36 protein-coding genes are annotated in these 46,682 nt (G+C 73.3%); 17 read left to right on the forward strand and 19 right to left on the reverse strand.

Going from position 1 to position 46,682, the window contains the following annotated elements; translation table 11 throughout:
* Window positions 1-87: 87 nt before the first annotated feature.
* Window positions 88-957 (reverse strand): hypothetical protein, encoded by an 870-nt coding sequence (locus tag ACFVGO_RS25745; RefSeq protein WP_380348082.1) that lies wholly within the window; start codon window positions 955-957, stop codon window positions 88-90.
* A 190-nt stretch (window positions 958-1,147) separates the two neighbouring features.
* Here ACFVGO_RS25745 and ACFVGO_RS25750 point away from each other — a divergent pair, with 190 nt between their 5' ends.
* Together ACFVGO_RS25750 and ACFVGO_RS25755 are read left to right on the forward strand one after the other, a co-directional pair.
* Window positions 1,148-3,787, forward strand: coding sequence for a valine--tRNA ligase (locus ACFVGO_RS25750; protein WP_359908171.1), 2,640 nt, complete (start codon window positions 1,148-1,150; stop codon window positions 3,785-3,787).
* Window positions 3,788-4,099: 312 nt separating this feature from the next.
* Entirely contained in the window at window positions 4,100-4,624 is a 525-nt protein-coding gene (locus tag ACFVGO_RS25755; protein ID WP_359908168.1) for a hypothetical protein, read from the forward strand.
* Window positions 4,625-4,663: 39 nt separating this feature from the next.
* Here ACFVGO_RS25755 and ACFVGO_RS25760 read toward each other — a convergent pair whose 3' ends face one another.
* Both ACFVGO_RS25760 and wecB read right to left on the reverse strand, forming a co-directional pair.
* Entirely contained in the window at window positions 4,664-6,208 is a 1,545-nt protein-coding gene (locus ACFVGO_RS25760) for a chitinase (protein WP_380348078.1), read from the reverse strand.
* Between the two features lie 165 nt (window positions 6,209-6,373).
* Entirely contained in the window at window positions 6,374-8,740 is a 2,367-nt protein-coding gene (gene wecB, locus ACFVGO_RS25765; RefSeq protein WP_380634306.1) for a non-hydrolyzing UDP-N-acetylglucosamine 2-epimerase, read from the reverse strand.
* A gap of 184 nt (window positions 8,741-8,924) precedes the next feature.
* On the opposite strand from wecB, the gene ACFVGO_RS25770 reads away from it, so the two are divergent.
* The 8 genes from ACFVGO_RS25770 (at window position 8,925) to rodA (ending at window position 18,005) form a co-directional block, all read left to right on the forward strand.
* Window positions 8,925-10,316, forward strand: coding sequence for a bifunctional folylpolyglutamate synthase/dihydrofolate synthase (locus ACFVGO_RS25770; RefSeq protein ID WP_380634308.1), 1,392 nt, complete (start codon window positions 8,925-8,927; stop codon window positions 10,314-10,316).
* A 1-nt stretch (window position 10,317) separates the two neighbouring features.
* Window positions 10,318-10,668, forward strand: a complete 351-nt coding sequence (locus ACFVGO_RS25775) for a DUF4233 domain-containing protein (protein ID WP_359908156.1) — start codon at window positions 10,318-10,320, stop codon at window positions 10,666-10,668.
* Between the two features lie 108 nt (window positions 10,669-10,776).
* Window positions 10,777-11,190, forward strand: a complete 414-nt coding sequence (gene ndk, locus ACFVGO_RS25780) for a nucleoside-diphosphate kinase (protein ID WP_359908153.1) — start codon at window positions 10,777-10,779, stop codon at window positions 11,188-11,190.
* Window positions 11,191-11,555: 365 nt separating this feature from the next.
* On the forward strand, window positions 11,556-12,581 hold the full coding sequence (locus ACFVGO_RS25785) for a rod shape-determining protein (RefSeq protein ID WP_049648984.1): 1,026 nt from the start codon (window positions 11,556-11,558) through the stop codon (window positions 12,579-12,581).
* 115 nt (window positions 12,582-12,696) lie between these two features.
* Complete coding sequence (gene mreC / locus ACFVGO_RS25790; protein WP_359908150.1) at window positions 12,697-13,668, forward strand: rod shape-determining protein MreC; 972 nt, start codon at window positions 12,697-12,699, stop codon at window positions 13,666-13,668.
* A gap of 3 nt (window positions 13,669-13,671) precedes the next feature.
* Entirely contained in the window at window positions 13,672-14,310 is a 639-nt protein-coding gene (gene mreD, locus ACFVGO_RS25795; protein WP_359908147.1) for a rod shape-determining protein MreD, read from the forward strand.
* A 51-nt stretch (window positions 14,311-14,361) separates the two neighbouring features.
* The gene (mrdA, locus tag ACFVGO_RS25800) at window positions 14,362-16,662 is read left to right on the forward strand and encodes a penicillin-binding protein 2 (protein ID WP_359908144.1); all 2,301 of its coding nucleotides are present in this window, start codon (window positions 14,362-14,364) and stop codon (window positions 16,660-16,662) included.
* Window positions 16,659-18,005 (forward strand): rod shape-determining protein RodA, encoded by a 1,347-nt coding sequence (gene rodA / locus ACFVGO_RS25805; protein WP_380634310.1) that lies wholly within the window; start codon window positions 16,659-16,661, stop codon window positions 18,003-18,005. Before mrdA ends, rodA begins: the two co-directional genes overlap by 4 nt.
* Here rodA and ACFVGO_RS25810 read toward each other — a convergent pair.
* Together ACFVGO_RS25810 and ACFVGO_RS25815 are read right to left on the reverse strand one after the other, a co-directional pair.
* The gene (locus tag ACFVGO_RS25810; RefSeq protein ID WP_380348072.1) at window positions 17,947-18,378 is read right to left on the reverse strand and encodes a hypothetical protein; all 432 of its coding nucleotides are present in this window, start codon (window positions 18,376-18,378) and stop codon (window positions 17,947-17,949) included. The two genes, rodA and ACFVGO_RS25810, sit on opposite strands and share 59 nt — an antisense overlap.
* A gap of 154 nt (window positions 18,379-18,532) precedes the next feature.
* Complete coding sequence (locus ACFVGO_RS25815) at window positions 18,533-18,856, reverse strand: ArsR/SmtB family transcription factor (protein ID WP_380348070.1); 324 nt, start codon at window positions 18,854-18,856, stop codon at window positions 18,533-18,535.
* Between the two features lie 150 nt (window positions 18,857-19,006).
* On the opposite strand from ACFVGO_RS25815, the gene ACFVGO_RS25820 reads away from it, so the two are divergent.
* Window positions 19,007-19,987, forward strand: coding sequence for an LLM class F420-dependent oxidoreductase (locus ACFVGO_RS25820; protein WP_359908134.1), 981 nt, complete (start codon window positions 19,007-19,009; stop codon window positions 19,985-19,987).
* Window positions 19,988-20,000: 13 nt separating this feature from the next.
* On the opposite strand, the gene ACFVGO_RS25825 is transcribed toward ACFVGO_RS25820, so the two are convergent.
* Together ACFVGO_RS25825 and ACFVGO_RS25830 are read right to left on the reverse strand one after the other, a co-directional pair.
* Complete coding sequence (locus ACFVGO_RS25825) at window positions 20,001-20,723, reverse strand: response regulator transcription factor (protein WP_359908131.1); 723 nt, start codon at window positions 20,721-20,723, stop codon at window positions 20,001-20,003.
* A gap of 315 nt (window positions 20,724-21,038) precedes the next feature.
* Window positions 21,039-21,692 (reverse strand): nitroreductase family protein, encoded by a 654-nt coding sequence (locus ACFVGO_RS25830; RefSeq protein WP_359908129.1) that lies wholly within the window; start codon window positions 21,690-21,692, stop codon window positions 21,039-21,041.
* A gap of 215 nt (window positions 21,693-21,907) precedes the next feature.
* Between ACFVGO_RS25830 and ACFVGO_RS25835 the strand changes: the two genes are divergently transcribed.
* Window positions 21,908-23,143 carry a serine hydrolase domain-containing protein gene (locus ACFVGO_RS25835; RefSeq protein WP_380634314.1) on the forward strand — a complete coding sequence of 412 codons (1,236 nt, stop codon included), beginning with the start codon at window positions 21,908-21,910 and terminating at the stop codon, window positions 23,141-23,143.
* Between the two features lie 26 nt (window positions 23,144-23,169).
* Here the strand turns inward: ACFVGO_RS25835 and ACFVGO_RS25840 are convergent, their stop codons facing one another.
* Window positions 23,170-23,676: a MarR family transcriptional regulator gene (locus ACFVGO_RS25840; RefSeq protein WP_359908123.1), complete on the reverse strand. Its 507-nt coding sequence runs from the start codon at window positions 23,674-23,676 to the stop codon at window positions 23,170-23,172.
* An 86-nt stretch (window positions 23,677-23,762) separates the two neighbouring features.
* Here ACFVGO_RS25840 and ACFVGO_RS25845 point away from each other — a divergent pair, with 86 nt between their 5' ends.
* Together ACFVGO_RS25845 and ACFVGO_RS25850 are read left to right on the forward strand one after the other, a co-directional pair.
* Window positions 23,763-24,575, forward strand: coding sequence for a cyclase family protein (locus ACFVGO_RS25845; protein ID WP_380348065.1), 813 nt, complete (start codon window positions 23,763-23,765; stop codon window positions 24,573-24,575).
* Window positions 24,576-24,639: 64 nt separating this feature from the next.
* Window positions 24,640-25,479, forward strand: a complete 840-nt coding sequence (locus ACFVGO_RS25850) for a methyltransferase domain-containing protein (RefSeq protein WP_359908119.1) — start codon at window positions 24,640-24,642, stop codon at window positions 25,477-25,479.
* Between the two features lie 184 nt (window positions 25,480-25,663).
* Here the strand turns inward: ACFVGO_RS25850 and asnB are convergent, their stop codons facing one another.
* From asnB to ACFVGO_RS25875, 5 genes are all read right to left on the reverse strand, one after another.
* Window positions 25,664-27,481 carry an asparagine synthase (glutamine-hydrolyzing) gene (gene asnB, locus ACFVGO_RS25855; protein ID WP_380634317.1) on the reverse strand — a complete coding sequence of 606 codons (1,818 nt, stop codon included), beginning with the start codon at window positions 27,479-27,481 and terminating at the stop codon, window positions 25,664-25,666.
* The gene (locus ACFVGO_RS25860) at window positions 27,478-28,929 is read right to left on the reverse strand and encodes a hypothetical protein (protein ID WP_359908114.1); all 1,452 of its coding nucleotides are present in this window, start codon (window positions 28,927-28,929) and stop codon (window positions 27,478-27,480) included. Before ACFVGO_RS25860 ends, asnB begins: the two co-directional genes overlap by 4 nt.
* A gap of 98 nt (window positions 28,930-29,027) precedes the next feature.
* Entirely contained in the window at window positions 29,028-30,647 is a 1,620-nt protein-coding gene (locus ACFVGO_RS25865; RefSeq protein ID WP_380348062.1) for an aromatic amino acid lyase, read from the reverse strand.
* A gap of 203 nt (window positions 30,648-30,850) precedes the next feature.
* Window positions 30,851-32,053 (reverse strand): cytochrome P450, encoded by a 1,203-nt coding sequence (locus tag ACFVGO_RS25870; protein WP_359908108.1) that lies wholly within the window; start codon window positions 32,051-32,053, stop codon window positions 30,851-30,853.
* A 101-nt stretch (window positions 32,054-32,154) separates the two neighbouring features.
* Window positions 32,155-33,354, reverse strand: a complete 1,200-nt coding sequence (locus ACFVGO_RS25875; protein ID WP_380634321.1) for an acyltransferase family protein — start codon at window positions 33,352-33,354, stop codon at window positions 32,155-32,157.
* Between the two features lie 206 nt (window positions 33,355-33,560).
* Between ACFVGO_RS25875 and ACFVGO_RS25880 the strand changes: the two genes are divergently transcribed.
* Both ACFVGO_RS25880 and ACFVGO_RS25885 read left to right on the forward strand, forming a co-directional pair.
* A complete protein-coding gene (locus tag ACFVGO_RS25880) occupies window positions 33,561-35,033 on the forward strand; it encodes an MFS transporter (protein ID WP_380634323.1) in 1,473 nt (490 codons plus the stop codon).
* The gene (locus ACFVGO_RS25885; protein WP_380634325.1) at window positions 35,030-36,070 is read left to right on the forward strand and encodes an SGNH/GDSL hydrolase family protein; all 1,041 of its coding nucleotides are present in this window, start codon (window positions 35,030-35,032) and stop codon (window positions 36,068-36,070) included. Before ACFVGO_RS25880 ends, ACFVGO_RS25885 begins: the two co-directional genes overlap by 4 nt.
* A 156-nt stretch (window positions 36,071-36,226) precedes the next feature.
* Here ACFVGO_RS25885 and ACFVGO_RS25890 read toward each other — a convergent pair whose 3' ends face one another.
* The 6 genes from ACFVGO_RS25890 to ACFVGO_RS25915 all read right to left on the reverse strand — a co-directional run bounded on the left by ACFVGO_RS25890 (window position 36,227) and on the right by ACFVGO_RS25915 (window position 44,164).
* Window positions 36,227-37,864, reverse strand: coding sequence for a dipeptide ABC transporter ATP-binding protein (locus ACFVGO_RS25890; RefSeq protein ID WP_380634327.1), 1,638 nt, complete (start codon window positions 37,862-37,864; stop codon window positions 36,227-36,229).
* Complete coding sequence (locus ACFVGO_RS25895; RefSeq protein ID WP_380634329.1) at window positions 37,861-38,808, reverse strand: ABC transporter permease; 948 nt, start codon at window positions 38,806-38,808, stop codon at window positions 37,861-37,863. Before ACFVGO_RS25895 ends, ACFVGO_RS25890 begins: the two co-directional genes overlap by 4 nt.
* Window positions 38,805-39,764: an ABC transporter permease gene (locus tag ACFVGO_RS25900; protein WP_359908091.1), complete on the reverse strand. Its 960-nt coding sequence runs from the start codon at window positions 39,762-39,764 to the stop codon at window positions 38,805-38,807. The genes ACFVGO_RS25895 and ACFVGO_RS25900 overlap by 4 nt, the downstream gene beginning before the upstream one ends.
* On the reverse strand, window positions 39,761-41,446 hold the full coding sequence (locus tag ACFVGO_RS25905; RefSeq protein ID WP_359908088.1) for an ABC transporter substrate-binding protein: 1,686 nt from the start codon (window positions 41,444-41,446) through the stop codon (window positions 39,761-39,763). Before ACFVGO_RS25905 ends, ACFVGO_RS25900 begins: the two co-directional genes overlap by 4 nt.
* A 455-nt stretch (window positions 41,447-41,901) precedes the next feature.
* Window positions 41,902-42,705, reverse strand: a complete 804-nt coding sequence (locus tag ACFVGO_RS25910; protein WP_380634331.1) for an IclR family transcriptional regulator — start codon at window positions 42,703-42,705, stop codon at window positions 41,902-41,904.
* 154 nt (window positions 42,706-42,859) lie between these two features.
* Window positions 42,860-44,164, reverse strand: a complete 1,305-nt coding sequence (locus tag ACFVGO_RS25915; protein ID WP_380634333.1) for a M14 family zinc carboxypeptidase — start codon at window positions 44,162-44,164, stop codon at window positions 42,860-42,862.
* Window positions 44,165-44,712: 548 nt separating this feature from the next.
* On the opposite strand from ACFVGO_RS25915, the gene ACFVGO_RS25920 reads away from it, so the two are divergent.
* Window positions 44,713-46,641, forward strand: coding sequence for a TIGR03960 family B12-binding radical SAM protein (locus tag ACFVGO_RS25920; RefSeq protein ID WP_359908081.1), 1,929 nt, complete (start codon window positions 44,713-44,715; stop codon window positions 46,639-46,641).
* The last annotated feature ends 41 nt before the right edge of the window (window positions 46,642-46,682 follow it).

The raw sequence follows: 46,682 nt of genomic DNA on the forward strand, positions 1-46,682 counted from the left end.
AGAAGGCCTCCCCCCCCAGTACCCCAGCAACATGGGAGGGCCCCCGCACGGGCTCGGGTGCGGGCCCCCTCCCGTGTCACGCGCGCGCTACTTGGCGACCTTCATGGCGTCGCGGATCGCCCGGGTCTTCTCCGCGGCCTGGTCCGGGGTGACGCCCTGGCCGCTGTCGCCGCCGGTGCTGCCCAGGCTCATCTTCGTGAAGGTGACCCGGCCGTAGGTGGACTTGTCCGCCCACACGCAGACCGTCGGCCCGGCCTTGCCGGCGATCACGCTGATCACGCCGCAGCTGAGCTTGCCGGCGGAGGCGTGGCTGTCCTTCGCGGGGTAGTCGGTCATCGGCGTGGTCCAGCTGACCCCGCCGCCGTCCTTCTTCGAGTCCGCGATGATCTGGTCCGGGTCGTTGAGGTCGCCGTAGATCCCGATCACCGAGAGCGAGTCCACGTTCTTGACGTCGGTGCCCTTGCCGTAGCTGGCCACCACCGCGTGCAGGTCCTTGCCGACCTTGGAGACCTCGGGCTTGCTCATGTCGGCGGCCTCCTCCTTCGCCGACTTCTGGACGTAGCCGTCCAGCAGCGTCTGCGGGGCGGTGAGCTTGTACTGGCCGCCCGCGTCCTTGCCGCCGAGGAACGACCAGGCGGCGTAGCCGCCGCCGCCCAGCACCAGCGCGCCGACCACCAGCCCGATCACCAGGCCGCCCTTGCCCTTGGGCTGCTGGGGCGGCGGGTAGCCCGGCTGGCCGTACGGCGCCTGCGGCGGCGCGCCGTACGGCTGCGGGGGTGCGCCGTAGGGCTGCTGCGGCGGCTGCCCGTACTGGGGCTGGCCGTACGGGGGCTGGGGTGCGCCGTAGGGCTGCTGCTGGGGCTGGCCGTACTGCGGCGGCTGCCCCCCGTACTGCGGCGGCTGGCCGCCGTAGGGCTGCGGCTGTCCCTGCGGGTACTGCTGTCCCTGGCCGTACATCTGCGTTCGTGCTCCCCCGCCGCACCCGCGGCCTGTCGTGGTGTCCAGTCGTTCCGTGCCCGTCCGGTCCGCCGGACGAGTGCCCGGGCACGCTACCGCACGGTGGCGGACCGGGGCCCGCCCGGGCGCGGCGGGTCCGGGCACCGAAAGCGGTTCGTGACCCTCCCCCCGGTTACGTAAACTGTGCGTCGTGACCGACACGACGAACCAGCGCCCCGTGAGCACCTTTGCCGGGGACGAAGCAGCGACCCTCCCGACGACCTACACCCCCGCGGACGTAGAGGGCGAGCTGTACGAGCGCTGGGTGGAGCGTGGCTACTTCACCGCGGACGCGAAGAGTGACAAGCCCGCCTACACCATCGTCATCCCGCCGCCGAACGTCACCGGCGCCCTGCACCTGGGCCACGCCTTCCAGCACACGCTGATGGACGCGCTGACCCGCCGCAAGCGCATGCAGGGCTACGAGACGCTCTGGCTGCCGGGCATGGACCACGCCGGCATCGCCACCCAGAACAAGGTCGAGCAGCAGCTCGCCGAGTCCGGCCTCTCCCGCCACGACCTGGGCCGGGAGGCCTTCGTCGAGAAGGTCTGGGAGTGGAAGAAGAGCTACGGCGGCCGCATCCTCGGCCAGATGCGCCGCCTCGGCGACGGCGTGGACTGGTCGCGCGAGCGCTTCACCATGGACGAGGGCCTGTCCCAGTCCGTCCAGACCATCTTCAAGCGGCTCTTCGACGACGGCCTGATCTACCGCGCCGAGCGCATCATCAACTGGTGCCCGCGCTGCCTCACCGCGCTGTCCGACATCGAGGTGGAGCACGAGGACACGCCGGGCGAGCTGGTCTCGATCCGCTACGGCGAGGGCGAGGACTCGATCGTCGTCGCCACCACCCGGGCCGAGACGATGCTGGGCGACACCGCGGTGGCCGTCCACCCCGAGGACGAGCGCTACCGGCACCTGGTCGGCCGGACCATCAAGCTGCCGCTGACCGACCGTGAGATCCCGGTCGTCGCGGACGAGCACGTCGACCCGGAGTTCGGCACCGGCGCCGTCAAGGTGACGCCCGCGCACGACCCGAACGACTTCGCCATCGGCCAGCGCCACGGCCTGCCCAACCTGACGGTCATGGACGATCGCGGTGCGATCACCGTGCACGGCCCCTTCCTCGGCATGGACCGGCTGGAGGCCCGCTCGGCCGTCGTCGGCGCGCTGCGCGAGCAGGGCCGGATCGTCGCCGAGAAGCGCCCGTACATGCACGCCGTGGGCCACTGCTCGCGCTGCCACACCGTGGTCGAGCCGCGGCTGTCGCTGCAGTGGTGGGTCAAGGTCGAGCCGCTGGCCAAGGCCGCCGGCGACGCCGTCCGCGACGGCAAGGTGGAGATCCACCCGAAGGAGCTGGAGCGCCGCTACTTCGACTGGGTCGACAACATGTACGACTGGTGCATCTCGCGCCAGCTCTGGTGGGGCCACCGGATCCCGGTCTGGTACGGCCCCGAGGGCGAGGTCGTCTGCGTCGGTCCGGACGAGCAGCCGCCGACCGGCGAGGGCTGGGTCCAGGACCCGGACGTCCTGGACACCTGGTTCTCCTCCGGCCTGTGGCCGTTCTCCACGCTCGGCTGGCCGGAGCGGACCGCGGACCTGGAGAAGTTCTACCCGACCGACGTCCTGGTGACGGGCCACGACATCATCTTCTTCTGGGTCGCCCGGATGATGATGTTCGGCCTGTACGCGATGGACGGCGAGGCGCCGTTCAAGACCGTCGCCCTGACCGGTCTGGTGCGCGACGAGTTCGGCAAGAAGATGTCGAAGTCCTCCGGCACGGCCGTGGACCCGCTGGACTGGATGGACGCCTACGGCGCCGACGCCGTCCGCTTCACCCTGGCCGGCGGCGCCAACCCGGGCGCCGACGTGCCGATCGGCGAGGACTGGGTCAAGGGCTCGCGCAACTTCTGCAACAAGATCTGGAACGCGACCCGCTTCGCGCTGATGAACGGCGCCACCACCGAGGGCGCGCTGCCCGCGCCCGAGGACATGACCGCGGTCGACCGCTGGATCCTGTCGCGGCTGAACGCCACCGTCGCCAAGGTGGACGCGCTGTACGACGACTTCCAGTTCGCCAAGGCGACGGACGCGCTGTACCACTTCGCCTGGGACGAGGTCTTCGACTGGTACGTCGAGCTCTCCAAGACCACCCTGGCCAAGGGCGGCCCGCAGGCGGACGCCTCGCGCCGGGTGCTCGGCGAGGTCCTGGACGTCACGCTGCGGCTGCTGCACCCGGTCGTCCCGTTCGTCACCGAGGCGCTGTGGACGACGCTCACCGGCGCCGAGTCGCTGGTCGTGGCCGCGTGGCCGAAGGACAGCGGCTACCGTGACGCGGCCGCCGAGTCGGAGATCGCCACCCTCCAACAGGTGGTCACCGAGGTCCGCCGGTTCCGTTCGGACCAGGGCCTCCAGCCCGCGCAGCGCGTCCCGGCCCAGCTGGAGCTGGCGGGCACCGTGCTGTCCGTCCACGAGGACGCGATCCGCTCGCTGCTGCGGCTGACCGTTCCCGAGGAGGGCTTCGCGGCCACCGCCTCGCTGCCGGTCGCCGGTGCCACCGTCGCGCTGGACCTCTCCGGCACCATCGACGTCGCGGCCGAGCGCAAGCGCCTGGCCAAGGACCTCGCGGCCGCCGAGAAGGAGAAGGCCCAGACCACCGCCAAGCTCGGCAACGAGGCGTTCCTCGCCAAGGCGCCGGACGAGGTGGTCGCCAAGATCCGGGGCCGTCAGGAGGCCGCCGAGGCCGACATCGCCCGGATCACCGCCCAGCTCGCGGCGCTGCCGCAGGGCTGAGCCCGGACCGGTCCCCGAGGGGCCGCACACCGCGACACGCGGGGTGCGGCCCCTCGGGCGTTTTTCCGGTGTTCGCTTCCGGAACGGCTACCCGGGTGCTTTCACTACACCAAATAGCCCAGAAACATTGCTCCCTTCCGGCGAATTATCATCCTGCGACCGGGTGAGGTCCTATTCCGAGCGAATTGATTCCGGTCTTGCCCGCGCGGGTTCGCGGAAGTTTGCAGGTCCGCTGTGTACCGTGTGCACGGAGTTTCCGAATGGGCGTTTCCGCTGAGCGTTCCTGCTGAGCGACGGACGGGAGGGCATGGCGTGGTGGTGACCGAGGAGTTGGCCGACGAACTGCCTCTGGAGGCGGTCGAGGAGGCCAAGGCCAGGGCGGCGACCCTGCTGCTCGCGTTCCGGCACGGCAACCAGATCGCGTTCGACCACGAGCTGGACCTGCTGTTCGCCGAGCACGCCGAGCGCGAGGTGACCACCCTGCTTACCTGGATCGCCGCCGAGGCCGTCCGCAAGGCGTACGCCCCCGAGGTCGGCGACAGGGTGCTGCGGGCGATGGCCCGGCGCGCCCCGGAGGACACCGGCGCGGTCGACGTGGACGAGGAGACCGCGAGCGCCGCCCGGCTGATCGAGGCGGTGGCGGCCGGCGAGGTGGCCGAGGTCCGCGGCCTGGTGGCGGCGACGCCGGACACCACCTTCCTGCTCGGCGGCCTGCTGCAGGGCGTCGCGATGATGCTGCCGCTGCTGCCCGACGGCGAACTGGCCGAGATCACGGCCGAGTTGCGCCGTCGGCACGGCGGCGCCGCGCACGTGCCGGAGGCCCGGGCCGGGGTCTGAACCCGGGCCGCCGGCAGCCGGGCAGGCCGGCCGGTCCGGCTACGGCATGGCGTGCAGATGCGAACCGATGGTGCTCGCGACCGGGTTGCCCGCCTTGGCGTCCCAGTTGGTCGACCAGGTCATCGCGCCGCCGATGCCCGGCCACTTGGTGTCCGGCTTGTAGCTGCCGCAGTTGGTGCCGGAGGCCAGGCAGTCCAGCGCGTTGTTGACCGTGCCGGCGGCGAGGTACCCGCCGCCGGCGGCGCTGGTGGAGGCCGGTACCCCGAGTCCCACCTGCTCGGGGCGCAGCCCGCCCTTGAGCTGGATGCAGGCCAGCGCGGTGAGGAAGTTCTCGGTGCCCTGCGAGTAGACGTTCCCGTCGCAGCCGTTCATCGCGCCGGAGTTGTAGTACTGCATGTTGACGATGGTGAGGATGTCCTTCACGTTCAGCGCCAGTTTGAAGTACTCCATGCCGGTCGACTGCATGTCGATCGTCTGCGGCGCCATGGTGAGGACGAATCCGCTCCCGGCCTTTGCCGCGAGGGCGTGCAGCGCCTGGCCCATGTAGGTGGAGCTGATGCCGTTCTCCAGGTCGATGTCGATCCCGTCGAAGCCGTAGCCCTGCATCAGCGCCCAGGCGGAGTCGGTGAAGTTCGCGGCGGAGGCGGAATCGCCCACCCAGACCGTGCCGTTCTGTCCGCCGATGGAGAGCACCACCCGTTTTCCGGCCGCCCGCTTGGCCGCGATGTCGGCCTTGAACTGGGCGTCGGTGTAGCCGCCGAGGCGGGAGGAGAGGGCGGGGTCGAGGGTGAAGCCCAGACCGCCGCGGGTGGCGGTGGCGTCCGCGAAGGAGACCGCGATGATGTCGTAGGCGGCCGGGACGTCGCTGATCCGCTGGACGGTGGCGCCGTTGTCGAAGTTCTGCCAGTAGCCGGTGAGGATGTGCTTGGGCAGGCCCGGGGGCCTGGTCGGGGTCGACGTCCCGGTGGGGGTGGGGCTGCCGGTGCCCGTGGCGGTGGCCGTCGGGCTCGGCGAGGCGGTGGAGGTGGTGGTGGCGGTCGGGCTCGGGGACGGCTGCGGTCCGCCGGGCCCGAGCAGCGAGACGTCGTCGGCGGCGAAGGCCGGCTGCCCGTACCAGCCGTGCAGGTAGACGGTGACGCTGGTGGTGTTCGGGCCGGTGCTGAAGCCCGTGCTCAGCTGGGTCCAGCCGGTGCCGCCGGGGGTCCAGGTGCTCGGATCGGTGCCGCCGGTGCCGCGGGCGCCCAGGTAGACGTACGAGCCCTGGACCCAGGAGCTCAGGGTGTACGAGGAGGAGGGCTTCACCGCGACGGTCTGGGTGCACTCGCCGGTGTCGCTCCCGCTCGGGGTGGACTGCAGGGCGTACGTGCCGGAGTGCGCGGCGGTGTTCCGGACCGTGGCGCTCGAACAGGTCCAGCCGGACAGGTTCCCGGTCTCGAAGCCGCCGTTGGTGATCAGATCGGTGTCGGCGGCGTGGGCGCCGGTGCCGTCGGCCAGGGCGAGTCCGCCCAGGCCGATGACCAGGGCGCTCGCTCCGGCGAGCAGCGAACGGACGGCGCGCGGGCGCCGGTGTCGGGCAGGTGGCATGACTCCGTCTCCAGTGGGGGAGGCCCGGCGGCGCCTCGTGGGGGAGGAACGCCGTCCGGGGTGTTGATGGTGCGCGTGCGGGAGCTACCGACAACTCAAGTCCCGGTCGGGAACGGAGACTTGCCTCACAAGGTGGAGTAGACCAATTCTGCTGTCAAGGGGGCGTTACGCGGCCAGTGGTGCGGACCCGACCCCGGCCGGCCCGGCGATCGCCGCGGTCAGCGCGGCGATCCGGGCCGAGGCCAGGCCGTCGCCGTACGGGCTCGGGGTGGCCGTCAGCCGGGCGAGCCGCTCGGGGGTGTCGGAGAGCCAGGCGCGGGCCAGGGCGCCCAGCTCCTCGCCGGGCGGCACCAGCGCGGCGAAGCCGGCCGCCACCGCCTCCGGGCGCTCGGTGGAGCGGCGCACCACCAGCAGCGGGCGGCCGAGCACGGTGCACTCCTCCTGCACGCCGCCGGAGTCGGACACCAGCAGGGCCGCGTGGCCCGCCAGGCCCAGGAAGTCGCCGTAGCCGACCGGGCCGGTGACGGCCAGCCGCTCCAGCAGGCCGTCCAGGCCGAAGCGCTCGACGGCGGCCCGGGTGCGCGGGTGCATCGGGAACAGCACCGGGGTGCCGGCCCGGGCGATCCGGTCCAGCTCGGCGAGCACCGCGCCGAGCGCCTCGGCGGTGTCGGTGTTCTCCGGGCGGTGCACGGTGGCCAGCACGTACCCGTCCGGGCGCAGCCCGTGCGCGGCGAGCAGGGTGGCGCGGGCGGCCCCGTCCGGCAGTTGACGGCGGACCACCTCGACGACGGTGTTGCCGGTGAGCTCGATCCGCTCCTCGGCCAGCGACTCGGCGCGCAGGTTGGCGACGTTCTCCCCGGTGGCGGCGCAGAGCAGGTCGGAGACGTGGTCGACCATCACCCGGTTGTGCTCCTCGGGCATCGCCCGGTCGAAGCTGCGCAGCCCGGCCTCGACGTGGACCAGCGGGATCCCCCGGGCGTTGGCGGCCAGCGCCCCGGCCAGGGTCGCGTTGGTGTCGCCCTGGACGACCACGGCCAGCGGGCGGTCCTCGGCGAAGGCGGTGTCCAGCTGGCCCAGCGACCGGGCGATCTGGCCGGCCCGGGGGCGGCCGCCGACACCGGTGAGCAGCTCGGGCTCGGGCAGGTCGAGGTCGCGCAGGAAGCGGCCGGACATCGCCTCGTCCCAGTGCTGGCCGGTGTGCACCAGCCGGGTGGCGTCGCCGAGCTCGTGGATCAGCGGGGCGACGCCCCAGAGCAGGGCGGTGAGCCGGCTCCGGTCGGGGTGGACGGCCCTGCGGTAGGCGAAGCCCCAGAACACCATCGGCAGGGCGGCGAGCACGAAGGCGAGCAGCATCCACGGGCCGAACCTGAGCTGGAACTCGGCGGTCTCCTCCGGGAAGAGCACCACCCCGGCGCCGGTGATCCCGAGCGAGAGCGGGAGGAGCAGCACCAGCAGGACGCAGACCACCGGCTGGAGGAAGGTGTACAGCACCTCGGCCTTGCCGGACGGGGTGTAGTGCGGGGAGCGCAGCACCCGGCCGGTGTAGCGCAGGCACTGCATGTTGCCCTGGGCCCAGCGGGTGCGCTGGGTGAGGAAGCGGCGCAGCGAGATCAGGCCCTCCTGGGAGACCTGGGCCTCGGTGACGTGGGTGAGCCGCCAGCCGGCCAGCCGCAGGTCGAGGCCGGACTCGTAGTCCTCCAGCAGGGCGCGCTCCGGCCAGGGGCGGCCGGCCCGGCCCTCCTCGGCGGTCAGCGAGTCGAGGGCGGTGAGCCGGACGAACTGGCCGTTGCCGCCGAGGCCGACGCTGCCGGTGCGGCGGCGCAGCAGCTGCATGCCGGTGTTGGTGGCCTGGAACTCGATGTCCTGCATCCGCACCAGTGCGCGGGCCAGGGCGTTGGCGGCCCGGCCGCGGCCGGGCAGCGGGAGTTCGTCGTCGGTGTTGCGCATCCGGACGCCGATCTGGACGGCGCCGGTGTCGGGGCGGCCGAGGGCCTTGGTGCTGCAGACCCGGGCGAGGGTGTCCGGGCCGAGCTGTCCGTCGGCGTCGACCACGCCGATCACCACCCGGGAGCGGTCGGTGCCCTCGGGCAGCCGGGCGGAGATCTCCCGGTAGGCGGCGTTGAGGGCGGCGCCCTTGCCGATCCGGGCGTGCGGGCGGCGGCGCTGGACGAGGTGGACCCGCGGGTCGCGGGCCGCGGCGGCGAGCACCAGCTCGCGGGTGGCGTCCTCGCTGTCGTCGTCGATCACCCACAGGTGGGCCTCGGGCGCGCCGGCCCGCAGGCCGTCCAGGGTCTGGGTGACCACGGCCTCCTCGTCGCGGCAGGGGATCACCAGGTGCCACTGGAAGGCGGCGGGGTCGCCGGGCTCGGCGGGGCGGTCGTGCCGGAAGGCGTGCCGGGAGCCCGCCCAGTACACGAGGAAGCGGCCGAAGACCAGGAGCATGTAGCCGACGAGGGCCAGGGAGATCAGTCCGGCGATCCGGACGACGGAGTCCTGGCGAAGCACGATCCATGCGTGCAGGGCGTCGGGCATGGCGAACTGCTCCTAGTGATCAAAGGCTGTTGGCTCCCATTGGTTGCGAATCGATGCTTCATTGCGGTTCAAATCGCCAAATCGATAGTAAAGGGAGAAAAATGGGCGATCACGGCAAAGGATGGGCAAAGTGGTGGTTCTCACCCCGTGAGGAGGACCCGTCGGCGCTCCGTAGACTGTGGTCGTGAGCGACAAGGCCGACCCGAACCCGTACACCATCCGCCCCGCCGACGGCGGCACCGGCGACGCCCTGCGCGACGTCGAGGTGGAGCTCTCCGAACGCTGGCCGGAGAACAAGCTGGAGCCCTCGCTCGACCGGATCGAGGCGCTGATGGACATCCTGGGCCAGCCCCAGCGGTCCTTCCCCTCCATCCACATCACCGGCACCAACGGCAAGACCTCCACCGCCCGGATGGTCGAGCAGCTGCTCAACGCCTTCGAGCTGCGCACCGGCCGCTACACCAGCCCGCACGTGGAGTCCGTCACCGAGCGGATCAGTCTGGACGGCGCCCCGATCAGCCCCGAGCGCTTCGTCGAGGTCTACCGCGACATCGAGCCCTACGTGCGGATGGTCGACGCGGCGCAGCCGGTGCCGATGTCCTTCTTCGAGGTGCTGACCGGCATGGCCTACGCGGCCTTCGCCGACGCCCCGGTGGACGTCGCCGTGGTCGAGGTCGGCATGGGCGGCTCCTGGGACGCCACCAACGTCATCGACGCCGCCGTCGCGGTGATCACCCCGATCGGGCTGGACCACACCGACAAGCTCGGCGGGACCACCGGCGAGATCGCGGTCGAGAAGTCCGGGATCATCAAGTCCGGTGCCGTCGCCGTCGTCGCCCAGCAGCAGCTGGACGCCGCCCAGACCATCCTGCGCCGCGCCGTCGAGGTGGACGCCACGGTCGCCCGCGAGGGCATGGAGTTCGGCGTGATCCGCCGCGAACTCGCCGTCGGCGGACAGCTGGTGACGCTGCGCGGACTCGGCGGCGAGGAGTACGAGGACGTCTTCATCCCGCTGCACGGCGAGTACCAGGCGCACAACGCGGCCCTCGCCCTGGCCGCGGTCGAGGCCTTCTTCGGCGTCGGCGGCGCGCGCGGCGGGCAGCTGGACGTGGACAAGATCCGCCAGGCCTTCTCCGGCGTCTCCTCGCCGGGCCGCCTGGAGGTCGTCCGCCGCAGCCCCACGATCGTCCTGGACGCCGCCCACAACCCGCACGGCGCCCGCGCCACCGTGGCCGCGCTCACCGAGTCCTTCGGCTTCACCCGGCTCGTCGGCGTGATCGGCACCTCCGGGGACAAGGACGTGGCCGGCGTGCTGGAGGCCTTCGAGCCGATCCTGGCCGAGGTCGTCATCACCCAGAACTCCACCCACCGCGCGATGGACGTCGACGCGCTCGCGGCGCTGGCCGTGGAGGTCTTCGGCCCGGACCGCGTCCAGGTCGAGCCCCGGCTCGACGACGCCATCGCCGCCGCCGTCACCCTCGCCGAGGAGGAGGGCGACCTCGGCGGCTCCGGGGTGCTGGTCACCGGTTCGGTCATCACGGTGGGCGAGGCCCGCCTGCTGCTCGGGAGGAAGTGACATGAGGACGCTCTGCTCCTCGACCTTGATCGGCGAAGCGTTGCTGATCCTCTTCGCGGCGCTGGTCGCGGTGCGGCTCACCGACGTCTCCGGTGCGGAGGTGTGGACGGTCAGCGGCATCGCGATGGCGCTGTGCGTCCTGCTCTGCGGCATGATCGACCGCCCCGGCGCGGTGCAGATCGGCTGGGCGCTGCAGATCGGGCTGATCGCCAGCGGCTTCATCCTGCCGACCATGTTCGGTCTCGGCGTGGTCTTCGCCGGCCTGTGGTGGTGCTCGGTGCACTACGGCCGCAAGGTCGACGCGTTCAAGGCCGCCCGGGCCGCCGCGGAGGCCGCCGCAGTACAGGTCTGAGGCCCGGACCGGCGGACCGACACGCCGTGTACGCAAGGTAATCTCTGCCCTGTCGGCGCCTCTTGTCGACCCGACTGTCCGCCGAACCGAATCCCCAGGAGACGCACCGTGTCCCAGCGCACTCTCGTCCTGCTCAAGCCCGACGCCGTCCGCCGCGGCCTGGCCGGCGAGATCATCAGCCGCATCGAGCGCAAGGCCGGCTGGCGGTTCGCCGCCGTCGAGCTGCGCACCTTCGAGCGGGCGACGCTGGAGCAGCACTACGCGGAGCACGTGGGCCGCCCGTTCTACGAGCCGCTGCTGGAGTTCATGACCTCCGGCCCGTCGATCGCGCTGATCGTCGAGGGCGAGGAGGTCGTCAAGGGCATCCGCATGCTGGCCGGCGCCACCAACCCGCTGGAGGCCGGCGCCGGCACCATCCGCGGCGACTACGCGACGATCACCCGCGAGAACCTGATCCACGCCTCCGACTCCCCGGAGTCCGCCGAGCGCGAGATCAAGATCTTCTTCCCCGCGCACGCCTGACCCGGACCGGGCGACACGCCCGGCGGGACCAGGGGTGACACACCCCGGGGAAGCGGGTGACGCACCCGCAGGACCTTCGTCCGCCCCGGTCGGGACCATTGGCCCGGCCGGGGCATTCTTATCGTGAAATAGGGAACTGGAGGCGCCGACACGGCGTCCCAATCCTCGGAGATGCGATCACGCCCCGGACAATGGACGGTATGCCCCACGTCTACGTCCGTGCCGCGCGGCGTGACTACGATGGACGCGACTCAAGGGCCCGGTAAGGCAGCTCAGCTGGTCTCCGCCCAAGCGTGGGCGCGCATTCGTCCACCCCCCCATGAACTCCGAGCCCGGGAAGGCACCCACACCCCATGGCGAGCAACCTGTCGTTCATCGGCCGCGACTTGGCGATCGACCTCGGAACAGCCAATACGCTGGTGTACGTCAGGGGCAAGGGCATCGTCCTGAACGAGCCGTCCGTCGTCGCGGTGAACACCAACACCGGTGGGATCCTCGCGGTCGGCGCCGAGGCCAAGAAGATGATCGGCCGCACCCCGGGCAACATCGTCGCCATCCGCCCGCTCAAGGACGGCGTGATCGCCGACTTCGAGATCACCGAGCGGATGCTGCGGTACTTCATCCTCAAGATCCACCGCCGTCGCTACCTCGCCCGCCCCCGCGTCGTGGTCTGCGTGCCCTCCGGCATCACCGGCGTCGAGCGCCGCGCCGTCATCGAGGCCTCCTCGCAGGCCGGCGCCCGCCAGGTGCACATCATCGAGGAGCCGATGGCCGCCGCGATCGGCGCTGGCCTGCCCGTCCACGAGGCCACCGGCAACATGGTCGTCGACATCGGCGGCGGCACCACCGAGGTCGCCGTGATCTCGCTCGGCGGCATCGTCACCGCCCAGTCCATCCGGGTGGCCGGAGACGAGCTGGACAACGCGATCGTCCAGCACATCAAGAAGGAGTACTCGCTGCTCCTGGGCGAGCGCAGCGCCGAGCAGATCAAGATGAGTATCGGCAGCGCCTTCGGCCTGGAGGGCGAGAAGGACGAGCACGCCGAGATCCGCGGCCGCGACCTGGTCAGCGGTCTGCCCAAGACCGTGGTGATCTCCGCCGCCGAGGTCCGCGAGGCCATCGACGAGCCGGTCAACGCGATCATCGACGCGGTCAAGACCACCCTCGACCAGTGCCCGCCCGAGCTGGCCGGCGACGTCATGGACCGGGGCATCGTGCTCACCGGCGGCGGCGCCCTGCTGCGCGGCCTGGACGAGCGGCTGCGCCGCGAGACCGGCATGCCGATCCACATCGCGGAGAACCCGCTCGACTCCGTCGCGCTCGGCTCCGGCAAGTGCGTCGAGGAGTTCGAGGCCCTCCAGCAGGTACTCGACGCCTCGCCGCGTCGTTGACACGTCGCCGCACCACCGGTACCACGCGCCACATCCGACACTCGACTGAACGGGCCGCCGCCCGGGCCCCACACCCCCGGGCGGCGGCCAGGTACGAAGGGGCAGTACCAGCACCGTGAGGGACACACGAGAGAGCCGGCTGCTGCTCATCCTGCTGGTGGCCGTCGCCTTCGCGCTGATCACCGTGGACATCAAGGGCGGTGAGGACTCCCCGCTCGGCCCGGCCCGGCACGCCGCCGCCAGTGTCCTCGGACCGGTCGAGCGCGGAGCCGCCACCGTCGTGGACCCGGTCGCCGACACCGTCCGCGCCTTCCGGGACGCGGCCACCGACAGCGGCCGCACCGACCAGCTCGCCCGCGAGAACACCGAACTGCGGCAGAAGCTCGCCTCCTCCGACATGGCCACCGGGCGCACCAAGCAGCTGGACGACCTGCTGCGCACCGCCGGCGCCGGCGGCTACACCGTCAAGGCGGCCCAGGTCATCGCGATCGGCCCGGCCCAGGGCTTCTCCTGGACCATCACCATCGACGCCGGCAGCGACGACGGCCTCACCCGCGACATGACGGTGATCAACGGTCAGGGCCTGGTCGGCCGGATCACCACCGTCGCCCCGACCACCGCCACCGTGCTGCTCGCCTCCGACCCCGGCTTCTCGGCCGGCACCCGGCTGGAGGGCACCGGCGAGATCGGCTTCGCCTCCGGCGGCGGCGACAGCCCGATGAAGGTCTCGCTGCTCAACGGCAAGGCCCAGGTCAAGGCCGGCGACCGGCTGGTCACCTTCGGCTCGCAGAGCGGCCGCCCGTTCGTGCCCGGCGTCCCGGTCGGCAAGGTCGTCGAGGTCCAGGCCAACGCCGGCCAGCTGACCAAGACCGTCATGGTCGAGCCCTTCGTCCAGTTCACCCGGCTGGACCTGGTCGGCGTGGTGGTCGTGCCGCCGCGCGCCGACCCGCGCGACGCCGTCCTGCCGCCGGCGCCCGCCGCGGGCCAGCCGGCCGCCGCGCCGGGCCAGGTCCCGGCCTCCGTGCCCGGACAGGTGCCGGCCTCCGCGCCCGCCGCCCCGCCCGCCAAGCCCACTGGGGGGAACTGAGCCATGCGCCTCGCCCGCATCCCCGTCTCCGCCGGCCTCGTCCTGTTCGGCCTGATCCTCCAGGTCAGCGTCTTCGGCCGGCTCCAGCTCCCGGGAGCCACCCCGGACATACTGCTGCTCGTCGTGGTCGGCCTGGCCATGGTCTACGGGCCCACCGGCGGCTGCCTGGTCGGCTTCGCGGGCGGCCTGCTGGCCGACCTCGCACCGCCGTCCGACCACGCGATCGGCCGCTACGCGCTGGTGCTCTGCCTGATGGGCTACGCCGCCGGACTGCTGCGCCCGGACCACGGCCGCCAGCGCTCCGTGGCCGGCTCGCTGCTGGTGGTCGGTGCCGCGGCGGTCGCCTCCACCCTGCTCTACGCGATGGTCGGCGCCCTGGTCGGCGACACCGCGGCCCGGCACGTAGGCCTCGGCGGACTGGTGATCAGCGCCCTGCTCTACGACCTGCTGCTGGCGCCCTTCGTGGTGCCGCTGGTGATGTACCTCGGCCGCCGCTTCGGGCGCGACCCGGTGGCCGCGGCGGACGACGACGAGGGCAGCTCCGGCCTCGGCACCCTGGCCCGCTACCGCACCACCCGCGAGGCCTCGACGGGCCCGTCGTACAAGAAGCGGCGCGTGCCCGGCTTCGTCCGCCGCCCGTAACCGGCCCGGCCCCGACCACCCGACCTCCCCGCATCCTGGAGCGCACGAGACGTGAGCAACATCCCCGAGACCGGACGCACCCGACGGGTGACGATCCGTCTGGTGGTGCTGCAGATCCTGGTGCTGTCGCTGCTCGCCACCCTCGGCGGGCGGCTGTGGTACCTGCAGATCCGCAACGCCAAGGAATACACCGCGAAGGCGACCGGCAACCACATCCGCGAGGTGGTCGAGCCGGCCGTCCGCGGCGAGATCCTGGACGCCTCCGGGCGGGTGCTGGCCGGCAACGAGACCCGGCTGGTGGTCTCGGTCAGCCGCACCTCGCTGCTCCAGCAGAAGGACGGCGGCAAGGCGGTGCTGTCCCGGCTGGCCGAGGTGCTGGGGATGCCCGCCAAGGACGTGCAGGAGAAGGTCCGGCTCTGCGACGCCAAGACCCCGCAGCCGTGCTGGAACGGTTCGCCGTACCAGCCGATCCCGGTCACCAAGGAGGCGACCACCCAGCAGGCGATGCAGATAATGGAGCGCCGCGAGGACTTCCCCGGGGTCACCGCGCAGCCCACCGCCGTGCGCCGCTACACCGGCGCCGAGGGCGCCAACATGGCCCAGGTGCTCGGCTACCTCTCGCCGGTCACCGACGAGGAGGTCAGCAAGACCGCCGGTAGGAGCGGCCTGGACCGCTACCTGCCGGCCGACCAGATCGGGCGGGCCGGCCTGGAGTCGGTGTACGACCGCGACCTGCGCGGCACCGCGGGCATCACCAAGCTGGAGGTGGACAACCTCGGCCGGGTGATCGGCAACGCCGGCACCGTCGCCCCGCAGACCGGCGACAACCTGGTCACCAGCATCGACGCCCGGGTGCAGAAGGTCGTCGAGGACAACCTGGCGCAGGCCATGAACGACGCCCGGAACACCTTCGACAAGGTCACCAACCGCAACTACGAGGCCGACTCCGGCGCCGCCGTGGTGATGGACGTGCACACCGGGCGGATCGTCGCGATGGCGAGCGCCCCGACCTACGACCCGAACCTCTGGGTGGGCGGCATCAGCGGCAAGGACTACCAGTCGCTGACCAGCAAGGACTCCAACTTCCCGCTGCTGAACCGGGCCATACAGGGTCAGTCCGCCCCCGGTTCGACCTTCAAGGTCATCTCCACCACCGCCGCCGTGCAGGCCGGCTACTCGCTGGACGGCCACTACGACTGCCCGAAGAGCATGACCATCGGCGGCCGCGAGTTCAAGAACTTCGAGAGCGAGAACTTCGGCCAGATCTCCCTGGAGAAGGCGCTGGAGGTCTCCTGCGACACCGTCTTCTACGGCCTGGCGTACGACCAGTGGCTGAAGGACGGCGGCATCAAGCCCAAGAAGGAGCCGGGCGACTGGTTCTTCAAGACCGCCCACGAGTTCGGCCTCGGCGCCAAGACCGGCATCGACCTGCCGTCCGAGGTCACCGGCCGGGTGCCGGACCGGCAGTGGAAGCAGTCCTTCTACGACAACAACAAGGACGCCTGGTGCGCCCAGGGGCAGAAGGGCGGCAACAGCTACTCCGACCAGATCGCCCGGGAGAACTGCGTCGACGGCTACCAGATGCGCGCCGGTGACGCCGTCAACTTCGCGATCGGCCAGGGCGACACCCTCGTCACCCCGGTCCAGATGGCCCGGATCTACTCGGCGCTGGCCAACGGCGGCACCTTCTACCGGCCGACCATCGCCAAGGCGGTGATAAGCCCGGGCGGGGACCTCGTCCGCGAGATCGCCCCGCACGAGGACGCCAGGTTCCCCGGCGACGAGAAGCTGCTCAGCTACATCAACCAGGCCACCGAGAGCGTCATCAAGAGCGGCACCGCCGCCTGGAAGTTCAACGGCTGGCCGCAGGACAAGATCACGCTGCACGCCAAGACCGGCACCGCCGAGGTCGAGGGCAAGCAGACCACCTCCTGGCTGACCACGTACAGCAAGGACTACGCCGTCGTCATGACGATAAGCCAGGGCGGCACCGGCTCCGGCGGTTCCGGCGACGCCATCCGCCGGATCTACCAGGCGCTGTACGGCGTGGACGACAAGGGCGGCATCGACACCGGCAAGGCACTGCTGCCCGCGCCGCAGGCCGAGCTGCCGAAGTTCAACCCGGACGGCACCGCGATCATCAAGCCGGTCTCGTACGGCGTCGACGCGGCGCCGGGAGCCCAGGCGCCGGCCGCCGCACCGGCCCCGGCGCTGCTCGACGCGGCCGCCGCGCAGCCGGCCCCCGCGACGGCCTTCCTCGACCGGACGCCGCCCGCCGACCGTCCGGCGTCGTACACCGCGGCCGACGCCGCGCTCGAACCCACGCGCGGACCGGGAAGGGGACGGGCATGACCTCCTACGGCTCGTACCGGCAGCTGCGGCTGGCACCGCAGCGCAGCGGGGTCTCCAAGGCCCTGGCCAAGGACTCCCCGCTCTGGCGGCTGGACTGGATACTGCTGCTGGCCGCGCTGGCCCTCTCGGCCGGCAGTTCGCTGCTGGTCTGGTCGGCCACCCGCGGGCGCGACTCGCTGACCCACGGGGACCCGCAGTACTTCCTGTACCGGCACCTGACCAACTTCGTGGTCGGGCTGGTGCTGTGCTCTGTGGTGATAGCGATAGGGAGCCGGCGCTTCCGCACGATCGTGCCGTTCCTGTACGTCGGCGTGCTCCTGATGCTGCTGGCGACGCTCAGCCCGCTGGGCTCGACCATCAACGGCGCGCACTCGTGGATCCAGCTCGGCGGCGGCTTCTCGATCCAGCCGGCCGAGTTCGCGAAGCTCGCGATCGTGCTGGCGATGGCGGTCGTGCTGTCGGACCAGGTGGACGCGGGGGAGCGGGAGTTCCCCTCGCACCGGGCGGTGTTCCGGGGACTGCTCTGGGCCGGGCTGCCGATGGGCATAGTGCTGCTGATGCCGGACGCCGGCTCGGTGATGGTGATGGCCGCGATCGTGCTGGGCATCCTGCTCGGCTCGGGCGCGGCGAACCGCTGGGTGCTCGGCCTGCTGGTGGCGGGCACCGCCGGGTGCGTGGCGATCTGGAAGTTCGGACTGCTGAGCCAGTACCAGATCGACCGCTTCGCCGCCTTCGCGAACCCGCAGCTGGACCCGAACGGCGTCGGCTACAACACCGCGCAGGCCCGGATCGCGATCGGCTCGGGCGGGCTGACCGGCAAGGGGCTGTTCCACGGCACCCAGACCGTCGGGCAGTTCGTGCCGGAGCAGCAGACCGACTTCGTGTTCACCGTGGCCGGCGAGGAGCTGGGCTTCGTCGGGGCGCTGGCGATCATCGCGCTGGTCGGCGTGATCCTCTGGCGGGCCTGCCGGATCGCCCGGCAGGCGACCGACCTGTACGGGACGATCGTGGCGGCCGGGGTCATCGCCTGGCTGTCCTTCCAGGCCTTCGAGAACATAGGGATGTGCCTGGGCATCATGCCGGTCGCGGGCATCCCGCTGCCGTTCGTCTCGTACGGCGGCTCCTCGATGTTCGCGAACTGGAGGACCGTGGGGTTTCTCGGGGGGGTGCGAACCAGGCGGCCGAGAGGGGTCGGAGCGGGTGTCGTGGGGGGGCCGGCGGGGGAGTTCCCGGGCCGGCCCCGCCGTCGTGTCCGGGGCGTTCCCGCAGCCGGGGGCGCCGCGGTCAGGCGGCCGGGAAGCCGATCCGGGCGAGCACGCCCCAGCGCTCGGAGCGCCGGGTGAGCACGTAGACCGAGTCGAAGGAGCCGGTGCGCTCCCCGGCCGCGTCGTAGCGGGCGAAGCGGACCAGGGCGTGCACCTGGTCGGGGGAGGACTGGCTCAGCTCGACGCTCTCCCAGCCGCTGCGGGCCCAGCCGGAGGCGACCAGCAGGGCCAGCTCGGGGGCGGACCGCTCGACGTAGCCGGCCTCGTCCTCCCAGACCGTCACCTCGCCCTCGTGCACCCGGACGTGCGGGTAGTGCAGGGTCCGTGCCCAGGCCGTCAGGTCGCGGCTGTTGAGGGCGTCGAGGAAGGCGTCGAGGGCGGCGCGGGCGGCGGCCTCGTGAGCGGGGGTGTCGTGGGCGGCGGTCTCGTGGGCGCGGGTGTCGGCGGGCACGGCGGACTCCAGGGCGGGCTGCGGACGGCAGGGACGCGGCAAGCCTGGTCCACCGGTGCGCCCGGTGGGGCCGGGCGGGGCCGATTCAGGTCCAAAGGCCGGGGCACAGACCGGTCGTACGGCCGAAGAGCCGCCCCGGGAGTGTCGGGGAGAATCAGTGGGCGCCGGCCGGCTCACGGGTCGCGGCGTCCAGGACGGCGTCCAGCAGGCCGGGGAAGCGCAGGTCGAGGTCGTCCCGGCGCAGCGACATCAGCCGGCGGGTGCCCTCGACCCGGGTGGTGGTGACGCCGGCCTCGCGCAGCACCTTGAGGTGGTGCGAGAGGGTCGACTTGGACAGGGGGACGTCCAGGTCGCTGCAACATTGCTCGTCGACCTCGGACAGGCCCGTCACGATGGAGAGTCGGGCCGGGTCGCTGAGGGCGTGGAAGATGCCGGCGAGCTGGATGGAGTCGGTGGCCGGGTGGCTCGGGGTCCGCATGGCGGCTCCTTGGTCGTCCTGGTCGTGCGATGGATTGTTCGAACTTTGGCGTACTATCCAATCTTAGGCAATGGGGCCGGCCCGCACCGCCGTTCCCGCGGAAGGACACCCGATGAGTGAACGCCGCGAGCGAACCGCCGGGAGGTGCCCGTGGGCCGCTACGGTCTGACGCTCCCGTTGCGCGGCGTCCCGTTGCACCGCCACCGCGCACTGGTCGAGGAACTGCCCGATCTGGGCTACACCGACGTGTGGACCGGGGAGGCGGCGGGCTACGACGGCTTCACCCCGCTGGCGCTCGCCGCGGCCTGGGCGCCCGCGCTGCGGCTGGGCACGGGGGTGGTGCCGGTGCAGACCCGAGGGCCGGCGCTGCTCGCCATGACGGTCGCCTCGCTGGCCGAGGCCGCTCCCGGCCGGGTGGTGGTGGGCGTCGGCTCCTCCGGCCCGCCGTTCGTCACCCGGATCAACGGCATCCCGTTCCAGCATCCGTACCGTCAGGTCCGCGACACCGTGCGGTTCCTGAAGCACGCGCTGGCGGGCCGGACGGTGCGGGGCGCGTTCGACTCCTTCACCATCGAGGGGTACACCCCGGCGCTGCGGCCCGACCCGGTGCCGCCGGTGATGATGGGCGCGCTCGGCCCGCAGATGCTGCGGCTGGCCGGCCGGGAGGCGGACGGGCTGGTGACCAACTTCCTGGCGGCCGCGGACGTACCGCGGGTGCGGGAGGCGATGGGCGAGGAGGGCCGCACCAAGGAGGTGGTGGCCCGGCTGTTCGTCTGCCCGACCAAGGACCGCGACCACGCCCGGTGGCAGGGGCGGCAGTTGCTCGGGCCGATCCTCAACGCCCGGACGTACGGCGGCTTCCACGACTGGCTGGGGCGCGGCGAGGAGCTGGCCGCCTCGCACGCCGCGTGGGCGGCGGGCGACTTCCACGGCGCGTGCGAGGCGGTGCCCGAGCACCTGATCGACGCGCTGCTGATCCACGGCTCCCCGGGGGAGTGCCGGGAGCGGATCGCGCAGTTCGCGGCGGCGGGGGTGGACACGCCGCTGCTGGCGGTGCTGCCGGTGCCGGAGTTCGGCCCCGGGCCGGAGGGGATGCGCGACACGCTGCGGGCCCTGGCCCCGCAGACGTGACGCCGCGCAGCCCCTACCCGGCCGCCCGGTGTCCCGACCGGGCGTAGACCATGGCCTGGGCCCGGCTGCGCACGCGCAGCTTGCCGAGCACGTTGGAGACGTGGAACTTGACGGTCTTCTCGCTGAGGTGGAGCTCGGCGGCCATCTCGGCGTTGGACAGCCCGCCCGCGATCAGGGTGAGCACCTCCTGTTCGCGCGGGGTGAGCAGATGGAGCAGCGGTGGGGTGTGCAGCGGAGGTCCGGGCAGCCGGCGGGCCATCTCGGTGACCACCTCGGCGGTGATCGGCGGGGAGATCAGCGCGTTCCCGGCGGCGACCGCGCGGACCGCGTGCACCATGTCGGACTCGGGCCCGTCGCGCAGGACCAGGCCGCGGGCGCCGGCTCTGAGGTAGTCGAGCATCCGCTCCGGGTCGCCGGGGCGGACCAGCAGGATGACGCCGGGCTGCCCAGCGCCCTGGGCTGTGGTGCCCCGGTCGGAGGTGAGCTTCTTGACCTCGCAGGCCTCCATGCCGGGCATGTCGGCGTCGATGACGACCACGTCCGGGCGTTTGGCGGCGCAGGCCTGGGCGATCCTGGCGGTGGTGGAGAGCTCGGTCAGGGGCTGCAGCCCGGGTGAGCGCTGCAGGATGGTGCGCAGCCCGGTGCGCAGCAGCGGTGAGGCGGCGCAGATGAGCACGCGGACGGTGGGGCCGGTGGGATCGGCGGGGTCGGCGGGGCGGTAGAGGGACAGGCTCATGTTCGTTCTCCTTGCCGTCGAGATTCCGGGACTCCGGGCAGCCGGAATCGGCGGGGTGCGTGGGGGCACCACCGCGGGGGCGGAATCGTGATGATGAGAGGAGATTTCTTTTCCGGCGTCGAGTTGGTGCGCGGTCGGTGCGCGGACGCGGGAGGAGAGTTCAGGGGCGACAGCGGCAGCGGTGCGTCGCACAGTCGGAAGTCGCTTCGGCAGCAAGGCCGTTGACTCGACATTCCCGGAACATGGAAGCCATCCTAAAGATCTGCCTGATCGGTGGTCAAGAACTTCCTGGTGGGCGCGGTGCCACCGGGGGGACTACCAGGCGTCCCAGTGGGCGATCTGCTCGGTGCCGACCCGGGGGCCGGGGCGGAAGTCGGTGCCGATGGTGTGGGCCAGCGGGATCAGCGCGGCCTGCAGGACGGTCTCGTAGGGGATGCCGAGGATCTCGGCCGCCTCGCGCTCGTAGTGCAGGTGCGGGGTGGTCCAGGCGGTGCCGAGGCCGCGGGAGCGGGCGGCGAGCATGAACTGCCAGGTGGCCGGGATGATCGAGCCCCAGGTGTTGGCCTGGCCGACGAAGGAGTCGACCTCGTGCCGGCCCTCGATCCGGACGCAGGGGATCACCAGGACCGGGACCTCGTGCAGGTGGTCGAAGAGGTGCTGGGCGCTCTCGGCGAGCCGGAGCCGGCGCAGCTGGTCGCCGACGGTGCGGTCCACGCCGGTGCCGACCACCTGCTGGCGGGGGCGGACCAGGCCGAGCCGGTAGAGGTCGGCGATCGCGGAGCGCTTGGCGGGATCGGTGACGATCATGAAATCCCAGCGCTGGCGGTTGCGGCCGGTGGGGGCCTGGGTGGCCAGGGCCAGGCACTCCTCGATCAGTTCGCGTTCGACCGGGCGGGTGAGGTCGAGCCGCTTGCGCACCGCCCGGGTGGTGGTGAGGAGTTCGTCGATGGAAAGCGCGAGGGGCGGCATGGGCGGGGCTCCAGCTCCGGTCGGGTCGGAAGGGGGGTGCGGATCCTTCCGGATCCTATTGATGGTTCGAAACTTGCGCAACATTCGAAGTCCAGTGGGTGGAACCGGACGGGATCTCAAGTTCCGCTCTTGTGTGCCGAGTTGATTCTTTCTATGCTTCCACTATCTTCGAACATTCGAAACATGACGAGAGTGCTCGACCGCGAGAGGACGCCATGTCGCAGATCAAAGTCGAAGTCGAACCGGCCGAGGTCGGGCTGGACCCCGAGCGGCTGCACCGGATCGACTCCTACCTCCGGGCCTACGTGGACGACGGCCGGCTGCCCGGCTGGCAGCTCGCCGTGACCCGCGGCGGGAAGGTCGCCCACCTCGCCGGATACGGGCACCGCGACGTCGAGAAGGGCCTGCCGCAGACCCCGGACACCATCTACCGGTCCTGGTCGATGACCAAGCCGGTCACCTCGGTGGCCGCGCTGGTGCTGCTGGAGGAGGGCGCGATCGGCCTCCAGGACCCGGTCTCCCGCTACCTGCCGGAGTTCGCCGACGTCCGGGTCTACCAGCGCGGGCCGGCCTCCCGGCCGGTCACCGTCCCCGCCGCCGAGCCGATCCGGATCGTGCACCTGCTCACCCACACCTCCGGCCTGACCTACGGCTTCCACCGGGCGCACCCGGTGGACGAGATCTACACCGCCAACGGCTTCGAGTGGACCACCGCGCCCGGCCTCGACCTCGCCCAGTGCGTCACCAAGTGGGCCTCCTTCCCGCTGCTCTTCGAGCCCGGCACCGCCTGGAACTACGGCGCCTCCAGCGACGTGCTCGGGCGGGTGATCGAGGTCGCCTCCGGCAGGCGGCTGGACGAGTTCCTGGCCGAGCGGGTGCTCGGCCCGCTCGGCATGGCGGACACCGGCTTCCACGTCCCGGCCGACAAGGCCGACCGGCTGGCCGGCTTCTACGTCGTCGACCCGGCGAGCGGGAAGGCCGTCCGCAACGACGCCTTCGGCGGTGACGTGCTGCGCGAGCCGCACTGCCTCTCCGGCAGCTCCGGACTGGTCACCACGCTCGCCGACTACCACCGGTTCAGCCAGATGCTGCTCGGCGAGGGCGAGTACCAGGGCGTACGGGTGCTCGGCCGGCACACCCTGCGGCACGCGCTGCGCAACCACCTGCCCGGCGGCGGGGACCTGAAGAGCGTCGGGCGGCCGGTGTTCTCCGAGATGCCCACCGCCGGGGTCGGCTTCGGGCTCGGCTTCGCGGTGGTGCAGGACCCGGCCGCCGCCGGGGTGCCGGCCAGCGCCGGGGAGTACGGCTGGCACAGCGCCGCGTCCACCATCTTCTGGGTGGACCCGGCGGAGCGGCTGACGGTGCTCTTCCTGACCCAGCTGATGCCCTCCAGTGCGCACCAACTGCACGGACGCCTGCGGCAGTTGGTCAACCAGGCGCTGGTCGGATAACGGGTCCGCCCGCCCCGCTCCGGGGCTCACCCGCCCGGCTGGACGGCGAGGAGCTTGCGGGTCAGCCGGATCAGCGTGTCCCGCTCCTCCGCGGTGAGCGCGGCGAACACCCGGTCCATCATCGGGGCGATGCCCGCCTCCGCCTCGGCCAGGGCCCGCGAACCGACCTCGGTCATGGTGACGGCGTAGGCGCGGCGGTCGCGCGGGTGACGCTCGCGGACGACCAGTCCGGAGCTCTCCAGGCCGTCGATGCAGCCGACCATCACGCTGCGGTCGATCCGCAGCTGCTCGCTCAACTCCTGCTGGGAGCAGGCCCCGACCGCGTCCAGCATCTTCAGCACCAGGTGCTGGGCCACCGTCAGCCGGGCGCCGGTCAGCTCCTCGTCGATGGCCCGGGCGACCACGGTGGTGGCCCGGCAGAGCGCGATGTCCGGGCGCTCCCGGGTGAGCGTCGCGAAGTACTGCCGGCGCTCGCCCCCGTCGTCCGTCCGGCTGGGCGAGGCGAGGCGGGGCGTCCGCGGGGCGGTGGCCATCGGAACTCCTTCTGCGGGCGGGGCCATCAGCATAACGCGTTCAGGAGATTGTTTTTCCGTAGACGTTCTCAAGGAAGGGGAATCCCATGTGCTCACCGGAAACGGTGGCCGGCGCCACCGGCCACACCGCCACCGGGCCCGTCGCCGCCGGGCCCGCCGAGGTCTCGGCGCCGCTCCGGGCCAGAGCCCCGATCAGCCTGCCGCGCGGGGCCGTCCGGGACCTCACCCACGTGGTCGGCCCGGACTGGCCGGTGTTCGAGCTGTACGTCAAGCCGATGGAGATCAAGCGGCTCGCCAACCTCGCCGAGCACGAGTACAACGCCTTCGAGCTCACCTACAACGAGCACATCGGCACCCACCTCGACGCGCCCTCGCACTTCGACGACGACGGCCTGGCCACCCACCAGATCCCGGCCGACACCCTGGTCGCACCGCTGGCCGTGGTCCGGATCGGCGAGCGCGCCGCCCGCGACCACGTCACCGAACTGACCGTCGACGACCTGCTGGCGTGGGAGAGCCGCAACGGCCGCATCCCCGACGGCGCGCTGCTCGCCGTCGACAACGACTGGGCGCACCGGATCGACACCCCCGGCGCCTTCCTCAACCTCGACCCCGCGGAAGGGCTCTACCGCTTCCCCGGGATCTCGGTGGAGGCCGCGCACTTCCTGGTCACCGAGCGCTCGGTGGTGGGCGTCGGCACCGACTCGATCAGCCTCGACCCCGGCACCCGCCCGGCCGACCCGGACACCCATCGGGTGCTGCTGCCGGCCGGCAAGTACGCCATCGAGTGCCTCGCCGGGCTCGACACCGTGCCCGACCTCGGCGCGGTCGCCGTGGTCGGCGCGCCCAAGCACCTCGGCGGGACCGGCGGCCCGGTCCGCGTCCTCGCCTTCGTCTGACCCCCGTCCGCACGTCCGTCCGCACGTCCGTCCGCACGCTCGACCGCGATCACAGGAGAAGCCCATGACCGTACAGACCGACTCGGAGTCCGTCTTCGCCGGGGCCACCGGCGAACGCTGGGAGTGGAAGGAGGAGCGCTACCGCGACGGGGTCTTCAGCCACGCCGTGGACACCGAACTGCACCGGCTGCGGCTGCTGGAGTCCGTCCTGGACGAGCACACCCGCAGCCGCTTCCGGGGGCTCGGCCTGCGGGCCGGGCACCGGGTGCTGGAGGTCGGCGGGGGCGGCGGCTCGGTCGCCCGCTGGCTGGCCGAGCAGGGCGCCGAGGTCACCGTGACCGACCTCGACACCACCTTCCTGGACGAACTCGCCGCCGACGGCGTGCGGGTGCTGCGCCACGACGTCTACACCGACGACTTCCCGCCCGCCTCCTTCGACTTCATCCACGCCCGGTACGTGGTGATCCACCTGCCCGACCCGGAGAAGGCGGTGGAGCGGCTGGTCCAGTGGCTGGCCCCGGGCGGGACGCTGGTGCTGGAGGAGCCGGCCTTCTTCCCGATCAAGGACTCGCCGCACCCCGGCTACCGGACCGTGCTGCGGGCCTTCCGCCGCCACCTGGAGACCGCGGTGGGCACCGACACCGAATGGGCGCGCAGCCTGCCGGTGCCGCTGGAGGGCAAGGGGCTGAGCGGCCTCGGCCACGACGCGCGCTTCCAGCTGATCGCCGGCGGGGACGACGAGGCCGAGTGGTGGCGGCTCACCCTGGAGCAGACCCGGCCGGCCGTGGTGGCCGCCGGGCTCGCCACCGAGGAGGACTTCGAGGCGGCGTACCGGGAGCTCGCCGACCCGCGGTTCCGGGACCTCTCCCTCGCGGTCTTCACCGCCTGGGGGAAGCGGGCCTGACGCACCCGCGCACACCGACGGGCCGGTCACCCCTGCGGGGGCGGCCGGCCCGTCGGCGTTCAGTCGGGCGTTCAGTCGGGCGTTCAGTCGGGGCGTTCAGTCGGGCGTGCCCGGGGCGAACGCGGCGCCGCCCGTACCCCGGTGGAGCGGGGGTACGGGCGGCGCGTTCCGTGCGGTCGGAGGGTCAGAGCACCACGCGGACGCCGTACGTCCGCAGCCAGGTGTCCAGCAGCAGCGCGCGCGGCAGCCAGGGCGGCGGGGTGAAGGTGCCGGTGTGCCAGCCGCCGCCGTCCACCTGGGCGCGCAGCGCGTCGGCGTTCAGCAGCGGAAGGGCGGGCGAGTCGCGGTCGGCGAGCAGGGCGCGGACGGCCTCGCGGACCGCCTCCAGGTACTCCGGACTCTGCCCGAACGGGAAACCGCTCTTCTGCCGCCGCACCACCTCGGCGGGCAGCAGATCGGCGACCGCCTCCCGCAGCAGGCCCTTCTCCTGGCCGCCGACCCGCTTGAGCGCCCACGGGGTGTTCCACACGTACTCGACCAGCCGGTGGTCGGTGAACGGCAGCCGGACCAGCAGGCCCGCCGCGAAGCTCATCCGGTCCTTGCGGTCCAGGAGGAAGGGCAGGAAGCGGGTGAGCTGGAGGTGGAAGGCCTCGCGCAGCCGGCGGTCCGCGCCCGACTCGCCCGCCAGCCGCGGGACCTCGGCGAGCGCCTCGCCGTAGCGGGCGGCCACCTCGGCGTCCACGTCCAGGTGTCGGCGCAGCTCGGCGGAGAGCATCCCGCTGCGGTCGGTGATCCCGGCCGACCACGGGAAGTTGGCGGTCGGCCGGTCGGCCTCGGCGGTGAACCAGGGGAAGCCGCCGAAGACGTCGTCCGCGCCCTCGCCGGAGAGCACCACCTCGGCGTGGCCGCGCACCTCGCGGAAGAGCAGGTGCAGCGAGACGTCGAGGTCGCCGACGCCGGGCAGGTCGCGGGCGCGCAGGGTGGCGCCCAGGTGGTCGAGCAGCGAGGGGGCGTCCAGCAGGATCTCGGTGTGCCTGGTGCCCACGTGGTCGACCACCGCCCGGACGTACGGGGCGTCCCGGCTGACGTGCAGGGCGTCCGCCTTGAAGTCGGTCTCGCTGCCAGCGAAGTCGACCGAGTAGGTGGCGATCTTGTCGCCGCCGGCCGCGGCCAGGCCGACGATGGCGCTGGAGTCCAGGCCGCCGGAGAGCAGGGCGCCGGGTTTGACCCCGGTGTCGGCGGACTGCCGGCGCACCGTGTCGGCGAGCAGGGCGCGCACCCGCCGGACGGTGGTCGGCTCGTCGTCGGTGTGCTCGGCGGCCTCCGGGGCCCAGTAGCGCCGGTGGCGCACGCCGTTCGGACCGGCGACCAGCAGCCACCCGGGACGGACCTCGTGCAGGCCGCGGTAGACGGCGTCGCCGGGGCGCTTGAGCGCCACGGTGAGGACGTCCACCAGGCCGTTCGCGTCCACCTCGGCGGGCAGCCCGGCGGCCAGCAGGGCCTTCGGTTCGGAGCCGAACGCCAGCGAACCGTCCGGGAGTTCGGCCCAGTAGAGCGGCTCGACGCCGAGCCTGTCGCGGATCAGCACCAGCTCCTCGGTGCGGGCGTCCCAGATCGCCGCCGCGTAACCGCCGACCAGTCGGTCGGCGGCCTCGGCGCCCCACTCCAGGTAGGCGCGCAGGACGAGTTCGGCGTCCGAGCCGTTGCGGATGCGGTGGCCGCGGGCGGTCAGCGCGGTGTGCAGCGGGCCGGGGTTGAGCAGTTCGCCGGAGAAGGCGATGACGGCCGGAGCCGGGTCCAGCTCGGGCGGGAACCAGGGCTGGGGCACGTCGTTGCGTGGCCCGGTGTGGAACTGGCGGTGGCCGAGGCCGGCGTGCCGGGCCAGCCAGGTGCCGCCGCGGCGCGGGCCGCGGTGGGTCAGGGTGTCGGTGAACTCCTGGACGAGTTGGGCCTGTTCGCGCACATCCCCGCTGCGCGACACCAGCCCCGCGATTCCGCTCATGCCCCGACCCCCGTGGCCTCGGCGACCTGGGCCAGCGACTCGCGCACCAGTGAGGTGAGCGGTGCGGGCAGCCGGCCCCAGTTGGCCTCCTCGTTGAGGTCCAGGACCCGGGAGAGCTTCCAGCCCAGGTACTGGCCGAGCGAGGCCAGCGGGGGCAGCTTCTCCACCGGGTGGACGGTCACCGTGTACTCCTCGAACAGCGGGGCGAGGCGCTGCTCCAGCACCTTCGACCAGGAGCCGTCCGGGGTGCCGTCGGTGGTGACCAGGCAGACGAGGGCCCTGCCGCGCAGCACCAGCATGTAGTTGAACACCGAGGCGCCGGGCAGGGCCTCGGCCCACAGCGCCTCCTCCAGGTCGTCCTGGCGGATGTTGTTCTCGGCGAGCAGCAGGACGTCCTGGGCCCGGCCGAGGGTGCGCAGGACGGGCAGCCGGATGCCGCAGTCGCAGGGGTCGGTCTCGATCCGGACCAGGTCGCCGGTGCGGTAGCGCAGCAGCGGGCGGGAGGGGATGTCCAGGGTGGTGACGATCAGCTCGCCCTGCACCGGGTCGGTGTCCGGGCCGAGCACGGTGGTGCGGTCGCCGTCGTCGATCTCCAGCAGGTAGCTCTGCAACTGCAGGTGCAGCCGGCGGTGTTCGCAGGTGACGGCGAGGGTGCCGGTCTCCGAGGAGCCGTACGAGCCGACGTAGGCGGTGCCGCCGGTGAGGCGCTCGAGGTGGCGCACGAAGCTGGGGCCGGTCTGTTCGGCCATCAGCAGCAGCCGGTCGAAGCGGGGCAGCGGCAGGCCGTTCCGTTGGGAGAACTGGGCCAGCTCCAGCAGCCGGGACGGCGGTCCGACGTAGACGTTGGCGTTCAGTTCGGAGATCAGTCGCAGCACCCGGGTGTAGTCGCCGGTGATGTTGTCCACCCAGGGGCGGAAGGACATCACCCCGAGGTACTCCAGCACCTTCTCGAACTGGTAGGCGGCGGGTGCGAAGGGGGCGTTGATGAGGATCAGGGCGACATCGGCGGGCCGCAGCAGCCGGCCCCACATCTCGCCGATGTTGAGGGTGTTGACCAGCAGGTCGTCCACCGCCTTGGGGGCGGGGGCCGGGTCGCCGGTGGTGCCGGAGGACTCGTAGTAGTGCAGGAACTCCGACAGCGGGCGGGTGAACGCGCCGGCGCCGTGGCCGCCGAGTTCCTTCTTGCCGAGGAAGGGCAGCGCGGCGAAGGCGTCCAGGGCCTCGGCGGGGGTCAGCGGGGTGTCCGAGCGCAGCCGCTCGGCGAGTTCCCCGGTGAGGGTGCCGGCGTACATCGGGGAGCGCACGGCGGCGGCCAGCGTGGTGGCCAGCTCGGCGCCGTAGCGTTCGGCCGGGTCCTGGCCCTGCCAGGTGCGGTGGATCAGGGCGGTGTGGGAGTCCAGGCGCTCGGCGGCGTCCTGGCGTTGGGCGGGGTCGCGCAGTAGCAGCATCTTCGATAGCTCCTCGGGCTGTGGGAGTCACGGTCGGGGACGTGCCGGTGCGGGGGAGACGGCGAACGGCGGGGGTTCGGACGGCGAAGGGCGGGGGTTCAGGCGGCGAAGGGCTCCGGGAGCCCGGCGGCGCGGCGCAGCGAACCGTCCCGGACCAGGCCGGCCACGGCGGCGATGTCGCCGTCCATCCGCCGGTCGCGGTCGGTGAACGGGGCCTGCTCGCGGATCAGTCCGTGCACCTTCTGGAGGGTGGGCGAGGCCTTGCGCAGGCCGCGCAGCTCGACCGCCTGGGCGACGGCGAGCAGGTGGATCGCGGTGACGTCGCGGGCGAGCTCGACGACCGTACGGGCGTCGCGGGCGGCGATCGTGCCCATGCTCACCTTGTCCTGGTTGTGCGCCTCGGTGGAGCGGGAGAACAGTGAGGCGGGAAGGGCGGTCTTGAGCGCCTCGGCGGTGATCGCGGAGGCGGCGATCTGCATGCCCTTGAAGCCGTGGTGGAGCCCGGCGTGGGCGTCGGTGTCGGCGGCGGGGGCGATCAGGTTGGGCGGCAGGCCGCGGCTGAACTTGGGGTCGACCAGCAGGGCGAGCTGGCGGTCGAGCAGGTCGGCGGTGTTGGCGACGGCGGTCTTGAGGCCGTCCATGGCCTGGCCGACGTGGCCGGCGTAGAAGTTGCCGCCGTGGTGCAGCAGGCCCTCCTCGGTGTCGAACAGCGGGTTGTCGGTGGAGGAGTTGACCTCGGTCTCCAGCCAGGGGCGCACCCAGTCCAGGGTGTCCCGCAGCACGCCGGTGACGTGCGGGGCACAGCGCAGCGAGTACGGGTCCTGGATGCGGTGCTCGTGGGTGAGGAAGCCGCGGTCGCCCAGGCGTTCCTGGCGGTCGAGGATGCCCCGGTAGTCGGTGGCGAGTTCGGAGCCGTCGAGCAGGGCGCGGATCGCGGCCGCGGAGGCGAGCTGGCCGGGGTGCGGCTTCTGGCGGTGCAGGAACGGGTGGAAGTGCGAGGCGTTGCCGTTCAGCGCCTCCACGGCGAGGGCGGTGGCGATGTCGGCGGCGGCGGCGAGTTCGGCCGCGTCGTGGGCGGCGAGGACGGCGAAGGCGGAGGTGAAGGAGGTGCCGTTGATCAGTGCCAGGCCCTCCTTGGCGGTGAGCACCACCGGTTCGATGCCCTCCTCGGCGAGCGCCTCGGCGGCCGGGCGGATCCGGCCGCGGTGCAGCACCTCGCCCTCGCCGAGCAGGGCGTGCGCCAGGTAGCAGAGCGGGACCAGGTCGCCGCTGGCGCCGAGCGAGCCCCGTTCGGGGATGAGCGGCAGGATGTCGGCGGCCAGGTGGCGCAGCAGGGTGTCGACCACGACGGGCCGGATCGCGGAGGGGCCGCGCCCCAGGCAGTTGGCGCGGATCAGCTGGACGGCGCGGGCGACCTCGGGCGCGGCGGTCGGGCCGGTGCCGTTGAGGTGGTAGGTGATCAGGTTCCGCTGGAGCGCGGCGGCGCGGTCGGCGGAGATCTGCCGCCCGACGGAGTCGCCGAATCCGGTGGTGATGCCGTACAGCGGGATGCCGCGCGCCAGCCAGTCCTCCTTGAGGGCGACGGAGGCGGACATCCTCCCGGTGGCGGCGGGGGCGAGGACCGGTCCGGCGGTGCCGGGGCGGGCCCGGGCGACGGAGACGATGTCGGCGAGGGTCAGGTCGTGGCCGGTCAGGGCCAGAGGAGGCGTGGTGGGCATGGGTCCTCGTTCCTGGGCGGAGCGGGCGGTCCGGTCGGAGGGGGCGGTGTACCGGCTGGCCCCAAGTCTCGGGATCGGACAGGTGTTCCGTCTTCGGGCGTCGGTACGGACCGGATCCCGTCCCAACGGCCGGGCGGCGGGCGGCGACCCGGCCCAACGGACGGGCCGTCGGACCGGGTCGCCGGGGCGTCCGCCGAGCCCCGTCACCACTCGACGGGCAGCGCCTTCGGACGCAGTGTCAGCAGGCCGCCGAGCCACTCGACCTCCTCGGCGGGCACCGCGAGCCGCAGCGAGGGCAGCCGGCGGGCCAGGGTGCCGAAGGCGACCTGGAGCTCCATCCGGGCGACGCCCGCGCCGGGGCAGTAGTGGGCGCCGTGGCCGAAGGCGACGTGCTTGGGGTCGGCGCGGGTGAGGTCGAGCCGCTCGGGGTCGTCCACCCGGCGGATGTCGCGGCCGGCCGCGTGCATCACCGGGATGACGCCCTCGCCCTTGGCGACCGGGGTGCCGGCCAGCTCCAGGTCCTCGGTGGCGACCCGCATGAAGCCGATCTCGGACGGCGGGGCGTAGCGCAGCAGTTCCTCGGTCGCGTTGTCCAGCAGGTCGGGGCGCTCGGTGAGCAGCCGCCACTGGTCGGGGTGGCGCAGCAGCTGGTACAGCGCCCGGGAGACCGCGCTGACGGTGGTGTCGTGGCCGGCGACCAGCAGGTTGATGCCGAGCCAGACCAGCTCGCGCTCGTCGAGGCGGTCCTCGTCGTCGCGGGCCGAGATGAGGGTGGAGAGCAGGTCCTCGCCGGGGTTCGCGCGGCGTTCGGCGACCAGCCCGGCGACGTACGCGGCGGACTCCTGGCGGGCGGCGAGCCGCTCCTCGGGGGTGTGGGCGGTGATGGAGACCAGCCGGTCGGTCCACTGCTGGAGCAGCGGGCGGTCCTCGACCGGGGCGCCGACCATCTCGCAGATCACCCAGACCGGCAGCACGGCGGCGAAGTCGTGGTGCAGGTCGGCCGGCCGGGGACCTTCGACCAGGCGGTCGATGAGCTCGTCGGCGATCTCGACCACCCGGGAGCGCCAGCGCTCGGCCTTGCGCGGGGTGAAGGCGGGGGAGATCAGCCGGCGCAGCCGGGCGTGGTCGGGGCCCTCCTGGTTGAGCAGGTTGTACGGGTTGTCGGAGAAGTCCTCGCCGGAGACGGTGCGCACGGCGCCCGGCTCGCGCAGCGCGGCCCGGGACAGCCGCTGGTCGGAGAGCGCGGAGACGACCTCGTCGTAGCCGGTGACCAGCCAGGCCTGGTCGCCGCTGGGCAGCCGGACCCGGCTGACCGGGCACTTGGCGCGCAGTTCGGCGAACTCGGCGGGCGGCTCGCCGTAGGGGGAGAGCGGAAGGGGGTAGGCGGTGAGGTCCTGGTCGGTCATCGGTCTGCCTCTCGGTGGGATCGCTGGGGTCGTGGTCGGGCGGTCGTGGTCTGGTGGTCGTGGTTCCGGTCGGGGGTGCGGGTGCGGGTGCGGGCGCGGGATCAGGTGGTCGGGGCTTCGGTCAGGCGGCCGGTGTCCGGGTCGGGGGCGGGCGCCGGGCCGGCCGGGGGACCGACCGGGGGGCTCGGGGGCGTGGCGTCGGCGGTGCGCCGGCGGGGTGCGGCGAGCAGCCGTACGGCCGGGAGCTCGACGCACCGGTGCAGGAGCCCGGCGAGCAGCCAGGCGGCGGTGAACGCGCCGAGCAGCAGCGCGGTGGCGACCGGGGTGGTGAAGGTCCGTCCGGCGCCGAGGGCGCGGTGGCCGTGGTCCAGGATCAGCCGGTGGACCAGGTAGAAGGCGAAGGTCCAGCTGCCGAGGGTGACCAGCGGCCGGGAGGTGAGGAAGGTGCGCCGGCCGGCCACGTCCCGGGCGGCGAGCGCGGGCAGCAGCAGGGCGATCGGGACGATCGCGGGGGTGGTCAGCCCCCACAGGAACGGCAGCTGCTTGGCGAGGAGTTGGGCCGGGATCAGGAGCAGGGCGGCGGGCAGGGCGCCGATCGGCAGCCGGCGGCCGGTGAGGACGATCCGGGCGAGCAGGATGCCCAGCACGAACTCCAGCAGCCGCACCGGCGGGAACACGTAGACGAACCAGAACTGCCACACCGAGCCGGAACCGAAGGGCAGCGGCGGACGGTCCGGCAGCAGGGCGGAGGCGGCCGGGACGAGCAGGACCGCGGCGATCACCCCGGCGGTCCAGGCCCAGAGCCGTTCGGGGCGGATCTTCCGGATCCAGCGCACCAGCAGCGGGAAGGCGGCGTAGAAGAAGATCTCGCAGGAGATCGACCAACTGACGTCGTTGAGGCTGGAGAAGACCTCGCGGTCCGGGTTCCAGGTGTGCACCAGGAACAGGTTGGGAACGGCCTGGCGGGCGGTCGCGGCGTGGCCGGCCACGGCGAGCAGCACCAGCGCGGCGGCCCAGGTGAGCACGTGCAGCGGGTAGATCTTGGCGGCCCGGCGGCGCCAGAAGCCGCGGGCACTGTGGTCGGGGCGCGAGCCCCAGGTGATCACGAAGCCGCTGAGGACGAAGAAGCAGCTGATCGCGGTCCAGGCGCCGTTGGCGACGAGCCAGGCGTAGGCGTCGGCGACCCCCGCGTCGCCGAACGGTTTCTCCATGTCCGCGTGGAAGGCGAAGACCGGGACCACGATCAGGAATCTGACGCCGGTGAGCGAGGGCAGGCGGGGACGTCTGACGGATTCGGGCATGGGTGGGCAACTCCCCCGTGGGTAGGGCCAATATTTCTAAGGTTCGGCAATTATCAAACAATAGGAAGTCAACTCGCGGAGATGCAAGGGGTGTTGGTGGTCGCGTGGCGCAGAGATTGTTTGACGCTAGATGATTTGACTGCTACGTTCAGCCCACTTGATTGAGATGCAGACGATTGTCTGCCAGATGGATTGGGAGAGGGCCGATGCCGGACACGGCGCCCCGCACCCTCGGCGCGCACAAGGGGTTGGCACTCCTGGTGCTCTGCGCCCAGCTCTTCCTCGACTCGATGGACGTCTCCCTGATGGGTGTCGCCCTGCCGGAGATCAAGCAGGACCTCGGCCTCGGGCCGGAGACGCTGCAGTGGATCATCTCCGGCTACGCCGTCGCCTACGGCGGCTTCCTGCTGCTCGGCGGCCGAGCCGCCGACCTCTTCGGCCGGCGCCGGCTCTTCTTCTGGGCCACCGCCGTGTTCGCCCTGGTCAGCCTCGCCGGCGGGCTCGTCTCCGACGGCACCCTGCTGGTCGTCAGCCGCGTCATCAAGGGCGTCGCCGCCGCCTTCATCGCCCCCGCGGCGATGTCGATCATCACCACCACGTTCAAGGAGGGCCCCGAGCGCACCCGCGCGATGGGCATCTTCTCCCTCACCGGCGCCAGCGGCTACGCGGCCGGCCTGGTGTTCTCCGGCGTCCTGACCGAAGTGCACTGGCGGCTCATCTTCTTCGTCCCCTTCGTCGTCGCCTCGCTCGTCCTCGCCGTCACCAACTACGCCGTCGCCCCCGACCAGGCGCGCACCGGCGAACGGCCCGGCTTCGACGCGGCCGGCGCGCTCACCGCCACCGCCGGCGTCCTGCTGCTCGTCCTCGGACTCGTCCGCGCCCCCGAAGCCGGCTGGGGCTCCGCCGCCACCCTCGGCTCGCTGATCGCCGCCGTCGTGCTGCTGGTCGTCTTCGTGGTCATCCAGCAGCGCCGCACCGACCCGCTGCTGCCGCTGCGGATCTTCCGCTCTCGCACCCTGTCCACCGCCAACACCATCGGCCTGGTCTGGGCCTGCGCCACCATCGGCTGGCAGTTCATCGCCCTGCTCTACCTCCAGCAGGTGCTCGGCTACAGCGCCCTCCAGGCGGGCCTGGCGATCGTCCCGATGGCCGCCGCGATCCTGCTCGCCGTCAACCTCGCGCCCAAGCTGATCAACCGCTCCGGGCTGCGCCCGGCGGCCGTCCTCGGCCTGCTCCTCCAGGGCGGCGGCATCCTGCTGTTCCTGCGCACCGGCACCGACAGCAACTACCTGAGCGTCCTGCTGCCCGCGCTGATCGTGCACGGGCTCGGCAACGGCACCAGCTTCCTCGCCTTCAACATCGCCGCGGTCGGCGGCGTGAAGAACGAGGACCAGGGGCTGGCCACCGCGCTGGTCACCGCCGCCCTCCAGCTCGGCGGCGGCATCGGCGTCGCCGTCGGCGCGGCGGTGCTCACCGGCGTCGGCGGCGCCTCGCCCTCGCTCTCCGCGTACCACTGGGCCTTCCTGGTCGCCGCGCTCTTCTCGGCCGTCGGGCTGGTCGCCGCCGCCCTCGGGCTGGGGGCGCCGAAGGGCGGGGACGGCGCGCAGGCGCCGCCCGCCGAGGCCGCGCCCGCCGAGGCGCAGGCCCTGGCCGCCGACCTCCAGGAGGGCCGGGCGTGACCGCCACCCGGCCCGCCGCCACCGCCGCCGCCGTCGAACACCTCACCCCGGACGACCCCCGGCTCTCCTGGGACGGCATCAGCGGCCTGGCCCGGCACGAGGACCGCTGGATCCCGCTGCGCCTGCCGCTGGACCGGGTGGCGACCACCCTCTCCGCCGACTTCGCCCGCCTCGCCCGACTCCCGGCCGGCGCCCGCTTCGGCCTGCGCACCGACGCCGTCGAACTGGTCCTGGAACTGGACGCCGAACCCGGCAGCGCGCCGCTGGACGTGGTGGTGGACGGCGTCGTCGCCCACCGGTGGCACCCGGTGCCCGGCCGCCACCGGCTCACCCTGCCGCTGCCCGCCGGCGCGAACGGCCCGGCCGAAGTGGAGATCTGGCTGCCGCACCTCAGCCGCACCTGGATCGGCCGGCTCTCGCTGCACGGCCACCGGGTGCTGGAGCCGCTCGAACGCACCGGCCCGCGCTGGATCGCGTACGGCAGCTCGCTCACCCACGCGATGTTCCCGCACGGCCCGTCCGAGAGCTGGGTCTCCCTGGTGGCCGTCCGGCACGGCTGGCGGCTGCGCAACCTCGGCTTCGCCGGGGAGGCGTACCTGGACCCGCTGGTCGCCCGCGTCCTGCGGGACACCCCGGCCGAGCTGATCACCCTGGAGATCGGCACCAACGCCTACATCCGCAGCGTGTTCACCGCGCGCAGCTGGGGCTCGGCGGTGTGCGGCTTCGTCGAGACCGTCCGCGACGGCCACCCCGACACCCCGATCGCGGTGATCGCCGCGCTGCCCTCGGTGGAGCGGGAGAAGGCGGTCAACGCCGCCGGGCTCACCCTGGAGGGCATCCGGGAGCTGACCGGCGAGGCGGTCCGGGTGCTCCAGCGGCTCGGCGACCGGCGGCTGCACCTGGTCGACGGCCGCGAGGTGCTGCCCGTCGCCGAGGCCGACCGGGTCTACGCGGACGGGCTGCACCCGACCCCGGACGGCGAGCACGACCTCGCCGACCGGGCCGCGCCGATCCTCCGGCGGCTCCTGCCGGGCTGACGGCCGGTCCTGCCGGGTCGGCGGTCGACTCCTGCCCGCCCGGCGTCCGGCTCCTGCCGGGCCGACGGCCGCACCCGGCCGGGGCGGCGCCCGGCTCCGAACGACGGTGCCCCGACGGGACGTTCCCGCCGGGGCACCGCCGTGTGCCGGGGCCCGTCAGACCGCCGCGGTCCGTGCGGGCAGCCGGGGCACCGCCGCCAGCAGCTGCCGGGTGTACGGGTGCTCGGGGGAGCGGAACACCCGCTCGGCCGGGCCGTACTCGACCGCCCGGCCGTCCTTCATCACCAGCACCCGGTCGCTCACCTGGCGCACCACCGCGAGGTCGTGCGAGATGAACAGCATCGCCAGGCCCAGCTCGGCCCGCAGCCGGGCCAGCAGCTCCAGCACCTGCGCCTGCACCGAGACGTCCAGTGCCGACACCGGCTCGTCGCAGACCAGCAGCCGCGGCCCGGTGGCCAGCGCCCGGGCGATCGCCACCCGCTGGCGCTGCCCGCCGGACAGCGAGCGCGGCCGCCGCTCCAGGTGCTGCTCGCCGAGGCCCACCTGGGTCAGCAGTCCGACCGCCCGCTCCCGCCGGGCCGCGCCGCGGGCCACCCCGGCGACCGCCAGCGCCTCGGCCAGGATCCGCCGGACGGTGAAGCGCGGATCGAAGGAGGCCAGCGGGTCCTGGTGGACCAGTTGCACGGCGGCCCGGGCCGGACGGCGCTCGCGCTCGGGCAGCGCGCTCCACGGGCGGCCGTCCAGCAGCACCTCCCCGGCGTCCGGGGCCAGCATGCCCATCACCAGCTGGGCGGTGGTGCTCTTGCCGGAGCCGGACTCGCCGACGATGCCCAGGGTCTCGCCGGGCGCGAGCGCGAACGACACGTCGGCGACCGCCTCCCGCAGGCCGCCGTCCGGGGTGCGGTAGCGCTTCACCAGGCCCCTGGCGGTGAGGAGCCGGTCCTGCTCCTGCCCCCGGTCCTGTTCCTGCTTCCGCTCCTGCGCGTCGGCCGCCGGGGCCGGCCCCGGTCGGTCCGGATCGGGCGCGGCCGCCAGCAGCATCCGGGTGTACGGGTGCTCGGGCGCACCCAGCACCCGGTCGGCCGGTCCGCTCTCCACGATCCGGCCGTCCTTCATCACCGCGATCCGGTCCGCCAGCCGGGCCACCACCGCCAGGTCGTGGCTGATCAGCAGCAGGGCCGTCCCCTTGGCCTTCAACTCGCCGAGCAGGTCGAGCACTTGGGCCTGCACCGTGACGTCCAGCGCGGTGGTCGGCTCGTCCGCGACCAGCACCCGCGGCCCCGCCGCCAGCGCGGAGGCGATCAGCGCCCGCTGGCGCAGCCCGCCGGAGAGCTGGTGGGGGTACTGCCGGGCCCGTTCGGCCGGCTCCGGAACCCCGACGTCGCCCAGCAGCTCCTCGACCCGGCCCGGCACCTCGGCCTTCGGCAGCACCCGGTGGGCGAGCAGCGGCTCGCCCACCTCGGTGCCCACCCGGCGCAGCGGGTCCAGTGCGGACAGCGCGTCCTGGAGCACCAGTGCGACGGTGCGGCCGCGCACCCGGCGCCACTCCCGCTCGCCGAAGGCGGCGGCGTCCTGGCCCTCGACCAGGAAGCGCTCGGCCCGGACGGCGGCACCGGGCGCGGTCAGTCCGACCAGCGTCCGGGCCGTGACGCTCTTGCCCGAGCCGGACTCCCCGACCAGCGCCAGGCACTCGCCCGCCGACAGCGACAGCGACACCCCGGCCACCGCCGTGGTCCGCTGCCTGCCGTGGCCGAACTCGACGCTCAGGCCCTCCAGTTCGACGATCGGGCTCATGGCGTCCGTCCTTCCAGGCGGCGGTGCAACTGACGGCCGAGCACGGTGATCGCGACCACCACGGCGGTGATGGCGGCCCCCGGGAACACCGCGATCCACCAGGCGGTGGACAGGAAGTCGCGCCCCTGGGAGAGCATCGCCCCCCACTCCGGGGCGGGCGCCTTGGGTCCGAGCCCGAGGAAGCTGAGCGCCGAGCCCGAGACCACGGCGGTGCCGACGGCCAGCGTGGCGGGCACCGTCAGCGGCCCCAGGGTGTTCGGCAGCACGTGCCGCAGCACCACGGCCGCCCGGGGCACCCCCAGGGCCGTCGCGGCACGCACGTACTCCGAGCCGCGCACCACCATCGCCTGCCCGCGCACCAGTCGGGCGAACCCGGGGGTGGCCGCGATCGCGATGGCCAGCAGCGCGTTGCCGGTGCCCGGACCCACCACCGCGATCACCAGCAGCGCGAGCAGCAGTTCGGGCAGCGCCAGGAGGACGTCCACCGCGCGCATCGCCACCTGGTCGCCGATCCGGCCGGACAGCGCGGCCGGCAGGCCGACCAGCAGGCCCGCCAGGACCGACAGCGCCGTCGCGCCGAGCCCGATCAGCAGTGAGTACCGGGCGCCGTGCACCACCCGGGCGTACACGTCCCGGCCCAACTGGTCGGTGCCCAGCCAGTGTTCGGCCCCCGGCGGGGTGAGCGCGGCGACCGGGTCGGCCGCCGTCGGGTCGGCGTGCGCGAGCAGGGCGGGCCAGGCGCAGGCCACCACCGCCGCCGCCAGGACCAGCGCGGCGAGCAGCACCCCGGGCCGTACCCGGTCCGCCCGCCCGCCGCCCGAGCGGACCGCCCGGGCGGCCGGCCCGGAGGCCGGCGCGACGTCGGAGTCGGGGGCGGGAACGGCGTCGGGGGCGGGAACGGCGTCGGGGGCGGGGGCGATGCCGGGGGAGAGGGGGCCGGTCATGCCGCCACCTCCCGCACCCGGCCGGCGCCGCGCAGCCGGGGGTCGATCAGCAGGTAGAGCGCGTCCACCGCGGTGTTCACCACCAGGTAGACCGCGGCGGACAGCAGGATCAGCCCGATCACCACCGGCAGGTCGTGCCCGGTGACCGCGTCCAGCGCCACCCGGCCCAGACCCGGCCGGGCGAACACCGTCTCCACCAGGACCGTCCCGCCCAGCAGCCCGCCCACCAGCCAGCCGCCCAGCGTGACCGCCGGCACCAGCGCGTGCCGCAGCGCGTGCCGGCCGCGCAGCGCCAGCGGGCCGATCCCGCGCGAACGGGCGGTCAGTGCGAACGGCTCGTGCAGCGCCGACTCCAGCCCCTCCCGCAGCACCTGCGAGAGCAGCGAGCCGAACGGCACCGCCAGGGTCACCGCCGGCAGCACCAGCGACTGCCAGCCCTCCGCCCCGGCGACCGGGAACAGCCGCAGGTGGAAGGAGAACAGCGTGAGCAGCAGGACCCCCAGCCAGAACGGCGGGGTGGAGATCGCCAGCAGCTCCGCCCCGGAGGCCGCGCCGCGCACCGCCCGTCGCCGCCCGGCCGTGGTCACCGCGGACACCAGGGCGAACACCAGGATCAGCCCGAACGCCGTCAGCGCGAGCCCCGCGGTCGGGCCGAGCTGCTCGCCGATGATCCGGCTCACCGGCTGCTGCTGCTGGTAGGAGCGGCCGAGGTCGCCGCCCAGCAGCCGGCCCAGGAAGGTCAGGTACTGCTCGAACAGCGGGCGGTCCAGCCCGAACTCCCGGGTGATCTCCGCCCGGACGGCCGCCGAACCGGTGGTCACCGAGCCGCCGAGCAGGGTCGACACCGGGTCGCCGGGCACCAGGTGCAGCGCCAGGAACCCCAGGGTGGCCGCGCCCCAGAGCACCAGGACCGCACCGCCCAGCCGGTGCAGCACCGCGCGCGCGACCCGTGTCACTTGTTCTTCCAGACGCCGGCGAACTGCGGCCACGCGTTCGCGTCGAACGCCAGGCCCCGGACGAGCTGGGTGTGCCCGATCAGATTGGTGGTCACGTACAGCGGCAGCACCGTGCCGTGCTCCACCGCCCACCGCTCGGCCTTGGTGTAGTCGGCCTTGCGGGCGGCCGGATCGGTGGTCGCCGCGCCCGCCGTCAGCCAGCCGTCGAGCTCCGGGTCCTTGCTGAGCGACACGTTCTGGCCGCCGGCCGCCGGGGTGTTGGAGGAGAGGTAGAAGCCCGCCAGGATCGCCGGGTCGGCCCGCACCCAGGAGTTGTCCCACAGGTCGTAGTCGCCGCTCGCGTAGATCTTGAAGTAGGTGCCGTTGTCGATCGAGTCGCGGACCAGCTCGACCCCGGCCTTCTTCAGGTCCGCCTGGATGCCCGCCGCCAGGGTGTCGCGCTGGTCGCGCACCAGCGAGGCGATGTACGGCCAGTGCAGGGTCAGCCGCTTGCCGTCCTTCACCCGGTAGCCGTCCGCGTCCCTGGCGCTCCAGCCGGCCTCGTCCAGCAGCTTGCCGGCCGCCGCCGCGTCGTGCGGCAGCGCGTCCTTCAGCCCGGCCTCGTACGCCGCCGGGGTGGTCGGGCTCAGCGGGCTCCAGGCGCGCTCGTACTCGCCGAAGTAGATGCTCTTGACCAGCGCGTCCACGTCCACCGACCGCTGGACGGCCCGGCGCACCCGCTCGTCCTGCAGCGGCCCCCGGGTGGTGTTCAAGAACAGCGAGTAGACCACGCCGGGGTTCTGCGTGCGGTTCACCTCGATGCCGGTGGCCGCCCGCACCGTGCGCACCGCGGTGACCGGCAGCGTGGCCGCGTCCACCTGGCGGCTGGTCAGCGCGCCGCTGCGGACCGAGTCCTCGGGCAGGAAGCGGATCGTCAGCCCGTCCAGGTACGGCGCGCCCTGGTTCGCGGCGCCCTCCGGGGCCCAGGCGTAGGCGTCGTTGCGCTTGAACTCGACGTGGTCGTTCTTGACGTACTCGGTCTCCTTGAACGGCCCGGTGCCCACCGAGTTCTCGCCGCCCGCGCACAGCTGGTCCGCCTTCTCCGCCAGCGACTTCGGCGAGGCGATGCCCAGGTAGGGGGTGGCGACCGCCTGCAGGAACGGCACGTACGGCTCGGCGAAGGACACCCGGACGGTGTGCGGGTCCACCACCTCCGTGCCGGTGTACGGGCCGAGCAGGCTGGCCGCGTACAGCGACTTGGTCCTCGGGTCCTTGACGTGGTCCAGGTTGGCCTTCACCGCGGCCGCGTCGAAGACCGTGCCGTCGTGGAAGGTGACGCCCTCGCGCAGCTGGAAGGTGTACGTGCGGGCGTCCGGCGAGATCTGCCAGGACTTCGCCAGCCACGGGTGGAAGGCGCCCTTGTCGTCCAGGTACACCAGCGAGTCGAAGACGTTGCGCTGGATCACCGCCGTCACGTCGCCGGGGCTGACGTGCGGGTCCAGGCAGGACGTGCCGACCGCCACCGCGTACTTCAGGGTGCCGCCGCGCACCGGGGCCCCCTCGGCGCCCGCCCCCGGCCCGGCCGGGCCCGCCGAGGAGCAGCCGGCGAGCAGGACGGCCGCCAGACCGGCGGCGGGCACGGACGAGGGGACGGCGAACGGACGGCGGACGCGCCGGGCGGCGGGCACGGGTCTGCTGGGCATGGGTGACTCCTTGGTGGTGCCGGTGGAGGGCGTACGGGACCGCCGCCGGGCGCGGGCGCGCACGGCGGGGGAAGGGGGAGAGGAGAAAGATGGGGCGGATCCCGCGTCGGATCCGCGCCGGGCCTCGCTCGGGCGTCAGGCCGAGGCGCGGCAGGCCGAGGCGCGGCAGGCCGAGGAGCGGCAGGGGGCGCCGGGCACACCGGTGCCACGGGCGCGGTCGAGGGCGCGACATCGGCCACGGCTGCCCGGACCACCCGCCGACGGGGCGAGGCCCCGCGCGGCCGGTGTCCTGCCACCGCTGCTGTGCACTGCGGCCTCCGATGCCTGCGCGTTCGCCCGTTTCGCGCACCAGGGTGCCCGCTACCGGCGGTTCCTGGCCACCGCGGCGTTCCACCCAGTGGAAGACGCCGCCCGGCGGGGCGCGTCACCCGGGGAAGACCCCCTCCGGAGGCGTGTCACCCGGCGGGGTGCGCCTCCTCCGCGGCCACCGAACGCGCGACCTCGGCCGCCATCAGCCGCCCCGCCTCGCGCAACCGCCCCTCGTACCGGGCCGGATCCACCGGCGCGGCCACCACCAGCCCCAGCGCGGCCAGCAGCGAACCGTCCGGATGGAACACCGGCACCGCCACCGCCCCGTACGCCGGCTGCATCTCCCGGCGCGCGTACCCCACACCCCCGCGCCGCACCGCCGCCAGCTCCCGGCCCAGCCGGCCCGGCGCCACCACCGTGTACCGGGTGTGCCGCGCGCCCGCCGCCGACAGACCCGCCGCCACCTCCCGCACCAGCGCCTCCGGCGCGTGCGCCAGCAGCACCCGGCCCACCGCCGTGGCGTGCAGGTCCATCCGCCCGCCCACCCGCACCTGGAACGGCGAGGACTGCACCGCCGCACTCGGCAGCCGGTCCAGCAGCAGCGCCGAACGGCCGTCCAGCGCCGCCACCAGCGCGGTCTGCCCGGTCCGCTCGTGCAGCTCCCGCAGGGCCGGCTGCGCCAGCTCCCGGATGCGGCGCAGGCACGGCGCCAGCGCCCCCAGCGCCCACAGCCGCCGCCCCAGCCGGTACCCGCCGTCCCGCTGCCGCTCCAGCGCGCCCCAGGCGACCAGCTCACGCACCATCCGCAGCGCCGTCGGCGCCGGCAGCCCGGTCTGCCGCGCGATCTCGGCCAGCCGCAGCGACTCCCGCTCCCCGTCGAACGCCTCCAGCACCGAGAACACCCGCCCGGCCACCGAGCGCCCCCCGGCCTCCCCCGAATTCCCCGCCACCCGCCCCACCCTCCACCGCCACCGCCGCCCACATCCCGTCACCCGCCCCAACACCCGCGCCCGGCACGCGGATTCCGCGGTGCGGGCTCCGCGTACCGCGGCCCTGCGCGAGGCCGCCCGGCGGAACCGGGCCGGCGGATCCGGGCCGGGCACCCTAGAGCAGGCAGTCGGCGGTGGTGAGGACGGCCCGCGTCTGGTGGGCGAGTTGCTCCTGGACGGGGACCCAGCGGGCGCCGAAGCGGTGGCGCAGCCGGTCGAGGCTGTCGGTGACGACGGCGCGGGCGCGGTCGCGGGCGGCCTCGGCGGCGGGGTCGCGGGCGTCGGCGAGCAGCCGCAGCAGGACCGACGCGACCCGCAGCGGCACGCGGGCCGCGACCAGGCCGGCGGTGGTCACCCGGGAGGCGGTGAGCGGCTCGGAGCCCCAGCGCTCCAGCCACTCCTCGGCCACCCGCGGGGCGGCCGCCAGGCTGAGTTCGACGGTGCGCAGCAGCGGGCCGAACGCCTCGTGGCCGTAGGCCTCGTACTGGTGCGCGGCGACGCCCGGGAGCAGGGCGGCGAGCTCCTCGGCGCGCGCGGTGAGGTCGCGGGCGGCCGCGGCGAGGGTCTGCTCCCCGGCCGGGTGGGGACGGGCGTCGCCGACCGCGTCGACGGCCCACATCGGGACTTCCAGCACCGCGCTGACCGCGCCGTACCGGGCCGCGTACGACCAGGTGGACAGCTCCGGCTCGTCCGGCAGGGCCCGGGAACCCCCGGTGCCCGGGGCCGGCATCAGATAGGTGCCCGGGTCCGGGCTGGCCCAGCCGATCGCGTCGTAGGAGTCCACGTCGAGCGGGACGCCGGCCCGTTCCGCGGAGCGGGCGAAGCGCCCGGCCAGGCCCTGGACCGGGCGGGTGAGCTGGACGAACGCGCCGCCGAAGTCCACCCCGTGCAGCGAGCACTGGAGGAAGGGGCGCAGCTCGTCGATCAGGCCGGTCAGCGCCAGGCTCTCCGGCATCGGCGGGCGGCCGGAGCCGGGGGCGGGCAGCAGTTCGGGCTGCTCCTCGAAGGAGGGGCGGAAGAAGTGCTCGTAGTGGCGCCGCATGGTGAGCGGGCCGTCCAGCCAGCCGGCGTTGAGCGCGGCACCGTCCGGGTCGAGGCAGAGCAGCAGGTGCCAGGAGACGCCGGGGCAGGCGGGACGGTCCAGCAGCACCTCGGCGAGCCGGACGGTCCCGGCGGTGCCGATCGGCTCGTTGGGGTGAGGGCCGCCGACCACCAGCACCGCGCGCGGCCCGCGGTCCACGGAGAGCAGCATCAGCGGGCGCCCGGCCCGGGAGCGGCCCACCTCGCGCAGCCGGCAGCGGTCCGGGTGCCGCAGGGCGAGCCGGCGGGCGGCGGACTCGGCCTGGGCGGGCGTGGGGTAGCGGGCCGGCCGGTTGTCGAGGGGCCGGAGGGGGCGTATCCGCCGACCGGTGTCGGTCATGGTTCTCCTAGCGCCGGTCGTACGGCCGCCGGGGCGCGGGCGTGCGGGTGCGCCGCCGGGCACGGCGTGCGGGCGGGGGACGGGGGCGGGAACGGGGCGGGGCGCCGCGCGGGCCGGGACGGGGGCCGAGCGGAGCCGGGACGGGGCCTGGCGGGGGCGGACAGGGCCGTGCCGGAGCGGCCCGTGGTGAGGGAGGGTCGCGCCGGCCGGAAAACCGAGAGGGCCGAGCGTACGACTCAACTTCCTTGTCCGGAAGGGGGGCAGATCTCTTTGGCGGAGCCCTGTCAGTACCGCACGGTCCTTCCGGGCGTGTCAACGGCGGACGGCACCGGCCGGCGGGCGCGCACTGCGCGTGCCGGGGCGGGCACCGGCGGGTGCCGGCGGACGGCGGCGGGCACGGGCGGACACCGGCCGTCCGGGAGGCGCCGGAGCGCGCGGGGCCCGTGATCCGGGGCAGACGGCCCGTTCCCCGGATTGGGCTACCCTTGAGGGTCACCCCTCCCGTGCCGGCCAGCGGCACCGAATCACGTCGTAAGGGTTCCTAGTACATGACTGTCGAATCGGTCTTCCCACGCCTGGAGGCCCTCCTCCCGCACGTCCAGAAGCCGATCCAGTACGTCGGCGGCGAGCTCAACTCGACCGTCAAGGACTGGGACGCCTGCGACGTCCGTTGGGCGTTGATGTACCCCGACGCCTACGAGGTCGGCCTGCCCAACCAGGGCGTCATGATCCTCTACGAGGTGCTGAACGAGCGCGAGGGCGTGCTCGCCGAGCGCACCTACAGCGTCTGGCCGGACCTCGAGGCGCTGATGCGCGAGCACGACGTCCCCCAGTTCACCGTGGACGCCCACCGCCCGGTGAAGGCCTTCGACGTGTTCGGGCTGTCGTTCTCCACCGAGCTCGGCTACACCAACATGCTCACGGCGCTCGACCTGGCCGGCATCCCGCTGGAGGCCGCGGCCCGCACCGACGAGGACCCGATCGTCCTGGCCGGCGGCCACGCGGCCTTCAACCCGGAGCCGATCGCCGACTTCATCGACTGCGCCGTGGTCGGCGACGGCGAGCAGGCCGTCCTCGACATCACGGAGATCATCCGCGCCTGGAAGGCCGAGGGCCGCCCGGGCGGCCGGGACGAGCTGCTGCTGCGCCTGGCCCGCACCGGCGGGGTGTACGTCCCGAAGTTCTACGACGTGGAGTACCTGGCCGACGGCCGGATCGGCCGCGTCGTGCCGAACGCCCCGGGCGTGCCGTGGCGGGTGTCCAAGCACACCGTGATGGACCTGGACGAGTGGCCGTACCCGAAGCAGCCGCTCGTCCCGCTCGCGGAGACGGTGCACGAGCGGATGTCCGTGGAGATCTTCCGCGGCTGCACCCGCGGCTGCCGCTTCTGCCAGGCCGGCATGATCACGCGCCCCGTGCGGGAGCGAAGCATCACCGGCATCGGCGAGATGGTGGAGCGCGGGCTGAAGGCGACCGGCTTCGAGGAGGTCGGCCTGCTGTCGCTGTCCAGCGCCGACCACACCGAGATCGGCGACATCGCCAAGGGCCTGGCGGACCGGTACACCGAGGACAAGATCGGCCTGTCGCTGCCGTCCACCCGCGTCGACGCCTTCAACATCGACCTCGCCAACGAGCTGTCCCGCAACGGGCGCCGCTCGGGCCTCACCTTCGCCCCCGAGGGCGGCAGCGAGCGCATGCGCAAGGTGATCAACAAGATGGTGTCGGAGGAGGACCTGATCCGCACCGTCGCCACCGCGTACGGCAACGGCTGGCGCCAGGTGAAGCTGTACTTCATGTGCGGCCTGCCGACCGAGACCGACGAGGACGTGCTCCAGATCGGCGAGATGGCGAAGAACGTCATCCAGAAGGGCCGCGAGGTCACCGGCCAGAACGACATCCGCTGCACCGTCTCCATCGGCGGGTTCGTGCCCAAGCCGCACACCCCGTTCCAGTGGGCCCCGCAGCTGTCCGCCGAGGACACCGACGCCCGCCTGGCCAAGCTGCGCGACTCGATCCGCGGCGACCGCAAGTACGGCAAGAACATCGGCTACCGCTACCACGACGGCAAGCCGGGCATCGTCGAGGGCCTGCTCTCCCGCGGCGACCGCCGGGTCGGCGCGATCATCCGCGCGGTCTACGAGGACGGCGGCCGCTTCGACGGCTGGCGCGAGTACTTCTCGTACGACCGCTGGATGGCCTGCGCCGACAAGGGCCTGTCCGGCACCGGCGTCGACGTCGACTGGTACACCACCCGCGAGCGCACCTACGAGGAGGTGCTGCCCTGGGACCACCTGGACAGCGGCCTCGACAAGGACTGGCTCTGGGAGGACTGGCAGGACGCCCTGGAGGAGGTCGAGGTCGACGACTGCCGCTGGACCCCGTGCTTCGACTGCGGCGTGTGCCCGCAGATGGACACCCAGATCCAGATCGGCCCCACCGGCAAGAAGATGCTCCCCCTGACGGTGGTCAACAAGTAGCGCGTCCCCCCGTCCCGGGGCGGACAGAAACGACACGGCGG

The sequence above is a fragment of the Kitasatospora sp. NPDC057738 genome (assembly GCF_042798815.1).
Taxonomy (GTDB): Bacteria; Actinomycetota; Actinomycetes; order Streptomycetales; family Streptomycetaceae; genus Kitasatospora; species Kitasatospora lactacystinica.

What these genes read in the sequence shown, in the direction of transcription:
- ACFVGO_RS25745 (WP_380348082.1), bottom strand. Translation starts at nt 957, where the DNA reads ATGTACGGCCAGGGACAGCAGTACCCGCAGGGACAGCCGCAGCCCTAC.
- ACFVGO_RS25760 (WP_380348078.1), bottom strand. Translation starts at nt 6,208, where the DNA reads ATGCCACCTGCCCGACACCGGCGCCCGCGCGCCGTCCGTTCGCTGCTC.
- wecB (WP_380634306.1), bottom strand. Translation starts at nt 8,740, where the DNA reads ATGCCCGACGCCCTGCACGCATGGATCGTGCTTCGCCAGGACTCCGTC.
- ACFVGO_RS25775 (WP_359908156.1), top strand. Translation starts at nt 10,318, where the DNA reads ATGAGGACGCTCTGCTCCTCGACCTTGATCGGCGAAGCGTTGCTGATC.
- mreD (WP_359908147.1), top strand. Translation starts at nt 13,672, where the DNA reads ATGCGCCTCGCCCGCATCCCCGTCTCCGCCGGCCTCGTCCTGTTCGGC.
- rodA (WP_380634310.1), top strand. Translation starts at nt 16,659, where the DNA reads ATGACCTCCTACGGCTCGTACCGGCAGCTGCGGCTGGCACCGCAGCGC.
- ACFVGO_RS25815 (WP_380348070.1), bottom strand. Translation starts at nt 18,856, where the DNA reads ATGCGGACCCCGAGCCACCCGGCCACCGACTCCATCCAGCTCGCCGGC.
- ACFVGO_RS25825 (WP_359908131.1), bottom strand. Translation starts at nt 20,723, where the DNA reads ATGAGCCTGTCCCTCTACCGCCCCGCCGACCCCGCCGATCCCACCGGC.
- ACFVGO_RS25830 (WP_359908129.1), bottom strand. Translation starts at nt 21,692, where the DNA reads ATGCCGCCCCTCGCGCTTTCCATCGACGAACTCCTCACCACCACCCGG.
- ACFVGO_RS25835 (WP_380634314.1), top strand. Translation starts at nt 21,908, where the DNA reads ATGTCGCAGATCAAAGTCGAAGTCGAACCGGCCGAGGTCGGGCTGGAC.
- ACFVGO_RS25840 (WP_359908123.1), bottom strand. Translation starts at nt 23,676, where the DNA reads ATGGCCACCGCCCCGCGGACGCCCCGCCTCGCCTCGCCCAGCCGGACG.
- ACFVGO_RS25845 (WP_380348065.1), top strand. Translation starts at nt 23,763, where the DNA reads ATGTGCTCACCGGAAACGGTGGCCGGCGCCACCGGCCACACCGCCACC.
- ACFVGO_RS25850 (WP_359908119.1), top strand. Translation starts at nt 24,640, where the DNA reads ATGACCGTACAGACCGACTCGGAGTCCGTCTTCGCCGGGGCCACCGGC.
- asnB (WP_380634317.1), bottom strand. Translation starts at nt 27,481, where the DNA reads ATGAGCGGAATCGCGGGGCTGGTGTCGCGCAGCGGGGATGTGCGCGAA.
- ACFVGO_RS25860 (WP_359908114.1), bottom strand. Translation starts at nt 28,929, where the DNA reads ATGCTGCTACTGCGCGACCCCGCCCAACGCCAGGACGCCGCCGAGCGC.
- ACFVGO_RS25865 (WP_380348062.1), bottom strand. Translation starts at nt 30,647, where the DNA reads ATGCCCACCACGCCTCCTCTGGCCCTGACCGGCCACGACCTGACCCTC.
- ACFVGO_RS25870 (WP_359908108.1), bottom strand. Translation starts at nt 32,053, where the DNA reads ATGACCGACCAGGACCTCACCGCCTACCCCCTTCCGCTCTCCCCCTAC.
- ACFVGO_RS25875 (WP_380634321.1), bottom strand. Translation starts at nt 33,354, where the DNA reads ATGCCCGAATCCGTCAGACGTCCCCGCCTGCCCTCGCTCACCGGCGTC.
- ACFVGO_RS25880 (WP_380634323.1), top strand. Translation starts at nt 33,561, where the DNA reads ATGCCGGACACGGCGCCCCGCACCCTCGGCGCGCACAAGGGGTTGGCA.
- ACFVGO_RS25890 (WP_380634327.1), bottom strand. Translation starts at nt 37,864, where the DNA reads ATGAGCCCGATCGTCGAACTGGAGGGCCTGAGCGTCGAGTTCGGCCAC.
- ACFVGO_RS25895 (WP_380634329.1), bottom strand. Translation starts at nt 38,808, where the DNA reads ATGACCGGCCCCCTCTCCCCCGGCATCGCCCCCGCCCCCGACGCCGTT.
- ACFVGO_RS25905 (WP_359908088.1), bottom strand. Translation starts at nt 41,446, where the DNA reads ATGCCCAGCAGACCCGTGCCCGCCGCCCGGCGCGTCCGCCGTCCGTTC.
- ACFVGO_RS25915 (WP_380634333.1), bottom strand. Translation starts at nt 44,164, where the DNA reads ATGACCGACACCGGTCGGCGGATACGCCCCCTCCGGCCCCTCGACAAC.
- ACFVGO_RS25920 (WP_359908081.1), top strand. Translation starts at nt 44,713, where the DNA reads ATGACTGTCGAATCGGTCTTCCCACGCCTGGAGGCCCTCCTCCCGCAC.